The following is a 57,111-nucleotide window of genomic DNA, read 5'->3' on the forward strand; positions in this document are numbered from 1 at the left end:
TGAGCTGATCCCGATCCACGCCGGTCTTGTAAAGACGATTCACCATCCGCGAATCGTACCTCAACTTCCCGAAATCCGCGAAATTCTTGCCCAGCCTGGCAGCGCAACCCGGGACACCTGCGTCTGCGATTACGAGCACCCCGGGTTACGCTTCGCTCCACCCGGGCTACGGCCAATTCGCGATGACGCCTATGGAGCCTCGCACAACCGCCGGATCAGCGCTGTGATCCGCCCGTTCGGCGACATCATCTCGTCCATGATTGAAAAATGATCGGCGCCGGGAATCTCCTCATACGTCACCGGCAAACCATAATCGGCGCGGTGCCCGGCGAAATCGGCGGTCTGCTTGCGCAAGAGCGGCAGTTCGCCGCTGCCGACCACCAGCGACAACGGCTTGAGCGGCCCGCCGGCCTGTCGCATTGGTGAATTGCGGTGGGAGGCCGCCTCGTCGAGCCCGAGCTTGACGTTGAGATAGCTCATCCGGATCGGCTCGAGGTCGTAGATGCCACTGATCGCGACCCCGCCCCGGACATGCTGATGCGACAGCGCCATTGCGGTCAGATGACCGCCGGCCGACCAGCCGGAGACGACGATGCCATTTTCGGCCGCTCCCAGCGCCGGCAACTGCTTGGCGAGGAAGTCGGTGCCGGCGTGGATCTCGGCGACGATCTCGTCGAGCGTCGCCTCCGGCGCGAGCGTGTAGCCGATCAGCGCGACATTGATGCCATGCGCCATCGGTCCTTCGGCCATCACCGTGAAGAACTCCTTCGACCGCATCTGCCAGTAGCCGCCATGGATGAACAGCAGCGTCGGCGCGCGCTCGCCCGCTTTCAGGAAATCGATGCGGTTGCGCTCGCGCGGGCCGTAGCGGAGATCGATGTGATTGGGATAGCGCTTGCGCAACTCCGCAGAACGCTCCCCCCACCCTCCGACAATATCACCGCTGCCTACAACTGCGGCACCGTTGTTCAAACCGCGGTCACGCTCCTCCTGGCTCATGGCGCGCCAATCGAGCGCAGAGAAGGGTGTCGTCATCAGCAGGTCTCCGGTTCCGGCCATTCCCCCAGCACGTTTCCACTTTGCCGGAAAATGGTCTAGAGCACTAGCTCCCTCCGCTGTTACGAACTGCAATCAATGGAGATGCAAGTGACGGATCAAGGCCTGGTGCGGGAGAGCGCCTGCACAGTCGTCGACAAGTTGCGGGCGGGCGAGGTCACACCGCTCGACCTGCTCGACGTCCTTGAAAAATGGATCGCCGAGGTCGACGACAAGGTCAACGCGCTTCCGATCCTGTGCTTCGACCGCGCGCGGAGGCACGCCGAAGCGCTGATGCAGAAGCCGGCTGCCGAGCGCGGCCTGCTCGCGGGCCTGCCGGTACCGATCAAGGATCTCTTCAACGTCGAGGGCGTGCTGAACACGCAGGGATCGCCGATCTTCAAGGATACCGTCGCCACCAGGTCCGACATCGTCGTGGCACATCTGGAAACGAATGGCGGTGTGGTCTACGCCAAATCGAACACGCCAGAATTCGGCGCCGGCGCCAACACCTTCAATGAAGTGTTCGGCGCGACATTGAACCCTTGGGATACGTCGCGCTCGGCATCCGGCTCTTCCGGCGGAGCGGCGGTCGCGCTTGCGACCGGAATGGCGTGGCTTGCCCACGGCACCGACATGGGTGGATCGCTGCGCAATCCAGCCAGTTTCTGCGGCATCGTCGGAATGCGGCCCAGCATCGGCCGCGTCGCCCACACGCCAAGCGGCATGATCGATCGCAACCTGACCGTTCACGGCCCGATGGCGCGCAACGTCGAGGATCTCGCGCTGTTGCTCGACGCCATGAGCGGCGAGTACGCCGCCGACCCGCTGTCGCTGCCGGCGCCGACGACGTCGTTCCTCTCAGCGGCGCGCTCCCGCAAGAAACCGAAACGCATCGCCTATTCGCCCGACCTCGGCATCACCCCGGTCGATCCAGAAGTCAGGGCGGTCACGCGGAAGGCAGCGGAACGCTTTGCCGAAGCAGGCGCCATCGTCGAGGAAGCACATCCCGGCCTCAGCGAAGCCCATGAATGTTTCCACGTGCTGCGCGCTTTCGACTTCGCCGTCACCAAGGCGGCGCTGCTTCGCACCAAACGCGACCTGCTTAAGCCGGAGGTGATCTGGAACATCGAGGAAGGCCTGAAGTTGACGGTCGAGCAGATCGAACGCGCCGAGGCCCAGCGCGTCGCCATGACGGCACGCACCCTCGAATTCTTCGGGACCTACGACCTGTTGCTGACGCCTGCGACCATCGTCGCGCCGTTCCCGATCGAGAACCGCTATGTCGCCGAATGCGACGGCAAGACGTTCGACAATTACGTGGAGTGGCTCGGCATCGTCTATGCGATCACACTTGCGTGTTGTCCGGCGCTGTCCCTGCCCTGCGGCTTCACCACCTCCGGCCTGCCGGTCGGACTGCAGATGGTGGCGCCGCCGCGCGGCGAGGCCAACCTGCTCGCCGGCGCCAAGGCGCTGGAGGATATTTTGGGCGTGCGCGGTACTACGCCGATCGATCCAAGGGCGGCGAGATAAGGATATCTCCCCTCATGGTGAGGAGGCGCAGCGCCGTCTCGAACCATGAGGCCCCTATCTCACCCGGGGCCATCCTTCGAGACGCCTGCTCCGCAGGCTCCTCAGGACGAGGGTTATCGAGAGGAGAGAAGCGCCCATCGGCAATTGCGCCGACGATATTCGACATGCTACGCGGGCCGCAGCCGCTCCTGATGCCGTGAGAAGTGTCGGGCCGGATGATCAAATTGCCGTGCGTGGAGTTCCAATATGACAGATCAGGCCGCTGGGATCGCCGACGAGCCCCTCGACATTCGTGACGTCGAACGTCGCATCAAGGCGATCTTCATCGGCTCGGTCGGCAATCTCGTCGAGTGGTACGACTTCTACGCCTACACCGCTTTCGCGCTGTATTTCGCGCCGGCGTTCTTTCCCGGCAACGATCCGGTGGTGCAGCAGTTCAACGCAGCCGTGATATTCGCCGCGACTTTCCTGATGCGGCCGCTCGGCGGCTGGCTGTTCGGCTTCATCGCCGACCGCTATGGGCGGCGGCTGTCGCTCACGGTTTCCGTGGTCTGCATGTGTTTCGGCTCGCTGATCATCGCGGTGACGCCGACCTACGCCACGATCGGCTTTGCCGCGCCCGCGATCCTCGCATTGGCGCGCGTGATCGAGGGCCTTAGCCTCGGCGGCGAATATGGCGCGAGCGCCACCTATCTCAGCGAGGTCGCCGACGCCAAGAATCGCGGCTTCTATTCGAGCTTCCAATACGTCACCTTGATCGGCGGCCAGCTCACCGCGATCATCGTGCTGCTCTTGCTGCAGAAGGTGTTCTTGACGCCGGAACAGCTAAAGGACTGGGGCTGGCGAATTCCCTTCGCGATCGGCGCGGCGCTTGCCGTGATCGCAGCGGTGATGCGGCGCAGCCTGCAGGAGACCGACGCCTTCGAGGAAGCAAAGAAGGTGAGCAAGCCGACCGGCTCGATCACAAAACTCCTGAACTACCCGCGCGAACTGCTGCTGGTGGTCGGGCTGACCGCGGGCGGCACCGCGGCGTTCTACACCTTCACCACCTATATGCAGACCTTCGTCAAATTGTCGGTGGGCCTCACCGAGGACCAGACCACGTTCGTGATCTTCGGTTCGCTGATTTTCGCGACCATTCTGCAACCGCTCTACGGCGCGCTGTCCGACCGCATCGGCCGCAAGCCGCTCCTGATCTTCTTCGGCGTGGTCGGCACGCTCGCGACCGTGCCGATCCTGACCGCGCTGAAGGACGCCAAGACGCCGTTTATCGCGTTCCTGTTGATCTGCGCCGCCTGGATCTTCACCGCCGGCTACACGTCGATCAACGCCGTGGTGAAGGCCGAACTGTTTCCGACCAATGTCCGCGCGCTCGGCGTTGGCCTGCCCTATGCGATCACGGTGTCGCTGTTCGGCGGTACGGCACCGGCGATCGCGCTCTATTTCAAGAGCCTCGGGCACGAACAATGGTTCTATTATTACCTCAGCGGCATGATCTTCCTCTCGCTTCTGATCTATGCAACCATGCGTGACACCAAGCATGAATCGGCGATGCATCGCCACGAGTGACGCCAAAGATTGACCAATGGCTGATGACCAGGAGCCGCCGCCGGAAAGCAAGCTGACGCGTAGCAAGGAGCGCTGGGCACGCGAGGGCCGCTTCCTCACCGGCAGGATCTCGCGTCCCGAGGAGCAGCGCCTGCCGCCCGGCCAGCATCTCACCCGCGACTGGCCGACGCTCGATCTCGGACTGACGCCGGAGATTGCGCGCGAGCGCTGGCGGCTCGACGTCTATGGCGCCGTGGAACATCCGGTGTTCTGGGATTGGACGCAGTTCACCGCGCAGCCGCAGTCGCAATTCGTCTCCGACATCCATTGCGTCACCACCTGGTCACGCTTCGACAATCAGTGGCAGGGCCTTGCGACCCGCGATCTCTTGGCCGCCTGCGAGCCGCATGAGGATGCGCTTTTCGTGGTGCTGCATTGCTATGACGGCTACACCACCAATCTCGCACTGGAGGATTTTGCCGCCGAGGACGCGCTGCTCGCCCATAGCTGGTCAGGCAAACCGCTGACCGAGGAGCATGGCGGCCCGGTGCGGCTCGTGGTGCCGCATCTCTATTTCTGGAAAAGCGCCAAATGGCTGCAGGGGATCGAATTCCTCACGCGGGATGCGCCGGGCTATTGGGAGGTCCGCGGCTATCACAACCGCGGCGATCCCTGGAAGGAAGAACGTTACTCGGGTGATTAGCCATTGATGGCGCCATTCCTCGCCTCTCCCGCAGGGAGAGGTGAAGGAAAAAAGCGATGGAGGGTAGCCGTGCCGACTGAACGCTTCCAATTCGCAAGCTCGGAAGGACACCAGCTCGCCGCCGCGCTGGATACGCCTGACGGCGAGATCAACGCTTACGCGCTGTTTGCGCATTGCTTCACGTGCGGCAAGGACGTGCTGGCGGCCAAGCGCATTGCGGTCGCGCTTGCCGCCAAAGGCATCGCGGTGCTGCGCTTCGATTTTACGGGGCTCGGCTCCAGCGAAGGCGATTTCGCCAATTCGACCTTCTCCTCCAACGTCGTCGATCTCGTTCGTGCCGCCCATCATTTGCGCGAAACCCGGAAAGCGCCAGATCTCTTGATCGGCCACAGCCTCGGCGGCGCTGCGATCCTCGCCGCTGCCGCGCAGATCCCTGAGGCGAAGGCCATTGTCACCATCGCCGCGCCCTCCGATCCCGCCCACGTCACCCATTTGCTCAAGGACCGCGTCGAGGACATCCGCGAGCAAGGCGAAGTCGAGGTCTCGCTCGCCGGCCGGCCGTTCCGCATCAAGCGCGAATTCTTGGATGACGTCGCCGAGCAGAATCTGCTGGCGCAGGTCGCAAAGCTGCACAAGGCGTTGTTGATCATGCATGCGCCGACCGACGATACCGTCGGCATCGAGAACGCCACCAAGCTGTTCATCGCGGCCAAGCACCCCAAGAGCTTCGTCTCGCTCGCCGACGCCGATCACCTGCTCACCGACAAGCGCGACACCACCTATGCCGCCGACGTCATCGCGGCCTGGTCCGAGCGCTATATCGGGCCTGCAGTGCTCGGGCCTGCCGCGGATCTCACCGAGGCGCCGCGCCGTGTCGTGGTGCGCGAGACGCGCAACAGCAAATTCCAGCAGACCGTCACCGTCGGCCCGCACCGATTGCTGGCGGACGAACCGGCCGCAGTCGGCGGCGAGGACTCAGGTCCCGGCCCCTACGATCTCGTGCTCGCGGGACTTGGCGCCTGCACCTCGATGACGATGCGCCTGTACGCCGACCGCAAGGCGCTGCCGCTCGATCGTGTCACCGTGACGCTGACGCACAGCAAGATCTACGCCAAGGATTGCGAGGAGTGCGAGACGCGCGAAGGCATGCTCGACCAGATCGACCGTGTCATCAAGATCGAGGGCCCGTCGCTCGACGACGACCAGCGCAAGCGGCTGATGGAGATCGCCGACAAGTGCCCGGTGCACCGCACGCTGACGTCGGAGGTGCGGATCGTGACGAAGGCGGAGGATTGAGAATCTACATTGGCGTCATTGCGAGCGAAGCGAAGCAATCCATGCCTCCACTTGCTGAGGCATAGATTGCTTCGTCGCTTCCGCTCCTCGCAATGACGGCATCAATCCATCACGGCCGCAGGATCACCCTGTCGCGCGACGAGCCGGCCACGGCGAGGAATGCGGCCTTCGCCTGCTCCAGCGGATAGATCGCGCTCGCCTTGATCGGAAACGGCTTCAGGTGCCCGCTCGCAAATCCCGGGCCGAGTTCACGCAGCACCGCGCCGGTTGCGATCGACGACAGGCCCAGCGTGTCGATGCCGACATAGGTGTGCTGGCCGCGATAGAATTCGAGGATATTGAACTGCACGATGCGGTCGACAGCCGCGATCAGGATCTGCCGTCCGCGCAGCGCCAGCGATTTGTGCGCGGCCTGGAAATAGGGATCGCCAACCGTGTTGAAGACGATGTCGGCGCCCTTGCCACCGGTGAGCTCGCGCACGCGCGCCGCTACATCGGTGCTTGAGGCATCGATCATCTCGACCTTCGCGTTGCTGTGTCCTTCATAGGGCTCGCTCTTGCGCGCCACGCCGATGACACGCGCGCCTCGCCAGGTCGCGATCTGAACCGCCGCCTGCCCGACCTTGCCGTTGACGCCCATCACCAGCACGGTCTCGCTTGGCTTCGGCAGGCCGGCGCGGCGAAAGCCCTCGATCGCCGTGACGAACGGCACGCCGATGCCCGCGGCCTCCTCCCACGAAATGCCCTTCGGCTTCTCCACCACCGCCTCGGACTCGACCGCGAGATGCGTGGCATGCGTGCCGTCGCGGCGAATGCCGAGATCGCCGGACGAGCCGAACACCTCACGCCCGACCCACCCCTCGGGCCCGTCGATCACGACGCCGGCATAGTCACGGCCCGGCGTGCGCGGAAACACCGCGTAAGGCATCAGTCCGGTCGCGGCCTTCACGTCAGATGGATTGACGGCGGCAGCCTTGATCTCGATCAGCACCTCGTTCGCCGCGCGTGACAGCGCATGCGTTTCCACGGTCGGCGCAAGCGCGGCGGGGTTATCGGCTTTGGCTAGCAGGCGAACGCAGCGGGCTTGGACTGTTTGGGTGCAGGGTGTCGGCATTGAGGTGTCGGTCCGTTAGGCGGGTTGGGTGGACGAGTGCGGCGATCTTCGTGCCGATAGCTGGCGCAGAGCCGCATAATCGCCGCGTATAAACGCCTCCTTCTTGGCCCTGCTCCATTTCTTGAGCTTGCGCTCATTCTCGATCGCGTCGGTGATGCGATCGAACCATTGCGAATAGACCAGCGTCACCGGTCGGCGCGTCGCGGTATAGCCGCCAACCGTTCCGGAATTATGCTGCGCTACTCTGATCTCGAGCGCGGTCCGCGTGATCCCGATGTAGAAACTCCCATCGGCACATCGGAGAATATAGAGAAACGCGCCCTCAGCCATATTCCATCTCCCCAATCCCCACTCTCACCCCTCATCCTGAGGAGCCGCAAAGCGGCGTCTCGAAGGATGTGGCCACCAACCGGGCCTCATGGTTCGAGACGGCGCTTGCGCGCCTCCTCACCATGAGGGGAGAAAGTTACGCGCGTGGCTTGCGCCTGTCGAGCACTCGCCTTGCCGCCGCAAGCGAACCTTTAGCCCCTCATCCTGAGGAGCGCGGAACGCGCGTCTCGAAGGATGTGGCCACCGACCGGGCCTCATGGTTCGAGACGGCGCTTGCGCGCCTCCTCACCATGAGGGGTGACGGCTACCCCCTCGGCCGCTTGTCGTAAACCCGTTTGGCCTTGCCGAGCGAGCGCTCGAGGGTTTCGGGGGCGACGGCTTGAACGCGTGCGGTGATGCCGATTGTGTTCTTGATGAAGATCGAGACTTTCTCGGCATGCGCGGCAAGGCCGCTGCCGTCCCAGCTTTCGGGGCGGGCTTCGGCGAGCACTGTCATCTCGTCCATGCGGCCTTCGCGCGAGAGTTCGATGATGAAATGGCCGCCGCACCAGTCGGTGGCGAGCAGCGCCTCCTCGATCTGGGTCGGGAACACGTTGACGCCGCGCAGGATGATCATGTCGTCCGAGCGTCCCGTGACCTTCTCCATCCGCCGCATGCCCGGCCGCGCGGTGCCCGGCAGCAAGCGCGTCAGGTCACGGGTGCGGTAGCGGATCACGGGAAAGGCTTCCTTGGTCAGCGAAGTGAAGACCAGTTCGCCCTTCTCGCCGTCAGGCAACACATGCCCGGTCTCGGGATCGATCACTTCAGGATAGAAATGATCCTCCCAGATGTGCAGCCCGTCCTTGCTCTCCACACATTCCTGCGCGACGCCGGGGCCGATCACCTCGGAGAGGCCGTAGATGTCGGTCGCGTCCATATCGAAAGCGTGCTCGATCTCGACGCGCATCGCGTTGGTCCAGGGTTCGGCGCCGAAGATGCCGAACTTCAGCGACGATTGTCGCGGCTCGAGCCGCTGCCGCCTGAACTCGTCCAGGATCGCCAGCATGTAGCTCGGCGTCACCGTGATGATGTCGGGCCGGAAGTCGTTGATGAGCTGCACCTGACGTTCGGTCATGCCGCCGGAGACCGGCACCACGGTGCAGCCGAGCTGCTCGGCTCCGTAATGCACTCCGAGCCCGCCGGTGAACAGGCCATAGCCATAGGCATTGTGGATGATCATGCCGCGGCGGCCGCCGGCGGCACGGATCGAGCGCGCCATCACCTCCGACCAGATGTCGATATCGGCCTGCGTGTAGCCGACTACGATCGGCTTGCCGGTCGTGCCGGAGGACGCATGGACGCGCACCAGTTTTTCGCGGGGCACCGCGAACATGCCGAACGGGTAATTGTCGCGCAGGTCGGTCTTGGCCGTGAATGGGAATTTCGCGAGGTCGGAAAGCTCGCGGAAATCGGACGGATGCACGCCGGCCGCATCGAAGGCGCGCTTGTAATGCGCGACGTTGTCATAGGCATGCTGCAGCGACCAGGCCAGCCGCTTGGTCTGCAGCGACATGATCGCATCGCGCGAGGCGCTTTCGGCCTCGTCCATCTCAGCGCTGTAACCACTTCCCGTCGACTTGAGCTTTGGCATGGCCATGGCGCGTTTCCTTCGATCGTCTATTTTTGCTTGGTCTCGTTGTCCGCTGTCGGCAGCCAGGTGCCGCCGATCACGCGGGAATGGCCGCGGAATTCGGCGATCACATCATCGCCTGCGGTGACGCGGACGTCATAGATTCCGGATCGTCCGCTGCGCGAGATCTCGCGCGCCGTGGCGATCAGGCGGTCGCCGAGCCTGCCGGGCCTGATGAAAGTGATGCTGCCTTGCGCGGCGACGACGCGTTCATTGTGGCTGTTGCAGGCAAAGGCGAACGCGGAATCGGCCAACGTGAAGATGAAGCCGCCATGAGCGATACGCTGGCCGTTGACCATGTGCGGCGCAATCGTCATCGCAAGCGTCGCCTGCCCCGGCTTGATCTCAACGATCTCCATGCCGAGGCCCTTGCTGGCGTCGTCCTCCTTCCACATCGCCTCGGCGCAGGCGCGCGCAAGGTCTTCAGGCGAAAGCGTGGCCTTGACGTTCACGTTCAACTCCCCTGTCTTCGGGCCCGTTGAATGGACCTCTTGGCATTATTTGTGAGACGCACTGCCCTGCGTGTCAACGCGACTTAAAGCTCTATACGTGGTCGTAATCTACGACGACCTTGTCCGAGCACGGCCGCGCCTGGCAGGTCAGGATGAACCCGGCCTGCAATTCCCAGGGCTCCAGCGAATAATTCAGCTCCATCTCCGCCTTGCCCTCGACGAGCTTGGCGCGGCAGGTCGAACACATGCCGCCCTTGCAGGCGAAGGGCAGGTCGATACCGGCGCGCAGCGCCGCGTCGAGGATGGCTTCACCATCCGCTACCGGCACCTCGCGGCGCTTGCCGTCGATGATCAGCGAGGCCATCGCCTTCGGCGGCGCGCCCCGCTCCACGATCTTTTTCGGCCGCGGCTTGCCGCCGAACTCGGAGACGAAACGCTCGACGTGGATCTTGTCATCGCCGAGGCCAAGTTCACGGCAGGTTACCTCGATCTCTTCGCTCATCCCGATCGGGCCGCAGATGAAGACGTGATCGACACTTGCGGCCGGCACCAGCGAGCGCAACAGCACCCTCACCTTCTCGCCATCGAGCCGGCCATGCAGGATCGGGATGTCCTGCTCTTCGCCCGAGATCACATGGAACAGCGAAAACCGCTGCATGAAGCGATCCTTCAATTCCTCCAGCTCTTCGAGGAACAGCATGCCTGAGGTCGAGCGATTGCCGTAGAACAGGAAGAAGCGGCTTTGCGGCTCGCGCGCCAGTACGCCCTTGATGATCGACAGGATCGGCGTGATGCCGCTTCCCGCGGCAAAGCCGACATAGATCCGCGCCTCCTCCGGTGCCGGCGCAACGCCGAAGCGGCCGGTCGGCGTCATCACGTCGAGCTCGTCGCCCGTTTTGAGGTCTTCGGCGGCCCAGTTCGAAAACGCGCCGCCATCGACCTTTTTCACGGCGATGCGCAGCTCGCCATCATCGGGGCCGGAACAGATCGAATAGGATCGGCGCACTTCCTCGCCGTCCAGCATCGTGCGCAGGGTCAGGTATTGGCCGGGCGCAAAGCTGTAATCGCTTGCGAGCTCCTTCGGGATCGCAAACGTCATCGATATCGCGTCCGCGGTCTCGCGGCGCAGGTCGTGGACGGCAAGGCGATGGAAGCGGGGCGCGAGCGACATGGTCAGTGACACTTGAAGTAATCGAATGGTTCGCGACAACTTCTGCAACGCCACAGCGCCTTGCAGGAGGTCGAGCCGAATTCGGACAGGAGTTCGGTGTCTTCGGAGCCGCATTGCGGGCACGCTACGTGCTGCTGGCCGAATAGCGCGCGGCGCGAGCTGCCGGGCAGCGGCGGCGCGATGCCGTACTCCTTCAGCTTGCGGCGGCCGTCCTCGCTCATCCAGTCGGTGGTCCAGGCCGGCGACAGCACAGTGCGGATTTTCGGGCCGCGAATGCCTTCGCGCTCCAGCGCTAGCTCGATCTCCAGCGCAATCATGTTCATGGCGGGGCAGCCGGAATAGGTCGGCGTGATCGCGACCTCGACCTGCCCATCAAGAACGGCGACATCGCGCAGCACACCGAGATCGGCGATAGTCAGCACGGGAATTTCGGGGTCAACCACCTGCGCAGCCGCCTCCCACGCGCGCCGGCGCAGATCGGCGTCGCTGATGACCGCGGTCACCATGTCGCCCTCGGAAACGTTCGCTGCAGCGACTGCAATTCGCTGAGGAGATGGCCGAGATGCTCGCTGTGCCGGCCACTGCGGCCGCCCTGCTGCATCCAGTTGCTCGCGGGTAATGCGAGCGTGGCCTCATTCACGACGGCAGTAATCGTCTTCAGCCATCGCGGATACAGCGACGCCGGGTCGACAGCGATGCCAGCATCGATCAGGCCGCGCTCAGAGCCATCGACGGAAAACATCTCGCCGGTGAAGGACCAGAGATCATCAATCGCGGTCTGCGCGCGGTGATGGCTTTCCTCGGTGCCGTCGCCGAGCCGGATGATCCATTCCGACGAATGCCTGACATGATAGGCGCTCTCCTTCTCGGATTTCGCCGCGATCGCCGCGAGCGTCGCATCCTTCGACTGCATCATCGCACGCCAGTAGAGATCGGCGAAGGCGGCATGGAAGAACTGCCGCACCATGGTGCGTGCGAAATCGCCGTTCGGCTGCTCGACCAGGAGGAGATTGCGGTACTGCCTGACGTCGCGCAGATAGGCGAGCTTGTCCTCGTCGTTGTCCTTGCCCTCGACCTTGGCGGCGTAGGTATAGAGCTCGCGTGCCTGTCCGAGCAGATCGAGCCCCATATTGGCGAGCGCCATGTCCTCTTCCAGCGTTGGCGCGTGTCCGCACCATTCCGACAGGCGGTGGCCCAGGATCAGCGCATCGTCGGCGCGCCGCAGCGTGTAGAGCACGAGCGGCGTTTCGGAGATTTCAACATTTGCAACGGCCATGGCGATCCACCTGCTTGTTCACTCGTCATTGCGAGGAGCGAAGCGACGAAGCAATCCACATCTCGGCAAGTGGCAACATGGATTGCTTCGCTTCGCTCGCAATGACGGCTACATATGTCCGACTTCCTCGGGCACGTCGTAAAACGTCGGGTGCCTGTAAATCTTCGACTCCGCCGGCTCGAACATCATGCCCTTCTCGGCCGGGTCGGAGGCAGTGATCGCGCTCGACGGCACCACCCAGATCGAGAGGCCCTCGCCGCGGCGGGTGTAGATGTCGCGCGCGGCCTGCAGCGCCAGCGTGGCGTCGGCGGCATGCAGCGAGCCGACATGCTTGTGCGCAAGGCCGTTGCGGCTGCGGATGAAGACTTCCCATAGCGGACTATTCGGCGTGGCCATCTCGGCCTCCCTATTCGGCTGCCTGTGCGAACTGCCGGCGCTTGCGCTTTTCGGCGTAAGCAGCCGCCGCCTCGCGCACCCAGGCACCCGCGTCATGCGCCTTGCGACGCGCCGCGAGACGATCGCGGTTGCAGGGGCCATTACCCGCCAGCACCTGCTTGAATTCCTCCCAGTCGATCGGGCCCGGCACCCAGTGGCCGGCTTCGTCCTGCTTCATCTTGGGGTCGGGAATGGTGAGGCCCAGGAATTGCGCCTGCGGCACGGTCGCGTCGACGAATTTCTGCCGCAGCTCGTCGTTGGAGAAGCGCTTGATCTTCCATTTCGTCGAGGTGTCGCTGTGCTGGCTGACCTTGTCGGGCGGGCCGAACATCATCAGCACCGGCCACCACCAGCGGTTCAGCGCATCCTGCGCCATTGCCTTCTGCTCATCGGTGCCGCGGCACAGCGTCAGCATGATCTCGAAGCCCTGGCGCTGATGGAAGGATTCCTCCTTGCAGACGCGGATCATCGCCCGTGCATAAGGGCCATAGGAGCAGCGGCACAGCGGAATCTGGTTCATGATCGCGGCGCCATCGACCAGCCAACCGATGGTGCCGATGTCGGCCCAGGTCAGCGTCGGATAGTTGAAGATCGAGGAATATTTGGCCTTGCCCGTCAGCATCGCGTCGACGAGCTCTTCGCGCGAAGTGCCGAGCGTCTCGGCGGCGGCATAGAGGTAGAGCCCGTGGCCGCATTCGTCCTGCACTTTTGCCAGCAGCGCGGCCTTGCGGCGCAGCGTCGGCGCGCGCGTGATCCAGTTGCCCTCAGGCAGCATGCCGACGATTTCGGAATGGGCGTGCTGGGAAATCTGCCGCGTCAGCGTCTTGCGATAGGCCGCGGGCATCCAGTCGTTCGGCTCGATGCGATCGTCGACATCGATGCGCGCCTGGAACACGGCGGCGCGCGCGGCGTCCTCGATATTGCGGTCATCTGCGTCAGACGTATTCAGCGCCTGCGTGTACACGGCCGACCTCCCGAATTTTATTGTCCTTGATCTATATCAAAATTTCAATTCTTGCAAGTATTCTTGTAACATATTCACGCATCCTCAAACCGCCGCGAAAGTTCCACGCCGGGCTTCGGCAACGGCCCATTCTCAGTGGTCGCATGCCGGTCAAGCCATTGTTCGGACAAGGCAAGCACGCCGCGATAGATTTCGCCGCAGAGCTTTCGCGCTGCACTCCCCGGCCAATCCCTTGGCAACAGCGCGGTCGGCAGCAGCGGATCGCGCAGCACCACGCGGCGGTAGTAATGGATCAGGAGGATGCGGGCGGTGAAAGCGTCGGCATCCGTGAGTTCCTCGCCGCGCACAAGCCAGCCGCGCAGCGGCTCGAACGTCCTGATGAATTTCTGATAGGCATCCGCGGTGCGATCGAGCGGCCAGCTCTCGCTGAGCAGTCGCCGCCCGTTTTCATCTTCGGCCGAGACTTCCAGACGGATGGCGCTAGAGGCCTCATCGGGGATCGGCACGCCCGACGGCGCGACCCACACGCCCGGCAGCGGACTGCCGAAGCCGGCGTTCTTCAGCGCCTCGCGCGCGGCGTCGCGATTCTCGCCATTGCCGATCAGCAGCAATTCGAAACGCCCGGTCCAGTCCGACGGCGGCGGGTCATAGATATGCCTGGTCGCGGTGTCGAAGGTTTGCCGCCCTTTCTCATTCAGTCGGTAGAAGCTGTTGCGGCCGACCTTGTTGCGCTCGAGCCAGCCGTCGGCGGCGAGCCGCGACATCGCGGTTCGCACCACGCCGCCATCGATGTCGAGGAAGGCGAAGAAATCCAGGAGCGTGCCGAGCCACACGCAGCCGCCGCGCGGGACGATAGCGTCGCCGAACACGGTGATGACGATGGAGCCGGTGCGCGACGGTTCGCGCTTCAACTGGTCGATGATGCGGTCAAGCGGCTGCGGCATGCGCCCACGCATACCGCGTTTTGCGCGCGCGCGACAACGTTGCTTGTGGTGGGCGGCGGGGCTTCATCCTTCGAGACGGCCGCTACGCGGCCTCCTCGGGATGAGGTCTGGCAAAGGCGCAAGCTGTCAGCCCCTCATGGTGAGGAGCGCGGAACGCGCGTCTCCGGACGATGCTTCGCATCGCCTTGAGAACCATGAGGCCCGGAATCTACCGGTTCGGATCAGGATAAACCATGGCGCGCCAGCCGCTCCGATCGAACGGCGCCCACTCCCCTTCGCGCTGCGCCAGACGATCGGCGACGGCGTAGACGGCGGCGGGATGGTGGCCCATGCCGCAATGGCTGCTTTCGACCTCGATGCTTTCCGACATCGCCGAGGCCTGTTCGCGGCAGCCCTGCCAGGCGCAGATGCCATCGGTGCGGCTGAAGATCGCCGAGGTCGGCACCGGAGGCGCGCCGGCCAGCGATCCGCCGAAGCGTGGATCCTCTTCTTCGGCGCGGCGGCCGCTCGCGATCTCGTAGACGCGCCAGGCGTTGGTCGATTTCGGCCCGGCGGCGAATGGGCTGCCGAGCGTGATCACCTGGCGCACGCGCTCGGGCATCATCTTGGCGAGCTGGCGCGCATAGAGGCCACCAAGGCTCCAGCCGACGAGCGAGACCTTGCGGCCATGGCTGTCGTTCATCTCCTGCACGAGATCGACCATCCCCTGCTGCACGCCCGTACGCAGGCCGAGATTGCGGCCCTGGCGCCAGCCGCTCACCGCATAACCCTTGCTGCTCAGGAACTCGCGCAATGGCCGTGTCGAGAGATCCGATGCGACCAGTCCCGGCAGCACCAGCACCGGATGACCATCGCCGCGCGGCGCGAGGCTCAACAGCGGCAGGGCGCCGAGGAAGGCGCCGAGTTCATGGATGGCGCGCCCTTCCAACAGCATCAGCGTCCTGGACGGCGGGCGAAGCGTCTCTGCGGCAAGGGACATGCTATCTCCTTCGCGCCGGCCTTCGCGTTGCAGCAGCCGGCCAATGGATCAACGGGCAATTAAAGCTAGGGAAACGGCCTTCTTCTTTCAAGCGAACCAGATCACACAGATCACAACAAAAACGCCCGCGTGCCCGATCTGTCACACGAGCCGCAGCAGGTATTCGATGGTGTACAGGATCAATCCGGCAAGGCCGCCGATCAGCGAGCCGTTGAAGCGGATATATTGCAGGTCCCTGCCGACATTGATCTCGAGCAGAGAGATCAATTGCTGCATGTCCCAGGCCTTCATCTGATCGGCGATGAAGGTCGAAACGCCGCTCTTCTGGTCGGCGACCACCGTCCGGAGGATCGCGACCAATCCCTCGTTGATCTCGGCGCGCAACTCGGCGTCGCCGGCCAGCGCCTCGCCCGCCTCCACGAACATCCTGGCGAGATACTGCTGCAGCACCTGCGTCTCTCCCGAGGCGCTGCGCTCGATGAAGTCCTTCAGGTTCGACCAGATGTTGCGCGCGAGGCCTTCCAGCTCCGGCCGCGCCAGCAGATCGCGCTTCAATCGGTTGATGCGATCGGCAAAAGCGCGATCGCTGCCGAGCCGCTCGACGAACGACAGCAGCATGCGGTCGAACTCGCCGCGGAACGGATGCTTCGGATCGTCGCGGACCTCCTCGAAGAATTTCGTCGCGGACGCGATGATCCGGTTCACGACAAATTTGTCGGCGCGGTAGAGTCTCAAGAGCGTCGGCATTTCCGCGCGGACCTTGTCGCGGATGACAGCCATGGTCTCCTTCGTCGTCAGCGTCTGGTGCAGGACGCGCAGGATGTCGTCGAGCAGGCCCTCGTGCTTTCCCTCCTGCACAAAGCCGCGTAGCGTGCCGGCGGCAAGCGGCGCCAGATCGATCGCCAGCAGTTGCGCGGTGACACGGCGGCTGACGAACTTCATCAACCCCGAATTCTCCGTCGCCGAAAACGCCTCCGGCAAAAGGCCCAGCACGAAGCGGGCGAGATCGGTCGAGCGCTTGCGGTCGCGCAGCCAGTCGGCGATGAAGGCGCCGAAATCGATCTCGCGCAGCTTGGCCTCCACCGGCCCTGCTTCGAGGAAATTCTTCTCGATGAATTCGCCGAGCTTCTCGGCGATGCGGCCCTGATTGCTCTGGATGATCGCGGTGTGCGGGATCGGCAATCCCAGGGGACGCTTGAACAAGGCGACCACCGCATACCAGTCGGCGAGCCCGCCGATCGTGGCAGCCTCTGCAAACGCCGCGATGAAGCCGAAGACGGGATGCACGGGCAACAGCGCTTTCGCGACGAGGAACAGCACGAACGTCGCAGCTAACACCCCGGTCGCCAGCCACTTCACGCGCCGCAACTCCGCCGCGCGGATCGCGTCGGCGGGAGTGGCGATGGTGAAGGTGGCGGGAAGGGTCATGACGCTTTCGCGCAAAGATTCATGTCGAGACACAGTAGCCGTCATTGCGAGCGAAGCGAAGCAATCCATGTCTCAACGCGGGAGAGATGGATTGCTTCGTCGCTACCGCTCCTCGCAATGACGGAGAGCGCAACATCGACGATGTATGGAAACGGAACTCAAAAAAGAAGGCCCGCAACCGGCGGGCCCTTCGGAAAACCAAAGTTGGTAGGCTTGACGCAATCAGGCGGTCTTGGTGTAGACCTTGGCGAAATTGTCCTGCGCGGACTTCGCACCTTCGGTGACGAGCTTGCCGACATATTCGGCCGCAGCCTTGGTCCGCGAGACGAACACTTCGCCGCGCGCACGCACCAGGTCCGACTGGATCTGCACCGCTTCGTTCAGCGACTTGGCGGAAGCCAGCTTGTCGATACCGTTGAAGAACGCTTCCGCGTCCTGATAGAACGCCTCCTGGATATTGCGGCTGATCTTGGCGGCCTCGGAAACCGAACCGGCAACGGCGGATTCGATCACGGCGGTCACCTTCTCCGAGCCGGCGTGCAGGTCGGCGGCGCGAACCTTGGCGGTCTCGGCCTGCTTCTTCACGAACTCACGCGCGGCTTCCGGCACTTCCAGGTTCTGCAGCTTGCTAAAAGCTTCAGTCACAGGCGCAAAGGCCTGCTTGACGCTATCAAAAACGGAATTGGTCTCGGTCGTCATAGGGTCTCTCCATCCTCGGTTAGAGCTATGGGCTCACCCCGTCCAAATCTGGCCCAGGGCGCCATCCTTATGCCATGGTTAATGGTGCATCGCAATATCAATTGTGCGATGCAATATCACAAATCCGTGAGCAGCTATAATATCAGGCGAACTGCCCGTCCGGCGGGCGGCAGGCTGGTCAAACCTATTGCTGGACCGCCCCCGGCAGGCCGTAGGCCTCCATCTGAGCCCGAACTTGCGCCACATTGTGCCCGAGCACCACGATGTCGTGGGTCGCGCCGGCGGCATCCCGGACGTGGTCGCGCAGCAGCGCCTCGGCCCTGAAGCCGAGGCTTTCGAACAGCGCAATCGCGCCCCGCTGGTCGACCGTCATCTGCACCGAGAGCTTCTCGAGGCCAGCGCTGAGCGCAATGGCAAACGTCTCCTGCGACAGCGACCGCCCCACCCCCTGCCCACGGACGTCCAAGGACACCACCATCCGGATCTCGCCGACATGGGGCGACCAGGAGTGGCGGTCGCGCACCAGCGTGCCGCAACCGACCACGGCGCCATCCCGCAGCGCCAGGAGGCTCACGATGTCGCCGCGGTCGATCTCGTTGAGCCACGCCGAAAGCACCTTCGGTTCGCTGATGTTGCGCGGCAGGAACAGCAAATCATGCGTCGGCAGCTTCTGCGCGAAAGCCAGCACCGCGGCTTCATCGGCGCGCGCCATCAGGCGGAATTCGATCTCGCCGGCCTCGGTCTTGACGCGCCGCGGATAGGAACGTGTCTCACTCATGTCGATCGCATCCCCAGCCAGGAATCCAGTTTCGGCCACAGCCGCTTGATCGCATTGGCGCCGGCAACGAGGCTGACATGGCCACCTTTGAGGACCACCTCCTCCTTGTCGGTCGAGCCGACTTTCGCGATCAGGTGTCGCGCCGCCTCATAAGGCACGATGTGATCATGCTCGGCGACGGCGTGCAGGATCGGCACCTTGATGTTATCGAGCTTCGCCGCGCGCCCGCCGACCGACATGGCGTCGTTATAGAGCTTGTTGTCCCACATCAGGTCCTTGGTGATGGTCCGGAAATAGTCACCGGCAAGCGGCAGCGTGTCGGTCGCCCAGCGATCGAACATCCGGTACGACTTCACAAACTCGTCGTTCCAGATGTTGTCCCAGAGCTGCACCTGGCTCGCCGCGCGCGAGGCCGGCCGCAGCATCTCGAACGACGACAGGATCATCTCGGGCGGCATGTTGCCGACGCTGTCGATCAGGCGGTCGACGTCGAAATAACGCCGGTCGGCGAAATTCGAGAACAGCGTCATCTCGCGGAAGTCGATCGGCGTGGTGAAGCAGATCAAATTCTTCATCGGCCCGTCGTGGAAAATCGAGCCATAAAGCAGCGCCAGCACGCCGCCGAAGCAATAGCCGATGACGGAGACATCGGTCTCGCCGGAATCCTGCTGCACCCGGCGGACACAGTCCGGAATGAAGTCGAGGACGTAGTCCTCCATCCTGAGATTCTTCTCTTCCGGTTTCGGCGCGGTCCAGTCGAGCATGTAGGCGTCGTAGCCACGCTTGAGCAGGAATTCGATGAAGCTCTGGCCGGGCACCAGGTCGAGGATATAGCCGCGATTGGTGGTGGCCATCACAATTAGGACCGGCACGCGATAGATTTCGTCCGCCAGCGGCCGGTAGTGGTAGAGCTGCATGGTTCCGCGACTGGCCAGCACGTCCTTTGGCGTGGAGCCGAGCGCGGGACCTGAGCTCGAGAAATATTCGACGCCCTTGATGCTGCGCTGGATCGCGCGCTGCACCTCGGACCGAATGCGCTCCGCGATCGACGCTGCATCGATCTCCAAGGACGCGTTCATCGAGGGCGCGTTCATTTTTTGGCTTGCTCCGCAGGCGGACGTTTGGTGCGCGGCGGCCGCGGCTTGCCGGCTGTCGCGCTTTCCGCATTGCCTGCGCTGCGGTTCATCTGGCTCAGCATCGCCTTGATCTCGTTGAGCTGGCCTTCGATCGATTGCAGGCGCTCGGCCATGCCGACGAGCTGCGCCCGGCTCGGCAGGTTCATGCTCACGAGATATTTCTCCATGAGCTCGACGAACTGCTTCTGCGCACCGGCCGCGACGCCGCCGGCCTGGTTCATCAGCCGGCTGAATTCCGGCGTTCCCATTGCCTTGTTGGCGAAGGAATTGAATCCCTTTTCCATCTCGCCGATCATCGTCTGCCAGATGACGGCGGGATCGTTGCCCTTGTCGGCCATTGGCGCTCTCCCAAATGGTTACGAGCGCTTGCCACGCCTCTCTTTGCTCTCCATACCACACCGTTGCAGGCAACCGGTCAACCCAGGTTGACATTGGACGTCGCGCCAGAAAGCTTCTGCGCCGCGGCAAAGCGTGGCATAGAGTGGTTACTCGAGAACCCAGCCGAGGACGCCCCCGTGACCACCATCGCCCACCGGCCGCCGCAGATGATCCGCGCCAATGGCATCGACATCTGCTACGAGATCTTCGGCGACGAGAGCGCCGAACCGATGCTGCTGATCATGGGGCTCGGCGCCCAGATGATCCATTGGGACGACGAATTCTGCGAACAGCTTGCCGCGCGCGGCTTTCGCGTGATCCGTTTCGACAACCGCGACATCGGCCAATCCGGCAAGCTCACCGGCGGCAAGCGGCTGACGGCGTTCGAAATGCTGAGACTGCGTCTGTTCGGGATCCCCGTCGCCGCTCCCTACAGACTGATCGATATGGCCAAGGACACCGTCGGCCTGATGGATGGGCTCGGGCTGAAGTCTGCGCATCTGGTCGGCGCCTCCATGGGCGGCATGATCGCGCAGGAAGTCGCGATCTCCTTTCCGCAAGCGGTGCGCTCGCTCACCTCGATCATGTCGACGACGGGCAATCCGAAGATCCCGCCGCCGACCCGCGAGGCCGGCGCGATACTGATGGCGCCGCCGCCAAGGACGAAGGGCGAATATATCGAGCGCTTCGCCCAGACCTGGAAGATCCTGCGCGTCGGCTCCTTCCCGGAGGACGAGGCGCTCGATCCTTCGCGGGCGCTGCGCACCTATGAGCGCGGCCTCAATCCCGCCGGCGTTGGCCGCCAGCTCCGCGCCATCCTCGCCTCCGGCAGCCGCAAGCAACGCCTGAGCACGGTGAAGGCGCCAACGCTCGTCATCCACGGCACCGTCGATCCGCTGGTGCACCCGGCCGGCGGCAAGGACACCGCGGCCTCGATCCCGGGCGCCAAGCTCCTGATGATCGACGGCATGGGCCACGCATTGCCGATCCCGATGTGGCCGGAGATCATCGACGCCATCGACCGGCACGCGCATGGCGCTGCGGCGAAGGCGGCGTGACGTTGCGCCCGACTTGCGTAGGGTGGGCAAAACGAAGCGTGCCCACCGTCCAGCATTCTACCCGCAATGGTGGGCACGCTTCGCTTTGCCCACCCTACAAGTCGCGGCTATCCGCCGGCCCAGACGTCGAGCACGTATCTGTTCTTCGCGCCGAGGTCCTCGATCCAGCGTGTGGCCGCGTCGGTATTGTCACCGTTGTGCTCGCGATGGATCGACATCAGGATCGCCTTGACCTCCGGCTCCATCTTGCTGCCGTCGCCGCAGACATAGATGATCGCGCCCTTCCCGATCAGGTCCCAAACGCGGTTCCTCTGCGCCGCAATCAGGTCCTGCACATAAGTCTTCGAACCGTTGAGCCGCGAGAACGCGGTGTGCAGCTCGGTGACGCCAGCGGCCGCGAACGCCTTCAGCTCATTGGCATAGATGAAATCCTGATCCGGATGGCGGCAGCCGGAGAACAGCATTGCCGGCCCGAGATTGGCGCCTTGCGACTTCCGATGCGCGCGCTCCTGCAGGAAGCCGCGGAACGGCGCCAGGCCGGTGCCGGGGCCGATCATGATCAGCGGCACCGACGCATCGTCCGGCAGGCGGAAGCCGGCCTTGGTCTCGCGCACGGTGGCATGGATGGTGTCGCCGACGCGGCGGCCGGAAAGATAGTTTGAGCAGACACCCTTGTAGATGCCGCGGCCCGAACTTGCGGGCGACTCCACCACGCCGACGGTGACGCTGCAGCGCGCGGGGTCACCTGACGGCGAGGACGAGATCGAATAATAGCGCGGCGCCAGCAGCGACAGCATCTCCAGATAGATGTGGAACGGCAATTCGCAGGCCGGATGCTCCTCCAGGAGATCGAACACCGATTTGCACTTGCCCATCACCTCGCTGCGGTAACGTTCACCGGATGCATCGTCGTCGCCGATATAGGCGAGCAACTTTGGCTTCGTGATCGGGCAGGGCGTATGCTCGGCCATGACCTGGATCTGCTTGCGGGTCGCGACCTGCTGCAGCTCCACGAACTCGGTGAGCAGTCGCCCGACCGATATCGCATCGCCGACCGGTAGTTGCGCGCGGCGGCCTTCCGTCACCTGCAGCCTGATCTGGTCCGCGGGCAGGAAGCCGAAGCGGCGCGCGACCTGGTCCACCAGCGTCGGATCGTTGCGCGGCACCACGCTCAAGTGATCGCCGACGCGGTAGGTGATGCCGGGCGGCAGTTGCACCTCGATGTGCCGCGTCGAACGCTCGGACGGATTGGCGCCGGACTTGTTCTGCAGTTCCGCATTGTCCAGCACCTTCATCGCAACCGCGCCGCCCTGCGCGACAATGGTGTTGGCCGAGGTCGGCGCCACCGGCTCGACCGCATAGAGCGGCTCGTCCTCAGGCGTGCGGGTGAAATTCCAGTCGATCCCGAATTCCTTGGTCGCGACCTGCGCGGCAGCCGGAAACCATTTCTGAAACTGACCGTCGAGATCGGCGCGGGCATCGCCCTCGCCGCGCGGATAGACGGCGCGGGCGCCATGCGCGGTGAGCTGCTCGTCGATGAAGCGCGGCACCGACTGGTACGTCGCCGCCCAATCGCTATTGCCGCAGCCGAACACCGCGTAGCGCACCCCGGCAAAGACATCCTTCGCAAGACCGCTGCCGAGCCATTTGACGAATTCCGTCGCGTTGTCCGGCGGCGCGCCATTGTAGGAGGCGCAGATGATCAGGACCCCACCTTCCTTCGGCAGCTTGCCGACATAGTCGTCGAGCGGACCGAGCCTGGTGTCGAAGCCATTGACCTCGGCGAGATCGGCCATCCGCGTCGCCAGTTCCTCGGCCGAGCCGAGATTGGAGCCGTAGAGCACCAGCATCGGCGTGTTGTGTCCCAGACGCGGTTTCGGCCGCGGCGCCCTTGGCGCGGCCGACGCCGCCGCGGCCGCTCCAGCGAAGGCGCCGCGTTCCCTGTCCTCGCGCGGGCGCACCTTGATCTTGAACCCTTCGGGCTTGATCGTCAGGGTTTCCTTCAGATGCATCTGGTAGCGATGCACGTCGATCAGCTTGAAGCGCTGCAGGATCATGCCGAGCGCGAGCGCCGCCTCATGCATCGCGAAGCCGCGGCCGATGCAGGCGCGCTGGCCGTTGCCGAACGGCTTCCAGGCATTGATCGGCCGCTTGGCCTCGGCCTCGCGGCTGAAATTCTCGGGATCGAAGACGTCCGGATGCGGACCCCAGACGCTGGGATCGCGGTGCAGCGCCATCACGAGGACAGTGATGAAGGTATTCTTCTTCAGCTTGTACTTGCCGCCGATGGTCTCATCCTGCAGCGGTGCGATGCCATAAGCGGGAGCTGGCGGCCATAGCCGCAGTGACTCTTTCAGGATCTGCGTGATGTAGGTGAGCTGGGTGACCTGCTGATAGGTCGGCTTGGCGTTGATATCGGGGCCGAGCACGCGGTCGACCTCCTCATACGCCTTCTTCAGCACCTCGGGGTGTTTCAACAGCGCATAGATCGTGCTCGACAACAGGCCGCTCGTGGTCTCATGGCCCGCGATCAGGAATGTGTTGATCTGGTAGCGGATGTTGACGTCGTCGAGCTGCTCGCCGGTGACGCGGTCGACGCCGGTCATCATCGCCGCCAGCATGTCCTTCTGGCCCTCGCCGATATCGGCCTGGCTCCGCCTGCGCTCGGCGATGATCTCGTCGACCATCTTGTTCATGAACGCGACGTCCTCAGTGAGCGTCTTGCGCCGCTGGCGCATCCACAGGCGTTCCAGCGGCAGGCCACGGGTCATCATGATGGTCTCGAGCGAGCGCACCAACGACTCCACGAAGGGATGGTAGTCGCGGCGATAGAACGAATTGAAGCGGTAGTCGAAGCCGCAGAGCCCGATCGTGTCGAGCGTCAGCGCCGTCATGTCGTGGACGACGTCGATCTCCTCGTCGGCGTTGAGGCGCTCCCATTTCTTCACGAGCTGCTCGGCGATATCGACCATGCTCGGATGGTAGGACTGCATGGCGCGGTTGCCGAACGGCTGCAGCAGGATGTTGTGCGCCTTGCTCCAGTTCGGCTCCTTGGTGTCGGCGGTGAACAGGCCATCGCCGCCGACCGCGCGCACGCGGCGCAGCGAGCCGCGCACCGCCTTGTCGAAGCGTTTTTCGTCGGAGAGCTCGTCAACGAGGTCATGGCCTGAGACGATCACGAGCGGCGCGCCCATCATGTCGAGCCAGTAGATCGGTCCGAGCTCCTTGGCGAGCCGCACCAGATGCTGCACCGGCGCGGTCGAATCCAGCGACAGCATGTTGCCGACCACGGGCATGGTCGGCGGATGCGGGATCGGACTCAGTCGGTTGCCGGATGCCATATGGGGAATGTCTCCTGCCCTAGCTCAGCTCACATCATCATTGCGAAGAGCGAAGCGACGAAGCAATACGTCTCGCACCAATCTCTCCCCTCGTCATTCCGGGATGCGCCTCTTGGCGCAGGCCCGGAATCCATTACGCCTCATCGCATGCGGCCCGATGGATTCCGGGCTCGCGCTTCGCGCGCCCCGGAATGACGATCGGAGTTGCTTGATGCGCACCCCTCACCCAAATCGCCTTCTACGCCATTCGATCAGCTTGGCACTGACTTCTTCCGGCTTCTCCTGCTGGGTCCAATGGCCGCTGTCCTTGACCAAGGACTTTTCGAGATCGGGAATCAACTTCTCCATCCCGTCGGCGGCCGAAGGCGGCAGCACCGCGTCGTTCTCGGCCATGATCATCAGCGACGGCACGCGCACGGTGTGATCGAGCCCTTCGGAGCGCTGCCAGTTGCGCGACATGTTGCGGTACCAGTTGATGCCGCCGGTGAAGCCGGTCCTGGTGAAGGCATCGACGAACACCTGCTTTTCTTCCGGCGACAGGATCGGTGTGCGCGGATCGTGCGCGGCATCGTAATTCGCGATCATCTGCGGGAAAGCCAGGTTGAGCCGCGGCGATGCGCCGACGCCGGCCACGACCTCTTCCGCCGGAGCCTCGGGCCGCCGCGCCGGCTTGCGCATGAAGGCATCAAAGGTCTGCTCGACCCGGCTGCCGAAAATCTTGTCCGGCTCGTGCGCGGGGTCCTGGAACTGGACGATATACATCTGCTCGCCGAACCGCTTGCGCAAAAGTTCGATCGGATCGGCCCAGGCACGGTTGGTATGCGGGGTATTGATGCCGACCACGCCGGCGACACGGTCGGGATGCCGAAGCGGCATCTGCCAGACGACGAAGCCGCCCCAGTCATGGCCGACGAAGATGGCCTTCTCGATTCCGAGATGATCGAGCAGGCCAATGAGATCGGCGGTCAGTTGCTCGATATCATAGGCCTCGACCGGCTCCGGCCGGTCGGTTACGCCATAGCCGCGCTGATCCGGCGCAATCACGCGGATACCGGCTTCGCTCAGCGCCTTGATCTGGTGGCGCCAGGAGAAGGCGAGCTCCGGCCAGCCGTGGCAGAGCACCATCGGCGGCTTGTCGGTCGTGGGGCCGGCTTCATAGAAGCCCATGCGGATGCCATTGGTCTGGGCGAATTGCAGCGGGGGCATTTCCATCATCGAGACAATCCTTATTCAGCGGCGCTCTTGGTCTCGGCGGGCGGCGGCACGAACGCCGCCTCCAGCGCCTCGAATTCGGCCGGCAGCATGTCGCACAAAACCTGCACATGCGGAATGATATTGGCCCCGGCGACGAAGCCGAAATCGAGCTGGTCGCGATAGCTCTGCACGGTGATGTTGAGCGCAAGGCCGTGGGTCGCGATCGACACCGGGAAGATATGCAGCAATTCCGCACCGGCCGCATAGAGCGTCTGCCGTGGCCCCGGCACATTGGAGACGGTGATGTTGGCTGCCGGAGGCAGCACGTTCGACAGATCCGAGCGGCTGTAGAGCAGCGCCAGGATCTGCACCAGGATCGGCGCGCCCAGCATCGAGACGTTGGAGACCTGCGGCATGAACGCCCGCAGCGGATGCGACATCTCCTTCGCCTTGGTCGATTGCGCGATGATCGCTTCCAGCCGCGCCTTGGGATCCTCGATGTTGGTCGCGATCGAGCAGATCATGCCGAACACCTGGTTGTTCGATTCGGTATTGCCCTCCTCGCGCAGCGAGATCGGCACCGCCGCGGTCAGCGACTTGTTCGGCAGCGCGCCCTGGCTGATCAAATGGCGGCGCACCACGCCGGAGGCGAGGGCCAGCACCACGTCATTGAGCTTGCCGCCGGCCGCCTTTGCCACCGCCTTGGCCCGCGACAGCGAGACCGACGTGCCGGCAAAGCTGCGCTCCGAGGAGATCGCCTTGTTCAGGATGGTCGGCGGCGACACCATACTGGCGAGACTTTCGCGCGATTTCGGATCGGAGACCTTGGTCACAACCTCCGACACGCTTTTCAGCATCGCCGGCACGCTGCTTGCGAACTTGATCGCATTCTCGATCTGGAACATGGCGTTGTCGAACAGGATCGAGCCGAGATCGCTCTTGCCCGAGCGCGGCAGCTCGATCGTCCTTGGCGCCGCCGCGGCATCGAACGGCTGGGTCCAGAGCTGCTGATAGGAATCGATCAGGTTGGCCGCGATGTCGCGTGGTTCCTGCGCGACCTTCCGCGCGGTCGGCGGGTCGACCTTCCTCGGGATCGGCGAGATGTCGTAGATCATGCTGGTGAGCGCAGCACCCGCGCCGCCATCGATGCAGGCATGATGCATCTTGGAATAGAGACCGATCTCGTTGTTCTGCATGCCCTCGAAGACATAGAACTCCCACAAGGGCCGGGCGCGATTGAGCAGCTTCGCGTGGATCCAGCCGACAAGGCGCTCCAGCGTGGCGCGGTCATGCGGCGCCGGCAGGCTGCCGCGGAAGATGTGGCGGTCGATGTCGAACTGGTCGTCCTCCACCCAGGAGGGATGGTCGATGTCGAGCGGCGCCTTCTCCAGGCGCGATTTCAGGATCGGCGCGATGTGCAGTCGCGAGGCGATCATCGCCTTGAAGTCTTCGAAGAAGTCGCCCTTGTAGTCGTCGGGCAGGCGGAAGATTGCCATGCTTCCGACATGCATCGGCATTTCCGGCGTTTCCAGATAGAGAAACGACGCGTCCAGCGACGACAGTTTCTTGGCGTCGGCCATGGCTTCCTCCCGGTAATTGTCGTGCGGCGCCTTGGTGGCGCTCTCGTTCGGACGGCCGCTTGCTGCGGCGTCGATCAGGATTGTGCCTGTTCCGGGGGTGGATAGGCAATGGCAAAGGGGCCGGACCGATCAAAATGCCTGAACTCGCCCTCCGCCTGCGCCAACCGGTCGGCCACCGCCCAGAGCGCCGCGGGATTGACGCCGAGCCCGATATGGCTTGCGAGCAGCACCTCGATATTTTCGGCCGTTGCCGACGGGCGCTGCACGCTGGTTCGCCAGTTCACGATGCCGTCGGCGCGCGAGTAGATCGAGGTGGCCGGCACCGGCATGTCGCCGGCGATCGCCTGCCGGACCTCGGGAATGTCGTCGACGCTCTCACCCGTCAACGCCTCGTAGAGCCGCGTCGCGTTGGTGGCGCGGATATCGCCCGCAAACGGGCTGCCGAGCGTGATGACGGAGCGCACCATCTCCGGCGCGTTCAGCGCCAAGTCACGCGCATAGACGCCGCCAAGGCTCCAGCCGACGATGCTCACCTTGCGTCCGGTGGAGTCGGTGATCCGGCGCAACAGATCGCGCAGCGCCGCGCGCATCCGGCTGAGGCCGCGGACATTGCGGCCAAAGCTCCAGGCATAGGTGTCATAGCCAAGCGCCTTCAGGTACCGCCGCATCGGCGCCATCGACAGGTCGCTTGCCAGGAATCCCGGCAGCGTCAGCACCGGATGGCCGTCCCCCCTCGGCGCACGCATCAAGAGCGGCAGCAGCAGGAGGCTCGAATTGAACTCGAACAGGCCCCTGCCCTCGGCCAGCATCAGACAGATGTTTGGTGGACGCAGCCGGCGTTCGCTCTCCTCACGGCTGCCATCCACGGTCACCATCTATTTCCTGTCCTTCTTCGAGGTGCTGCCGAGGCCCGCCATCGCCGCGAACATGTCCTGGAAACGCTCGGCCAGTTTGGGATCGAGCCAGCTCTGCATCAAAGCTTCCGGTGAGACCTTCTCGATGTTCGAGGTCATCTGCTGCTGCAGCTTTTCCATGACCGCCGTCTGCATCGGCGCGACATCCGGCAGGCCGAAGAACTGCCGGGCTTCGAGCGGCGTGCAATCTATTTCGACGTTGACCTTCATGACCGCTCCTCAATGCAGTTGACGCAAGAACATGACCCGGGAATCGATTCTTCGAACGGATCATGCCGTGGTGCAGTATCGCCGCGAGAGGGCTTGTCACGCAAGCGGGACGATGACGGCCGGCGGCAGACGTCGCCCGCCAGGGTCAACCAAAGCGCTCCACCGCAAACGGCTTCGCATCCGCAAACGGCGTCTCGCCGGTCATCATCTCCGCAAGCAGGCGTCCGCTCACAGGCCCGAGCGTCAGCCCGTGGTGCTGATGGCCGAAATCGAACCAGAGCCCGGGGTGGCGCGGCGCCTTGCCGATCACCGGCAGCATGTCGGGCAGGCAGGGCCGCGCGCCCTTCCAGGGCTTGGCCTCCACGGGATCGCCGAGCGGAAACAGGTTGCGCGCCCGCGGCACCGCGCGCTCGACCTGGACCGGGGACGCCGGCGCGTCGCGATGGGCGAATTCGACGCCGGTGGTCAGCCGGATGCCGCGGTTCATCGGCGCCAGACAATAGCCGAGATCGGAATCGAGCACGGGATGATTGAGCACGGCGTTACCGCCCGGCTTCAGGTGCAAATGATAGCCGCGCTTGACCTGAAGCGGGATCGAATAGCCGAGCGGGCCGAACACCTGGTCGGACCACGGTCCCATCGCGACCACCACCTCGCGGGCGGTCACACTGCACTCGCTGATGGCCACGCGCCATCGTCCGCCGGATTGTTCGAGCGTGCGGGCGTCGCCGACAAAGAAGCGGCCGCCCCTGCGGCCGAACAGCGCGGCATAGGCCTTTGCCAGCCCGCCGGGATCGGCGACCGAGCCCGGCGCCGGCGAATATACCGCGCCAGCGAAGTCACCCGACAGGTTCGGTTCACGCGCGGCGATGCCCTTGGCATCGAGGACTTCGTTGGTGACGCCATATTGCTTCGCACGCTCAGTATCGCGCACGGCCTTGGCGAAGGTCGCTTTGCTGCGATAGAGTTTGATCCAGCCGGTCTTGCGCAGCAATTCCGGGACGCCGGCTTCTGCAATCAAAGCCTCGTGCTCGATCAGGCTCTGCCGGATTAGCGGCATCTCGGCCAGCGCGCTGTGCAATGCACCCTCAGCCGAGGAGGCAAAATAATAGCGCGCGAGCCATGGCAGGAAGATCGGCAGGTCGGCGACGCGATAGCGCACCTGCGGCGCGCGGTTCAGCGCATAGCGGAGGAGTTCGCCGAAATCCCGCGGGAACATGTAAGGAAAAACCGAGGCGCATTCGATGATGCCGGCATTGCCGTAACTCGTCTCCTCGCCGGCGGCATCGTGCCGGTCGACAATGACGACGTCGCGGCCGCGTTTTTGCAGATGCAAAGCGGCACCGACACCGACCATGCCAGCCCCCAGGACAATGACGTCGGCCCTCAGTTCCGCCATCCTTACTCCGAAAGTTCAATGTCACGCGCACGCCCGACCAGCGAGCGTCAAGCTAATCATTGCGGCACGGCTGCGCAAACTCATCTCATCTTCTACGGGAAATCGCGCTTGCGCACCCGGTAAACTTTGGCAACATTGGCATGCAATATCCTACCAACAGCGCGCATCGCGGGACCAAGACGGGGAACAGGTTCAAATGTCGGTACGTCATCATCTGCTTGCGGCAATAAGTCTTGCCATCATTGCGACGACGACACCTGTTTCGGCCCAGACGCTGCGCTACGCCAATCAGGGCGATCTCAAATCGCTGGATCCCCATACGCTGAACGAGACGACCACCCATGCCCATCTCGGACAGGTCTATGAAGGTCTCACCGCGCGCGACAAGGATCTGAAGATCATCCCGGCGCTCGCCGAAAGCTGGGAGACGCCGGAGCCGACCCGTTGGCGCTTCCATCTGCGCAAGAACGTCAAATTCCAGAACGGTGATCCCTTCACCGCCGACGACGTGGTGTTTTCTGCCGACCGCGTCCGCGCCAAGGGCTCCAACCTGCAGACCCGCATTCCCGCCGATGCCAAGGTCGTCAAGGTCGATGACTACACTGTCGATTTCATCCTGACATCGCCCAATCCCATCCTGAATTCGCAATGGGATACCTGGTACATCATGGACAAGAAGTGGGCTGAGGCGAATAACGCCACGCAGCCCACGCCGGCATCCGCGACCACGCCGAGCTTTGCCTCTCTCAACGCCAACGGCACCGGGCCTTTCATGATCGAAAGCCATCAGCCGGGCGTGAAGACGGTGTTCAAGGTCAATCCGAACTGGTGGCAGAAGCCCGAACACAATTTGAAGGAAATTGTCTTCACCCCGATCGCCTCCGATGCGACCCGCGTCGCCGCGCTGCTCTCGGGCGAGGTCGACATCATCGAGCCGGTTCCGATCCAGGACATCTCACGCGTCGATTCCAGTCCGAATGCGCAGGTGCTGAAGGGGCCTGAGCTCCGCACCATCTTCCTCGGCATGGACCAGAGCCGCGACGAGTTGCTCTACTCCAACATCAAGGGCAAGAACCCATTCAAGGATGTCCGTGTCCGCGAAGCCTTCTACAAGGCAATCGACATCGAACTGATCAAGAACCGCGTGATGCGCGGATTGTCGACGCCGTCGGCGCTGATGGTCGCGCCGCAATTGTTCGCGCTGTCGAAGGATCTCACCCGTCCGAAATTCGATCCCGACGGCGCCAAGAAGCTCCTGACCGCAGCCGGCTATCCTGACGGCTTCGAAGTCACCATGGATTGCCCGAACGACCGCTATGTCAACGACGCCGCGATCTGTCAGGCTGTGGTCGGCATGCTCGCCCGCATCGGCGTGAAGGTGAACCTGCTGGCGCAGCCGAAAGCTCAGTATTTTGCAAAAATTCTGAAGCCCGGCGGCTACCAGACCTCGTTCTACATGCTGGGATGGACGCCCGGCACGCTCGACTCGCACAACGTGATGTATGACATCATGGGCTGCCGCGACGATCCGAAATCGGCACGCGGGGAGACCAATCTCGGCGGCTACTGCAACAAGGAATTCGATGACATCGCCGACAAGGTGCTGCAGGAGACCGACACCGCCAAGCGCGACCAGTTGATCAAGGCCGGCTTCGAGATCGCGATGAAGGACTGGGCCTACATCCCGCTGCATCAGCAGGCGCTGGCCTGGGGCGTCTCGAAGAAATTGAAAGTGGTGCAGCGCCCGGACAACCAGGTGCTGCCCTACTGGATGGTCAAATCGGAATAAAGCTTCGTCACTCCAAGGTCCCGGCAGCCCCGCGCTTCCGGGACCTTTTGCTTAGTGGCGGGAAATCGCCAACGCTTCGGGTGAAGGAAGAGATGCTCGCTTTCACGCTTCGCCGCGCCGTTCAAGCCATCGGGGTAATGATCGCCGTCGGGATCATCGCCTTCGCGATGTTCCGCTTCGCCGGCGACCCCGTCAGCCAGATTGTCTCGATCGACACGCCGGCGGCCGAGCGCGAGGCGGTGCGCAAATCGCTCGGGCTCGATGATCCCGTGCTGATCCAGTTCGCGCGCTATTTCGTCAACGCCGCGCAGTTCAAGTTCGGCGTCTCCTATCAGTTCCGGCAGCCGGTCTCGACGCTGCTCGCCGAGCGGCTGCCGGCGACGCTGGAGCTTGCGATCTGCGCCACGATCTTCGCGATGGTGTTCGGCATCCTTATGGGCGTCTATGCCGCGCTCAGGCGCGACACCCTGCTTGCCAAACTATGCCAGGCGGTCTCGCTGATCGGCATCTCGCTGCCGACCTTCCTGATCGGCATCCTCCTGATCTACCTGTTCGCAGTGACGCTGGGCTGGCTGCCTTCATTCGGCCGCGGCGAAGTGGTGCGGATCGGCTGGTGGACGACCGGCCTGCTCACGGTGTCCGGCCTCAAGGCGCTGATCATGCCCTCGATCACGCTCGGCCTGTTCCAGATGACGCTGATCATGCGGCTGGTGCGCGCGGAGATGCTGGAAGTGCTGCGCACCGACTATATCCGCTTCGCCCGCGCCCGTGGACTGACCACGCGCGCGATCCATTTCGGCCACGCGCTGAAGAACACGCTGGTTCCCGTCATCACCGTAGCCGGCCTGCAGTTTGGCTCGGTTATTGCATTCTCGATCATCACCGAATCCGTGTTCCAGTGGCCGGGCATGGGATTGATGTTCGTGCAGGCGGTGCAAAACGTCGATATCCCGATCATGGCGGCGTATCTTCTGATGGTCTCGCTGATCTTCGTCACCATCAACCTGGTGGTCGACATTCTCTACACCATCGTCGACCCGCGCCTGCGCGCCACCGTTAGCCGACCGGCCTGAGGCAGAAGAATGTCCGACGGCGTTGTTCAGCAACACACCAAAACCGCGCATTCCGGCGTGGGCTGGTTCCGACGCGCCGTCGACAGCGACCTGTTCTATTCCTTCCGCCGCTCGAAGCTGACGATGCTGGCGGCCGCGGTCACCGTGCTGTTCTTCCTGCTCGCGATCCTTGCTTCCGTGCTCGCCGTGCAGAACCCGTTCGACCCGGCGCAGCTCCAATTGATGAACTCACGCATCTCGCCGCTCTGGACCGCCGACGGCCAGAGCCCGTTCTTGCTCGGCACCGACGAACAGGGCCGCGATGTGTTCTCCGCCATTCTCTATGGCTTGAGGATTTCGCTTATCGTCGGCGTGCTCGGCGTCGTCTTCGCCGGCGCAATCGGGATCACGCTCGGGCTGATCGCGGGTTATCTCGGCGGCGCCGTCGACGCCGTGATCATGCGGATCGCCGACGTGCAGCTCACCTTCCCGGCGATCCTGATCGCGCTGATCGTCAACGGCGTCGCCAAATCCGTGTTCGGCAACCGGCTCGATCCGACGAGCATGCTCGCCGTGCTCGTCGTCGCGATCGGCCTAAGCTTCTGGGTGCAATATGCCCGCACCGTGCGCGGCTCGGTCATGGTGGAGAAGAACAAGGATTATGTCGCCGCCGCGCAACTGATCGGCCTGCCCGCGCCCAAGATCATGCTGCGCCACGTGCTGCCCAACACGATGGGCCCGATCCTCGTCATCGCCACCATCAACCTGGCGCTCGCGATCATCACCGAGGCGACGCTGTCATTCTTGGGCTCAGGCATGCCCGACACCATGCCCTCGCTCGGAACGTTGATCCGGATCGGTAACAACTATCTCTTCGCCGGCGAATGGTGGATCGTCGCCTTCCCCGGCATTGCGCTGGCCGGCTTGATCCTCTCGATCAACCTGCTCGGCGACTGGCTGCGCGACGCGCTCAATCCGAAGCTCCGATGACCGTGCCTGTCCTCTCCGTGCGTGACCTGAAGGTGGAGTTCGTCACCCGCCGCGCGACGTTGCGCGCGATCGACGGCGTCTCCTTCGACATCGCCAAGGGCGAGGTGCTGGGCGTGGTCGGCGAATCCGGCGCCGGCAAGTCGGTCACGGGCCTTGCCGTCATCGGCCTGATCGATCCGCCCGGCCGCATCTCCGGCGGCGAGATACATCTCTCGGGCATGCGCATCGATCACTTGCCACCGGAGGAGATCCGGCGCGTGCGGGGCAAGCGCATCGGCATGATCTTCCAGGATCCGCTGACGAGCCTCAACCCGCTCTATCGGATCGGCGACCAGATCGTCGAGACCATCCGCACCCACACCAACCTCTCCGAAAGCGCCGCGCGCAAGCGCGCCGTCGACCTGCTCGCCGAGGCCGGCATCCCCGCGCCGGAAAAACGTGTCGACGGCTATCCGCATGAATTTTCCGGCGGCATGCGCCAGCGCGTGGTGATCGCGCTCGCGATCTGCGCCGAGCCGGAACTGATCATCGCGGATGAGCCGACGACCGCGCTCGACGTTTCCGTGCAGGCGCAGATCATCGCACTGATCAAGCGGCTCGGCCGCGACCATGGCACGGCCGTGATGCTGGTGACCCACGACATGGGTGTGATCGCCGAGACCTGCGATCGCGTCGCGGTGATGTATTCCGGCCGCATCGCCGAGATCGGCCCGGTGCAGGACGTCGTGCGCAACCCACTGCATCCCTACGCCAAGGGCCTGATGGGCGCGATCCCGACGCTTGCCGGCGAGGACAGGCGATTGGTGCAGATTCCCGGCTCCATGCCGCGATTGTCGGCGATTCCGCCGGGCTGCCCGTTCAACCCGCGCTGCGCTTTTGCCTTCGACCGCTGCCGGGTCGAGCGTCCCGAACCGACCCGCCAAGGCGCGCAGGCCGTCGCCTGCCATCTCTACGACCACGCCGCGAAGGAGAGTGCGGCATGACATCGTTCATCGAGGTCAAGAATCTCCGGCGCGTGTTCGACGTGTCAAAGCCGTGGCTCAACCGCGTGCTCGAAGGCGGCCATCTCGAATTCCTCAGGGCGGTCGACGGCGTCACCTTCGATATCCGCAAAGGCGAAACCTTTGCGCTGGTCGGCGAATCCGGCTCCGGCAAGACCACGGTGGCGCGGATGGTGGTCGGGCTGTTGCCGCCGAGCTCGGGCGAGGTCGTGATCGACGGCGTCTCGATGACCGATCCGAGGCAGGCGCAGGCGCGCCAGCGCTTGCGCCGGCGCATCCAGATGATCTTCCAGGATCCCTATGCGAGCCTCAATCCGCGCTTCCGGGTCGATGCCATCGTCTCGGAGCCGATCCGCGCCTTCGACCTGATCCAGGGTGAACGCGACATCCGCGCCCGCGTCGGCGAGTTGCTGTCGCTGGTCGGGCTGCATGCCGATGACGGCCTGAAATACCCGCACGAATTCTCCGGCGGCCAGCGCCAGCGCATTGCGATCGCCCGCGCGCTCGCATCAGAAGCCGAGTTCATCGTCTGCGACGAGCCGACCTCGGCACTCGACGTCTCCGTGCAGGCGCAGATCCTCAACCTGATGCGCGACCTGCAGGACAAGTTCGGCCTCACCTACCTCTTCATCAGCCACAATCTTGCCGTCGTGCGCCACATGGCGAGCCGGATCGGCGTGATGTATCTCGGCCGCATCGTGGAGGTCGCGGAGGGCCGCGCGCTGTTCAATCATCCGCGCATGCCCTACACCAAGATGCTGCTTGGCGCGGTCCCTGATCTCGGCATGAGCGGCCGCCAGCGCATTCCCGTCAAAGGCGAAATCCCGAACCCGATCAATCCGCCGCCGGGATGCGCCTTCAACCCGCGCTGCCCGCTCGCGTTCGATTTATGCCGCCAAAAGGCGCCGGAGCTGATCGACGGCGTCGCCTGCCATGCCGTCAACTCCCCGGCCGAGGCTGCCGCGCCCGCGTGATCACATGGATGCGAGGTAGCCATGCCGGCCGCGCCGTTGGCAGCAGCGTCCGCCTGTGATCAAGTGCGCCCGCACAAAAAACAACTGGTGGCGAGCCATGGGCAACATCAATCCCGATCCGTTCACGACCCGTCCCGAGATCGAAGGCACGTTCGGCGTCGTCACCTCGACGCATTGGATCGCGACCGCGGTCGGTATGGCCACGCTGGAAAAAGGCGGCAACGCCGGCGTCGCCACCGCCTTCACGCTGCAGGTGGTCGAGCCGCACCTGAACGGTCCAGGCGGCGACGTACCGGTCATCGTCCATGACGTGAAGCGCGGCAAGACCGAGGTGATTTGCGGCCAGGGTCCCGCGCCGGCGAAGGCGACGATCGCGCATTATCGCAGCGAAGGGCTGGAGATGGTGCCCGGCACCGGCCTGCTCGCCGCCTGTGTGCCCGGCACGTTCGAGTCCTGGATGCTGCTGCTGCGCGATTACGGCACGCTCAAGCTACGCGACGTGCTCGAGCCCGCGATCGCCTATGCCGGCGAAGGCTTTCCGCTGGTCGAACGCGCCTCCGCCACCATCAAGATCGTGGAGCAATTGTTCCGGAAATACTGGACGACCTCGGCCGAGGTCTATCTGCCCAACAACGAGGTGCCCAAGCCCGGCACGATCTTCACTAACAAGCGCCTTTCGGAAACTTACGCCCGCATCCTGAAAGAAGCGGAAAGCGCCGGCAGCGACCGCGTCGCACAGATCGAGCGCGCGCGCCAGGCGTGGTCGAAGGGCTTTGTCGCCGAGGCGATCGACAAATTCTGCCGCACCCAGGAAGTGATGGACGTCTCCGGCTCGCCGCATCGCGGCGTGCTCTCGGCCGACGACATGGCACGCTGGCAGCCCACGATCGAAGCGCCCCTGACCTACGATTACGCCCGCTACACCGTGTGCAAGGCCGGCGTCTGGAGCCAGGGCCCGGTGATGCTGCAGCAACTCGCTTTGCTGAAGGGTTTTGACCTCGACGGCCTCGATCCCACCAGCGCCGATTTCATCCATCTGCAGATCGAATGCGCCAAGCTCGCTTACGCCGACCGCGAGACATTCTACGGCGATCCGAACTTCACGGATATCCCGATCGAAACGCTGCTCTCGGATGCCTATAACGACGAGCGCCGCAAGCTGATCTCGAAGGACAAGGCTTCGCTCGACTTCATCCCCGGCTCGGTCGAAGGCTTTGGCGCGGTGGTGAAGCTGCGCCGCGCCGAGGGCCATCGCGAGGCGGTCGGTGCGATGGGCGCGGGCGAGCCCACCGTCGGCCGTTTTGGCGAGGTGCGCGGCGACACCGTGCATTTCGACATCATCGACAAGGCCGGCAACATGATCTCGGCGACGCCCTCCGGCGGCTGGCTGCAGTCCTCGCCTGTTATCCCCGAGCTCGGCTTCTGCCTCGGCAGCCGCGCGCAGATGTTCTGGCTCGAGGAGAATCACCCCGCCGCGCTTGCGCCGGGCAAGCGCCCACGCACCACGCTCTCGCCCACCATGGCGCTGCGCGACGGCGAGCCCTATCTGGCCTGGGGCTCGCCGGGCGGCGACCAGCAGGACCAATGGATCACGCAGTTCTTCCTCCGCCACGTCCATGCCAAGCTGAACCTGCAGGAGGCGATCGACGCGCCGGCCTGGCATTCCGAGCATTTCCCGATCTCGTTCTGGCCACGCACCGCGCGCCCGGGCGTGCTCGTCGTCGAAGGTCGCGTGCCCAAGGCGAGCATCGACGAGTTGCAGCGTCGCGGCCACATCGTCGAGGTCGGGCCTGACTGGTCGGAGGGACGGCTGACGGCGGCTTCGCGCGTGGGGCGCAAGCGCCGCGCCGCCGCCAACCCGCGCGGCATGCAGGGCTACGCCGCTGGAAGGTAAGGGGCGCTCACGCCTCACTGCGCGTCATTGCGAGGAGCAAAGCGACGAAGCAATCCATGCCTCCACGAGCGGCGAGATAGATTGCTTCGCTCCGCTCGCAATGACGGGGAGAGAGACGCGCTTTTAGATTACCAGCTCCCGCAGCACGCGGCGGCAATCCATCTCGTATTCGAGATCGACCACCGGCGGCCGGGCAAAATGCCAGGTCAGGCCGGAGCGGGTGGCGCCGCGGCGCACCAGCTCGTCGGCGAGATGCGGATGGAAATCGTGCACGGTGTAGACCTGCGCGCCGGTGGTGTCCCGCCAGGTGAAGCCGAATTCGGCGAGCCGCCGCTCCATCTCGCCCACGGTGAAGCGCACCTTCTCCTGCCAGGCTTCCGGGCTCATGTCGCGATAGCGGACGATGCGCTCGGGATAGCTGCCGGCACCGCCGCGCGCCTCGGCGCCACCGGCGATCACGAAGGACGGTGAGCTCCCCGTGCTCGGGCGCGTGAAGGAGAATGCATAGAATGAGGGCTCGGCGGGCGGATCGATTTCGGGACAGACATTGCTGCGCGCCACCGGATTGGTGGTGCCATCGAACAGCCCCCACTCCGCGAGCGTCTTCACATAATGCTCGTTGAAGGCGCGAAAGCCCTGCTCTGAGACCGCCGCCGGCGAACGTAACTCGCAGGCGCAGAACGAGGTCAACGGCCGTTCCGCCGCCTGGATATGGCTTGCGATCCGCGCAAAGCCTTCGGCAAGCGGCACCAGCCTGTCAAAGCGCACGCGCTCGACTTCAAAGCCCGGATTGGCGGCCGCGCCGCTCGAATACTGGAACACGGCTGGAATGAAACGATAATTGCCGGGCGCGAAATCGCTCACCATGTCTGTTTCCCCGAATCTTGTCGTTCTAGTTGCATTGACTGTAGCCCGGATGGAGCGAAGCGAAATCCGGGGATCACGCGATGCATCCGATCGAGTCCCGGATTGCGCTTCGCTCCATCCGGGCTACCTCATCATGCTTTCCGGAAAACCAAAAGGGCGACAACGGTAGGACCGTCGCCGCCCTTTCGCTGAGACTTTGGGGCCAAGAAGTCTCAGGTAGGCTTGAGCGCTCCGCCATCGCCGAGCTCGTAGTCGGCGATCTGCTTGTTGCGCTCCGAAGTCGCTTTCGCCCGGTGATCGGTGGCGATCGTCACGTAGACCGCGGGCAGCACGAACAGCGTGAACAGCGTGCCGATCAGCATGCCCGCAACCACGACCAGGCCGATCGAGAACCGGCTGGCAGCGCCAGCGCCCGATGCGGTCAAGAGCGGGATCAGGCCGGTGACCATCGCCGCCGTCGTCATCAGGATCGGACGCAAGCGGATGCGGGCTGACATCTCGATGGCCGAGCGGCGGTCAAGCCCCTCGTTGAGCTGCAGCTCGTTGGCGAACTCCACCATCAGGATCCCGTGCTTGGTGATGAGGCCGACCAGCGTCAGCAACCCAACCTGGGTGTAGATGTTCATGGTCGCCACGCCGAAGAACAGCGGGATCAGGGCGCCGACGATCGCCATGGGCACCGAGACCATGATGACCAGCGGGTCGCGCAAGCTCTCGAACTGCGCCGCCAGCACCAGGAAGATGATGATCACGGCGAACGCGAAGGTGATGACGAGCTGGTTGCCCTCCTGCACATATTGCCGCGAGTCCGCCAGATAGTCATGGCCGAAGCCGGCCGGCAGCTTCTTCGCCTCGCCTTCGAGGAACTCGACCGCCTGGCCAACCGTCACGCCCGGCATCGGCACCGCTGAGAACGTCGCCGAGTTGAGCTGGTTGTAGTGCGTCAGCGCGTTCGGATCGGTGCCCGTCTCGATCGAGACGACGGTCGAGATCGGCACCAACTGCCCGGTGTTGGTCGGCACGTAGTAACCACCGAGCGCCTCCGGCGACAGGCGGACGGCACGCGGCACCTGCGGGATCACCTGGTAGGAACGTCCCTCCAGGTTGAAGCGGTTGACATAGTTGCCGCCGAGCAGCGTGGCCAGCGTGGCGCCAACCTGCTGCATGTTGATGCCGAGGTCGCTTGCCTTGGAGCGGTCGACGCGGACGCGCACCACCGGCTGGTTGAAATCGAGATCGCTGTCGCTGACGATGAACATGCCGCTCTTGCGCGCGGCGGCCTTCAATTTCTCCATCTGCTCATAGATGGCCTGGAAGCTGACGGTCGAATTGATCACCATCTGCACCGGCAGGCCGCCCGGACCACCTGGCAACGGCGGCAGGTTGAAGGCGAAGGCGTTGACGCCTTCGATCTTTGACAGTTCCGCCTGCACCAGCGGCTTCAACGCAATGGCCGAACGCTTGCGCTCATCCCACGGGGTGAGCAGCATGCCGGCGATGCCGCTTTGCGCACTCGGCGTGCCGTTCAGAATAAAGCGCAGATCCGTCTCCGGAAACTTCTGGAACACCTTGTCCATCTTCTCGCCGTAGAAGTCGACGTAGTCGATGTTGGCGTATTTCGGCGCCTTGGTCAGCGCGAACACGATGCCCTGGTCCTCTTCGGGCGCCAGCTCCTTCATCGTGTGCATGTAGAGGAAGCCGACGAGGCCGAGCATGGTCAGCGCGAACAAGCCGGTGATCGGCCGGTAGTCGAGCGAGCGGTCGAGCTTGCGGCCGTACCAGCGCGTCAATGAACCGAACACGCGGTTGACCGCCCGCGCGAAACGTCCTTCCTCGGTGTTCTTCAGGAGCACCGAGCACATCATCGGCGACAGCGTCAGCGCGATCACGCCCGACACGATCACCGAGCCCGCCAGCGTGAAGGCGAATTCGCGGAACAGCGCACCGGTGAGACCGCCAAGGAAGCCGATCGGCGCGTACACCGCGGCGAGCGTGATGGTCATGGAGATGACCGGACCCACGATCTCGCGCGCGCCGATCAATGAGGCTTGTACCGGCGTCTTGCCCTCCTCAAGATGGCGGTGGATGTTCTCCACCACCACGATGGCATCGTCGACCACGAGACCGATCGCGAGCACCATCGCAAGCAGGGTCAGGAGGTTGATGCTGAAGCCCATGACCAGCATCAGGCTGCAGACACCGATCAGCGACAACGGGATCGTGACCACGGGGATGATGACCGACCGGATCGAGGCCAGGAACAGGAAGATCACCACGATAACGATCACGACGGCTTCGCCGAGCGTCTTCTCCACCTCGTCGATCGACGATTGAATGAACTTGGTGGAATCGTAGGCCACCTTCATCTTCAACGACGGCGGCAGGTTGCGCTCGAGTTCCGGGAACAGGGCGCGGACGCCCTTCACAAGGGTCAGCGGGTTACCTTGCGGGGTCGCGTTGATGCCGATGAAGATCGCATGCTCGCTATTGAACGCGACGCTCGCGTCCGTGCTTTGCGCGGCAAGCTCGACTTGCGCGATATCCTCCATCCGGACGAAACCGCCCTCCCTCGACTTCACGATCATGCGCTTGAACTCATCGATGTTGCGCAGGTCGGTGTTGGTCGAGACGTTGGAGACGATGTAGTAGCCCTTGGACTGGCCGGCGGCAGCCTGGAAGTTGTTGGATGCAATCGCCTGCGCAACATCCGTGGGCGACACGCCGCGCCCCGCCATCTTGATCGGGTCGAGCCACAATCGCATCGCAAAAGTCTGGCCACCGAGGATGTCGGCGGAAGCCACGCCGTCAACCGTCGACAGCAACGGCTGGACCACGCGCGTGAGGTAATCGGAGATCGCCGATCCTGACAGCTCCTCGCTGGAGAAGCCGAGATACATCACGGCCGTGGTCTGGCCGGTGGTCTTGGTGACGACCGGATCGTTTGATTCCCTCGGGATCAGGTATTTGACCGAGTTGACCTTGGCGAGCACCTCGGTGAGCGCCTGGTTCGGCTCGAAGTTCAGCTTGATGTAAACCTGGATCGTGGAGGTGCCGAGCACCGAGGACGAGGTGATGTAGTCGACGCCTTCGGCCGAGGCGACCGCCTGCTCGATCGGCGTCGTGATGAAGCCCTGGATCAGGTCGGCCGACGCACCGGGATAGCTGGTGGTGACGTTGACCACGGTGTTCGACAGTTTCGGATATTGCCGGATCGGGAGCACGGTCGCAGCCCGCAAGCCGATCAGGAGGATCAGCAGGCTGACGACGACCGACAGGACCGGCCGCTTGATGAAGATGTCGGTGAAGGACATTTACGGGGTCCTGCTTCTCAGTAGCGCGGCGGTTCGGCCGGGATCGGCGGCGTCGGCTCGGTGGAGATCGCAACCGCAGCGCCTGACTGCAGCTTGATCTGACCGAGCGCTACGATACGGTCGCCCGCCTTCAGGCCGCGGACGATTTCGGTGCGGCCGCCAAATCGCTTGCCGGTCTGCACGAAGGTACGCACCGCCGTCAGGCTGGTCTTGCCGTCGTTCTCCTTTTTCTCGGTGATCAGGTAGACCGAGTCACCATAGAGCGAGTAGTCGACCGCGGTTTCCGGAACCGTGATCACCGCCGGCTTGTCAGGCAGCACCACCGTGGTGGTCGCGAACATGCCGGGCTTGAGGATCTTTTCCGGATTGGCGACGGTGGCCTGCACGCGGATGTTGCGGGTGTCGGTCGCGACCTGCGGTTCGATCGTGGTCAGCTTGCCTTCGAAGACGCGATCCGGATAGGCGTCGACCTTGATGCGAACAGTCTGGCCGACCTTGAGCTGGCCGCTGTCCTTTTCCGTCACCGTGAAGTTGTCGTAGAGCATCGACAGATCGGTCAGCGACACGACCTGATTGCCCGCGGTCAGATATTGACCGACCTCGACCCTGCGCACGCCAAGCTCGCCATTGAAGGGGGCGCGGACCAGCTTCTGCGAGATCAGTGCCTCGGTCTTGGCAATGCCGGCCAGAGCCTGGTCATACGCGGCCTGGGTCTGGTCGACCGTGGCCTGCGGCCCGAAATTGCGCGCCGCAAGCTGCTTGGCGCGGTCGAGCGAGAGCTGCGCCACCGTCGCCTGCGCCTTGAAGCTGGCGAGGTCGCCCTGCTCCGGCCCGTCGAACAGTTGAACCAGCGGCGCACCCGCCTTTACCTCGGCGCCCGCGGTGAACAGGATATCCGTGATGCGTCCCGAGACGTCGGAGGTGACGTTGACCTGGTGCACGGCGGCGAGTTCGCCGACCGCGGTCAAAAGGTTCGGCACGACTTCCGATTTCGCCTCGGCCGCATTCACCGTCACCGGCGGCGGCTTCATGTTGGCGAAGAACTCGCCGATCATCTTGGCGCGGAAATAGTTGAACCAGACCAGGCCGCCGACGACGAGCGTCAACGCCAATCCGACGATGATGAACCAGCGCCCCATCCTGACCGGCCGCTTGTGCGGCTTTTTATCGATCGGTTCGCCCTTGATATTGGTTTCGGTCACGATGTTCATGTCATGCACTTTCTGCTGTTACCGATTGTCCCCGGCTCGGTGACGGCTGACGGTTCAAATAAAAGGAAATCGCGGCTTCGGTGAGCCCGATGCCGCGCAGGATGAATTCGCAAATCTGGCGCTCGAGGTCGGGAGCGTCGCCGTAGGTGAGGCACGGCGTCGTCGGCAGCCGCGTCAGCGCCGACATCAGCACGACATGGTGCGCGAACCAGAACAGATTGAGCGGCACGCTGCCGATGCGGGTGGCGTCGCCGGCGGCAACGGCGCGTTCCATCGACGCGGTGAAGGTCGGCTCGATCAGGCTGCCGATCTTGTCGTAAAGAAGCCGCGCGAATTCGCCGTCGTCGAGATGACTGGACGTCATCAGGCGCATCCGCTGCGCGTCCTCCTCGTCCGGCCCCTGTGATACCTCCAGGAAATGCCCGACCATGCCCTTCACGAGTTCGATCAGGGTTGCGGTCGACGGCTCCAGCCCGAGCAGATGCGCAAGATCGGGGTCGGCCTCGCACTCTTCTGCGAGGATTTCGGCGTAAAGCGCCGCCTTGGAGGGGAAGTGCTTGAACAACAGCCCTTCCGAAATGGAAGCGGCGGCCGCCACGCTCTTGGTCGTGGTGCCGGCAAAGCCATGGCGGGCAAAGCATCGCTTGGCGGCGCTCAGAATCAACTGCCGCCGCAAGTCACTTGTCATGCGCAGGGTAGACATGCGCGTGAGTAATCACTCACCTTAAAGAATGTCAAGAATTTACGGCAGTGCAAAAACAGAACTTAAGGTTGGGCCATGCCCCAACCTCCCGATAAGGTCTTGTACCGTCAGGAGGATAACGTGATGTCACACTTGACAAAAATCGGCAAGCACGCGGCCGACGGACGCGGGAACTCTACACCTCCCACGGAGAGGGGCGAGTCGCAAGCAATTTGGATGAGTGCCGTAGCCCGGGTGGAGCGCCAGCGTAACCCGGGGCCGCTCTCAACGTTGACTCAGGGATCCCGGGTTGCGCTGCGCTCCACCCGGGCTACAAAACTCCCTAGATCGGCTGGTAGCCCAGCGAGCCGCGCAGGCGGTTGACGATGGAGGTGCCGTCGCGGTTCGACAGCACCCGCTCCAGATTGGCGCCGTCGATCTTCACATTGGCGAAGCGCGGACCGCGGCTCGCTTCCTTGAGCGACAGTGCGAACGCTTCGACCTCGGCCATGGTGGTGATCGCACGGCTGTCGGCGATGCCGCAGGCCTTGGCGACACCGACCAGGTCGACCGAAGCGGCAGTATGGCTGACCTGTCCGCCGGTCTCGCCATAGGCCTCGTTGTCGAGCACGACGATGGAGAGGTTGGCGGGCTTCTGCGCGCCGACGGTGGCGATGCTCCCGAGCCCCATCAGCATCTCGCCGTCGCCGGTGATGACGATCACCGGCAGCTCGGGTTGCGCCAGCGCGAGCCCGAGCCCGATCATGACCGCACCGCCCATGGCGCCCCAGAGATAGAAATTGCGGTCATCATCGCCGGCGGCGGCGATGTCATAGGTCGAGGCACCGAGGCCGCCGACCGCGATCGCGCCGTTACGGTCCTTCAGCAGGTGAGAGACGACCGCGCGGCGGTCCAGGAGATTGGCCTTGCTCATTTCACGAACACCTTTGCCCCGATCAGCCGCTGCGACAGCAGCACGGCGGTCGGCGTCGACGCGTTATAGGCCTGCGCTGCGCCGGCCTCGACGACCTCGCGCACTTCCTCAGGATGCGTCGCCCGCAATACCTTGACGCCGCAGAGCTCGAATGCGGCTTGCGTGTTCGACCCCATCGGCACCTGCCACGGATTGAACTCGCCCCATTCCCCGCGCATCGTCACCAGCGTCAGGAACGGAAAGCGGAAGATCTGCGTCAGCGACAGCATGTTGATGCAATTGCCGACGCCGCTCGACTGCATCAGCAGCACGCCGCGCTGGCCGCCGGCCCAGGCGCCGAGCAAGCAGTGCTATGCCCTCCTCCTCCGTCGTCAGCGGAATGCCGCGCATCGTGGAGGAGCCGAGCACGCGGTCGATCAGTTGCGAATGCCCGGCGTCAGGCACGTAAGGCACCTGGCGGACATCGAAGCGCTGCAATGTCGAGAAAATCTCTTCCGGCCAGGCGGGCTGGCTGTCGGAGGCAGTTTCAGTGCGGGCGTGCATGGGCGTTTCCGAAGGGATAAGCGAGACAGGCCAACTGTAAAGCGGGCGGCACTTTCCGGAAGAACAAAAACGGCATATCAGTTCTCAAAAAGAGTATGGCACCATGACCGGAAACGCACGAGAGCTGGCTGAGAGTTTCGACCTCGAACGGTTGACGCCGGAATTCTATGCCAACCCCTATCCGACCTATCGTGCACTGCGGGATAACGCGCCGGTCAAGCGCCTGCCGAACGGCTCCTATTTCCTGACCCGCTACGACGACCTCGTCACCGCCTACAAGAGCACGAAAGCGTTCTCCTCCGACAAGAAGAAGGAGTTTTCGCCGAAATACGGCAACTCCTTCCTCTACGAGCATCACACCACGAGCCTCGTCTTCAACGACCCGCCGGCGCACACCCGCGTGCGGCGGCTGATCATGGGCGCGCTCTCGCCGCGCGCGATCGCCGCGATGGAGCCCGATCTGATCCGCCTGGTCGACGGGCTGCTCGATGCGATCGCCACCAAAGACAAGGTCGAGCTGATCGAGGATTTCGCTTCCGCGATCCCGGTTGAGGTGATCGGCAATCTGCTCGACGTGCCCCACGACGAGCGCGGTCCCTTGCGCGACTGGTCGCTCGCAATCCTGGGCGCGCTCGAGCCGGTGATCTCATCAGAGCAATTTGCGCGCGGCAACAAGGCGGTGAAGGATTTCCTCGCCTATCTGGAGACGCTGGTCGAGCGGCGCCGCGCCAAGCCGGGCAATCCCGAACGCGACGTGCTGACGCGGCTGATCCAAGGCGAAAATAATGGCGAAGATAATGGCGAGCGGCTGACCGAAAAGGAACTGCTGCACAATTGCATCTTCCTGCTCAACGCTGGCCACGAGACCACGACCAATCTGATCGGCAACGGCCTGGTGACGCTGCTGCATTACCCTGCGGAAAAGCAGCGGCTGATCTCGCAGCCCGAGCTGATCAAGACCGCGGTCGAGGAGATGCTGCGCTATGAGAGCTCGAACCAGCTCGGCAACCGCATGATCGTGGAAGAAGTCGAGCTCAGCGGCATCAAGATGCCCGCGGGCACGCCGGTGACGCTCTGCATCGGCGCCGCCAACCGCGATCCCGCGCAATTTCCGGACCCCGAGCGCTTTGACATCGCGCGTACCCCGAACCGCCACCTCGCCTTCGGCACCGGCGCCCATCAATGCGCAGGGATGGCGCTAGCGCGACTCGAAGGCGCCACCGCGATCTCGCGTTTCCTCGCCCGCTTCCCGAATTACACGCTTGCCGGCGAGCCAACACGCGGTGGCCGCGTGAGATTCCGCGGATTTTTGACCGTGCCGTGCGAGGTGAATTTGTAGGGTGGGCAAAGCGAAGCGTGCCCACCATGACGAGCGGAATGTTGATGGTGGGCACGCTTCGCTTTGCCCACCCTACCAATCAGACCACCGATCGGTGCCTTTCGATGCAGGTCCGCAACACCTCATCCATCGGCCGGCTCCACCAATCGTTGGAAAAGATCTCGATCTCCGAATAGCCCGCATACCCTTGCGCTTCCACCGCCGCGCGAACCGATTTGATATCGATCACGCCGTCGCCCATCATGCCGCGGTCGTTGAGGATGTCCTTGGTCGGCACCAGCCAGTCGCAGACGTGAAACGCCAGCAACCGCTCCTTGCCCGCGCGTGCGATCTGGCCCATCAACTCCGGGTCCCACCAGATGTGATAGACATCGAGCGCGACGCCCAGCATGCCGCTGCGCTGCGGGTCCAGCGCATCGCAGATGTCGAGCGCCTGCTTGGTCGTGTTCACACAGGCGCGGTCGCCGGCATAGGCCGGATGCAATGGCTCGATCGCGAGCGGCAGCTTTGCCCCTCTTGCATATTCCAGCATCTCGGCGATGCCGTCATGCACCTGCGTGCGCGCTGCCACGATGTCCTTTGAGGCCGCGCTACCCGGCCGCGAATATTGCGGCAGGCCGCCGACCACAAGCACGATGCAGGAGGCGCCGAGCGCGGCGGCCTCGTCGACCGCGCGGCGGTTGTCGTCGCGCGCCTCAACCTGACGCGCAGCGTCCGCGACGAACATGCCGCCGCGGCAATAGCCTGACAATTCGAGCCCGGCGTCGCGCACCGCGCGCACGGCACGCTCGAGGCCAACGCCTGCGACCTGGTCGCGCCAGGGATCGATGGCGCGGATGCCGTGGCGCGCACAGGCCTCGATGATCTCGACCAGATTGCCCTGCTTGCGGACCGTCGCCGTGTTCAGCGACAGCCAGCGGTGATCGGAAGAAAAATCGCGCATCAGGACTCGATACCGCGCGTTGCCAGCACCGTCTTCATCCGCCGTGTCGCCAATTCCGGATTGGCGAGCAGGCCGGCCGCGTCGGCGAGGCGGAACAGTTCGGCGAGATGCAGCGTCGAGCGCGCGCTCTCCTGTCCGCCGACCATGGTGAAGTGATCCTGGTGCCCGTTGAGATAGGCCATGAACACGATGCCGGTCTTGTAGAAGCGCGTCGGCGCCTTGAAGATGTGACGCGACAGCGGCACCGTCGGCCCCAGCACGTCGTGGAAGCCTGCCTCGTCGCCCGCGGCCAATCGCGACAGCGCGTAGGATGCCGCCGGCGCGATCGCATCGAAGATGCCGAGCAGCGCGTGAGAGAAGCCCTGCTCGTCGCCGGCGATCAGGTCAGCATAGTTGAAGTCGTCGCCGGTATACATCTTGACGCGCGGATCGAGCCGCCGGCGCATGTCGATCTCGCGCTGCTTGTCGAGCAGCGACACCTTGACGCCATCAACCTTCGCCGCATGGCCGTTGATGATGGCAACCGCCGTGTCCATCGCCTTGTCGAGGTCAGCAGTGCCCCAATAGCCCGCCAACGCCGGATCGAACATGTCGCCGAGCCAGTGGATGATCACGGGCTCGCGGACCTGCGACAGCACGCAGTCATAGACTTTGGCGTAGTCGTCCGCGCTCCGCCCGAGCTTTGCCAACGCCCGCGAGCACATCAGGATGATGCGGCCGCCGACCTTCTCGATCGCGGCGATCTGCTCCTCATAAGCGCGGATCACGTCGTCCAGCGTCTTGGCGTGCTCCACCGCGAGGTGGTCGGTGCCGGCGCCGGAAAACACCAGCGCATTGCCCTTCGCCTTGGCCGCGTTCACCGACCGCCGGATCAATTCGAGCGAGGTAGTCCAGTCGAGCCCCATGCCGCGCTGCGCGGTGTCCATCGCCTCCGCGACGCCCAGTCCCAGATCCCAGACATGTTCGCGGAACGCGATCGTCCTGTCCCAGTCGACCGCGGCAGTCAGCCACGGATCGACATCGGCGCGTGGGTCGGCCACGACATGCGCCGCCGAGAACGCGACGCGATTCAGCGTACCCTGGAGCTTGGCGGGAAACGTCCGCGAGGCCGCGAGACGATAGGTCTCGAGGCCGCCGCCCGCGGTCGGCAGTTTCAGGGAGAGCGAAGACATCGGCGGGACGAGCTTGTTCATGATCCTGTCCTCACAGCCTGATCCGTTCGACGTCGATCCAGCGCCGCTCCTTCCAGCTCTTGAGCGCGCATTCGGCAAGCTGCACGCCCTTGGCGCCTTCGAGCAGCGTGTATTTGTAGGGAGCGTCCTCGCAGACGTGGCGGATGAACATCTCCCACTGCTCCTTGAAGCCGTTGTCGTAGACGGCATTCTCAGGCAGCTTCTGCCAGTCGGCATAGAAATCGTGCAGCCGCTTCTCGTCCGGATTCCACACCGGCCGCGGCGTCGCCTGCCGCGCCTGGATCACGCAGTCGGTGAGCCCCGCCACCGCCGAGCCGTGGGTGCCGTCGACCTGGAAGGTGACGAGATCGTCGCGATAGACGCGTGTCACCCAGCTCATGTTGATATGCGCGATCGCGCCGCCCTTGAGCTGGAAGGTCGCATAGGCGGAGTCGTCTGCCGTGGCTTTGTAGGCCTTGCCCTTCTCGTCATAGCGCTCGGGGATATCGGTCGTGCCGAGGCAGGAGATGCTCTGCACCTCGCCGAAGAGGTTGTCGAGCACGTAGCGCCAGTGGCAGACCATGTCGAGGATGATGCCGCCGCCGTCCTCAGTGCGGTAATTCCAGGACGGCCGCTGCGCTTCCTGCCAGCCGCCCTCGAACACCCAGTAGCCAAACTCGCCACGCACCGAGAGCATGCGGCCGAAGAAGCCGGAGTCGCGCAGGAAGGCGAGCTTCTTCAGGCCGGGAAGGAACAGCTTGTCCTGCACCGTGCCGTGCTTGAGGCCCTTGGCGTTGGCGAGCTTCACCACCGCGACCGCCTCTTCCAGATTGGTCGCGATCGGCTTCTCGCAATAGACATGCTTGCCGGCGTTGATCGCCTTGGTCAGCAGCGAGGGCCGCGCCTGCGTGGTCGCGGCATCGAAGAACACGGTGTCATTGGGATCAGCCAGCGCCTTGTCGAGGTCGGTGGTGACGCGCGCGATCTCGAAACGCTTGGCCAGCGCGCCGACTTTCTCGGCATCGCGGCCGACCAGGATCGGATCCGGCATGATGCGGTCGCCATTCGCGAGCAGCACACCGCCTTGATTGCGGATCGCGACGATCGAGCGGATCAGATGCTGGTTGAGCCCCATCCGGCCTGTGACGCCGTTCATGATCAGGCCGAGACGTTTGGTGGTCATAGTACTTGCTCCTGCAGAATTCTTGTTGTTGGCGGCGCGAACGGCGATAGGGTGGACCAGTCCGGATGCACTGATGTGGCGAAGCCCGGCGTCGTCAGCGATCCCGTCAACAGATCGCCGTCATGGATGGCGAGGCGGACTTTTCCGCCGTCGCGGACATAGAGATCAGGATGCGCCGAGAGGAATGCCTCCGCCTCGGCAGTGGGCGTCTCGGCAAAGCCATCGACGTAGTGATGCCCGTTGCGCTCGGCATGGGTAACGCCGATCAATGCGCCGAGCGCGAGATCCTGCTGCACCGCGAGCCCCGCCTGGCAGGTCAGGTCCTCGCCCGAGACAAAGAACGCTTCGCCGTCCGCGCTCCATTTGGCCGCGCGCGTCGCGTTGACGATCGACTTGTAGAGGCCCTTGCAGGATTTCGAGGAGATGCCGCGATAGCCCAGCGCCCGCGCCGCCGGGAACGCGTCATAGGAATCATCGGCCTCGTCGATGATGAAGCCGCGCGCCGCCAGCGGGCCCAGCGCCGAGGCCTTCGTGATGTCGCGCGGCATCGGCTGCTCGATATAGAGCAGTTTTGCGGCGATCGGCTGCAATGCGTGATCGCGGTCGAGGCGGTCGACCAGCGTGGCGAGCGCCGCCAGGTCGGCGTATTGCTCGTTGGCGTCGAGCGTGACCTTGTAGTCATGCGGCAGCGTCGCCAGCTCGTTGCCGATCCGGATCAGCCTGGCCGCATCATGTTCGGGATCGCCGTTGAGCTTGAGCTTGAAGTAGCGCGCGCCTGCATTTTCGTTTGCGTCGGCAACGCCGCCCTCGCCTTCGACCTTGTCGTCGAGGCCGACGGTGTGCCGGATCGAGACGCGCGGAAGCCGCTTGCGCCCGGCAAGGAAAGCCGCGATTTCACCGTCCGCGAGATCGGACGACAGCCGCGCATCGATGCCGGCAATGTTCTGCGCCATGCCGTCGAAGAAGTTGACGCCGACGGCGCGGAGCAGCGCATCCAGGATCGCCTTGTCGATTTCCGCCGGTCCATAGGCTGCCGCGAGCGGCGGGATGTCGTCGCGTGCGCACGCCTCGACTTGCGCGCCGATGCAGGCCGCATGCAGGCCGAACGCGGTGTCAAAACCGGATTGCGCGAGATAGAGCTCGCGCGCGATCAAGAGCGAACGCCGGAGCTCCTGCACCGTCTCGTCCGGCGTAAGCTGCGGCCGCTTGTCGAACCATTTCGGCACCAGGAATTCGGCACTCGCACCTGGTGCCCGCCCCTTCCCCTCAACGTCGATCTCCACCCGCACGAAAGCCTGCGGAGTCGCATTGACCACGACTGAGCCAAAGCGGAACGGCCGGGCAAAGCTCACCGGACGTTCGAACAGGGCTATATCTCGGACAACGAGACGAGGCGGCATCGAAGCTCAGTCCAGCGAGCCTTGGGTGAAGAAATGCTTGCGGATGCGCTGCACCAGCTCCATGAAGACCGGATCCGACATCGCATCCAGCAAGCGCGGTCGCGGCAGCGGCACATCGTAGATCGCCGCGATCGCACCGGGACGCTCGGTCATCACGAGCACGCGGTCAGCCAGGAACACCGCCTCGGGAATCGAGTGCGTGATCAGGAGCACCGTCTTGCCGGTCTCGCGCTGGATCCGCATCAGCTCGACATTCATGCGCTCGCGCGTCATCGCGTCCAGCGCGCCGAACGGCTCGTCCATCAGCATGATCTTCGGGTCATGCACCAGAGCGCGGCAGATCGAAGCGCGCTGCTGCATGCCGCCGGAGAGCTGCCACGGCAGCTTCTTCTCGAAGCCTTCGAGGCCGACCAGCTTCAGAAGCTCTTTCGCCCGCGGCAGATACTTTTCCCGCGGCAGCTTCTTCATGTCGATCGGCAGCATCACATTGGAAAGGATGTTCCGCCACGGGAGCAGCAGCGCGTGCTGGAAGACGATGCCGACATTGCCGTGCGGCTTCGTCACCGGCTCGCCCTCGACCAGGATCTCGCCTGATGTCGGCGGCAGCAGCCCGGAGATCATCTTCAGCAAGGTCGACTTGCCGCAGCCGGATGGGCCGACCACGACGAAGAACTCGCCTTGGTTGATGTGGAAGTCGAGCGGCCGCAGCGACGGCACATCGCCGTCGCGCGAGCGGTAGGTCTTGGAGACTCCGGACAGCTTGATGCCGGATGCCTCGCCGGCGGCACGGTCGGAAACCAGGCGCAGATGCGCGGCCGGTTGATCCATATGGCTCTGTGTCGCCGGCTTCATTGCAGGTGCTTTCACGAGTCGCCTTTCGGCAGATAGTCGTTGGTGTAGAAGGCCTTCGGATTGGCCTTGGCCTTGGCATCGAGGCCGCCATATTCGACCATGAGGTCGACGGAGTCCTTCATGTTCTGGTCGGTGACCTGGAACGGCCGCTTGGTCTTGGTCTCTTCGGTGCGATAGAGCGGGATTGTCAGCTCAAAGCCCTGCGTCAGCGTGTCGATCTTGCCGCCCTTGGGGTTGGCATCGAGGATCGACTGCGCCGCCGCCTTCGGCTCCTTCTCGGCGGCTTCCACCGCCTTGGTCGTCGCCGACATGAAGCGGCGAACGAGATCGGCGTTCGCCTTGACGTAGTCGCTGTTGGCGATGATGCCCGAGGAGACCAGATGGATACCGTAATCGGCGAACTTGATCGGATAGACGTCCTTGCCGGTGGCGTCCTTGATCTTCATCGACTGGTCCATGACGTAGCCGAGCAACATATCAGCCTGACCGTTGATGACCGCGTTCAGCTTGGTCTGGCCGTCGCCGGCAACCGTCTGGAAATCGCTCTCCTTCAGGCCGGTCTTCTTCAGGAACAGCGGCCAGATCTGCGTCATGGAATCCGCCGGCGTGATCGCAACCGTCTTGCCCTTGATGTCCTCGGGTTTCCTGATGTTCTTGTCGATGAATCCCATCGCCGACATCGGGCTGGTCTGTAGGAGCACGCCGGTCGCGATGACGGGCGCGCCCTTCACCGCCGCGCGCATCATCGTGGGAATATCGACATAGCCGAAATTGGCGGTCTTGGCGGCCACCGCCTGCGTGGTCGCGGCCGAGCCGCGGCCTTCCTGGATTTCGAGGTCGATGCCCTCGGCGGCATAGATGCCCTTGGCCTTGCCGTAATAGAACGGCGCGTGCTCGCCATAGACATACCAATTGAGCATCAGCACCACCTTGTCGGCGGCCGATGCCGGAAGCACCGATATCGCCGTCCAGGTCAGCGTCGCCAAGACCACAGCTATCAATCGCATCTTGTTCTCCTCCCTCTCCCCAAAACCTCTTGTTGTTGTCCTTCTGAATAACTCACGAAGCGAAAATAATGTCCTCGCGCTGGCTGACATGCCAGGGAATAACCAGGCGTTCGATGCGGTCGACGATCCAGAACAGGATGACGCCGAGCAGCGCCAGGATCACCAGCGCTGCGAACATCGTCGGCAAGTCAAAGGTTCCAATCGAGCGCTGCATCACGTAGCCGATGCCGGAATTGGAGCCGACGAACTCGCCGACGACGGCGCCGACCACCGCCAGCGTCACTGACACTTTCAACCCCGAAAAGATCGCGGGCATCGCATGCGGCAGGTTGACGGCGCGGAACACCTGGAAACGGCTGCCCTGCATCGCACGCGCGAGATCGACCATATCCGGATCGACCGACTTGAATCCCTGCACGGCCGAGACCACCACCGGAAAGAAGCCGAGCAGGAACGCCGAAATTACCTTCGGAATGATGCCGAACCCGAACCAGACCACGAACAGCGGCGCGATCGCGATCTTCGGCACGGACTGCGAGAACACCAGCAGCGGATAGACATAGCTCTCTACCGTCCTCGATCCCGCGATCAGCATCGCGACGGGAATGCCGAACAGCGCCGACAAGAGGAAGCCGCAGACCGTCGCATAGGTCGTCGGCCACGACTGCCGCAATAGTTCCGGCCAGTCCGTTCGCAGCACGGCGACGACGTCGCCCGGCGACGGGATCTGATAGGCGGGAATTTGGAACAGGCGGATGGCGAGGTCCCAAGCCGCCACGATGAACACCAGGAACAGAAATGGGCGCACCCACGCCGCATTCAGCAGCCTCGACAGGCCACCCGCTTCCTTGCTCTCCGCCACGTTCCGCTTCCCTGCTTGACCGTTTCTCGGATTGGAAATTAACCCGTTGGATAAATACTGTCCAGCCCGATTTCGCGCGGCATTTTGAGCGCATTCGGTCGTCATGGCCGGGCTTGACCCGGGCATCCACGCCTTATGGACTTGGAAAAACGTGGATGGCCGGGTCAAGCCCGGCCATGACGACGCAATGCAACAATTTCGCGCTTCGCTAAACCGCCTGCTGCGCGGTCACCTGCAGCTTCGGCGCCTTGCTCTTCCCGAACGCTGCGATCGACTTCCCCGTCAACGCCGCCAGCACCAGCGCAATCATGTGCTCCAGCCGTTCATCGCGGGCGTCCTTCGACAAGAGATCGCGGCCGAAGATCACGCTCAGCGTCGCGCTGTTGGAGAGATAGAAGAAGGCGAGCGCGGCAATCGAGATGTAGAGCTGCACGGGATCGACCGCGGCACGGAAATCGCCGCTCTTCACGCCGCGTGTCAGCACGGTGCGGATCATCTCGACGAACGGCGAATGCATCGATTTGACCTTGGTCGAACGCTTCAAATGCCGCGCTTTCGCAAGGTTCTCGGTATTCAGCAGCGCCAGGAATTCCGGATTGCGGATGAAATAGTTCCAGGTGAAATCGATCAACCGCGCGATCGCCTCGGGCGGCTCGAGATGCTCGAGATCGAGCCCGCGTTCCTCGGCGCGGATCTTCTCATAGGCGCCTTCGAGCACCTCGAGGTAGAGGTCCTCCTTGTTGCCGACGTGGTAATAGAGCATGCGCTTGTTGGCGCCGGCCTTCTTGGCGATGCTGTCGACGCGCGCGCCGGCGAGCCCATGAGCGGCGAACTCCGCCTTCGCCGCTTCGAGGATGCGCAGCCGCATCCCCTCGGGGTCACGCTGCCACTTCAGAGTTCGCTTTGTCTTGGCCAATCGGATCGCTCAATTTCAGTCGAAGGATTGGATGTAGCACGACCGAGAGCGTTTGAGAATGAATCTCCGTTATGGATACCCGCCTCCGCGGGGAAGACACCGAGAATGATGAGAGAGCCGCGAACTCGAATCTGTCCCCTCACCCTGAGGAGACCGCGCAGCGGTCGTCTAAGGGCGAGGCCACCAGCGGGGCCTGATCCTTCGAGACGCGCGTTCCGCGCTCCTCAGGATGAGGGGTTAGCGCCAGCCAGACGCCGCAAGAATCGTTACTCTACCTTCGGCGGCAACGGCTGCACCAGCAGCGTCGGGACGCTGCAGGTGCCGGTGCGCACGGTCATCACGCGCGTGCCCGGCTTGCGGCCGGTGCGGATTTCCGAGACGTCGACGCCGGCGGCAACGAGCCGCGCATGGGTGGCGTCGATGTCGGTGACGCGCCAGCAGATGCCGCGCAGGCGGTCCGGCGCATCGGCCTCCGTTTTGCCGGGCTTGTGCGCGACCTCGACGATCAAATCGCCGCAGCGGAAGAACATCAGCCGGCCCCAATCTGCGTGCGAACGATCGAGCGCCATGTCGAGGCCGAGGCGGGCGCCATAGAGCGCGGCGGCGCGTTCGGGATCGGCGGTCGCAACCACCACGTGATCCATCGCGGTGATGCCCGCGGGCTGGGTGCGGACCGAAAGCGGGCGCTCCCGCTCCCGCTCGAGGAAGAACATCCGCACGCCGCGCGTCGCATCGGTGGCGGCGCGCGTGCGCTTCCACGATAGCGTCGCGCCGGAGATCTCGTCCTGGCTCTCCACCTCCGAGACCGGCTCCGGCCGCAGCGTCAGCCGCTCCAGCCTCCGATGCATCTTTTCGATGTCGTTGGTGCGGAAGCACAGGCTCGCGAGCCCCTCGCCCTGCGATGCCAGCACCGCGCGGATGCGGCCCGCGTTCTCGCTCTCGCCGCTCGGCGCCATCAATTCCACCGACGTGTTGTCGAGCGTGAACAGCACCCGCGCGGCGCCGTCGCTGACGTTCTTCCACGCTGGCGAGCGCGCGAACAGCGTCTCGTAGGCCGCCGTTGCCGCCTCGATATCTCCGGTGAGGACGACGACATGGTCGAGCGCGGCGATCATGGGAACAGCCCTCGCGTGTTCTTGGCGGCCCGGACTTTCTCCACCCCGATCGCCATCGCCGCGGTGCGATGCGGGATGTTGTCGGCCTTCGCGCGCTTCAGCATCGTCTCGAATGCGCGGTCGAGGATCTGGTATTCACGCCGCATCACCTCCTCCTCTTCCCAGAACAATTGCTGCAGATCCTGCACCCATTCGAAATAGCTGACCACCACGCCGCCGGAATTGCAGAGAATATCGGGAATGAGGAAGATATCATTGCGCTTGTCCAGGACGAGATCAGCCTCCGGCGTGGTCGGACCGTTGGCGCCTTCCGCCAGCACGCGGCACCTGAGCTTGGCGGCGACGCGAGCGTCGATCACGCGCTCCATCGCCGCCGGCACCAAGACGTCGCAGGGCAGCGTCAGCACCTCGGCAGGATCGAAATGCAGTTCGTTGGAGAAGCCGGCGATGCTGCCATGCAGTTGCGCATGGTGCATCAGCGCGGGGATGTCGAGGCCTTTCTCGTCATAGAGCGCGCCGGTGTGGTCGGAGACCGCCGTTATCTTGAGCCCGTAATGATGCAGTTCCAGCGCCGCATAGGAGCCGACATTGCCGAAGCCCTGGACCACGGCGGTGGCGCCGGAGGGATTGATCGCAAGCTCCTTCAGCACCCGCCTCGCGAGATAGGCGACGCCGCGCCCGGTCGCCTCCCGCCGGCCGAGGGTGCCACCGGAGGAGACCGGTTTGCCCGTGACGATCTCGGTCACGGTCTGGCCCTGGTACATCGAATAGGTGTCCATGAACCAGGCCATCACCTGCTCATTGGTACCCATGTCCGGGGCCATCACGTCAGTATGCGGGCCGACGAAGGGAATCATCTCCTGCATGTAGCGACGCGACAGCGATTCCAGTTCGCGCTTGGAGATCTGGGTCACATCGACATTGACGCCGCCCTTGGCGCCGCCATAGGGCAGGCCGACGAGGGCGCATTTCCAGCTCATCCAGATCGCGAGTGCGGCGACCTCGCCGATATCGACGGAGGGCGCAAAGCGGGTGCCGCCTTTGGTCGGGCCCATGGTGAGGTGGTGCTGGACGCGATAGCCCTCGAACACCGCCACCGTGCCGTCGTCGCGGTGGATCGGGCAGGAGACGGTGACCGACCGCTTCGGCATCAATAGCCGCGCGCGCTCGTCCATGGGGATTTCGAGATGGTTGGCGATCACGGTGAACTGGTTCGCCGCCATCTCGAACACCGGCCCGGAATATACAGTCATCGCCCTACCCCCATTGTCTTACAACCAGGAACTTAAGACAGCCGCCGTCCGTTATCGGACGGCATGCTGACAAAACCGGGAACGGTGGTAGTCCCCCGACTTGGCCATCTCAAGCCGCAAAGACGGCATGGTTGCGAATAATTTCAGCGAACGCACATAATATCCGGTGCTAAGCTGAAGCTGCCGCCGGGATCACCCATCACCCCACGACGGAAAACGAATGCAGGCTCTCTTCATCGGACAGACCTATATCGACG

Annotated in this window: 51 protein-coding genes and 1 pseudogene (1 of these 52 only partly in view); 13 read left to right on the top strand and 39 right to left on the bottom strand. The window is 63.8% G+C overall.

Annotated features, from left to right (window positions below; genetic code table 11):
- Positions 1–189 precede the first annotated feature (189 nt).
- Positions 190–1,035, bottom strand: a complete 846-nt coding sequence (locus AAFX91_RS02745) for an alpha/beta hydrolase (RefSeq protein WP_130580824.1) — start codon at positions 1,033–1,035, stop codon at positions 190–192.
- A 105-nt stretch (positions 1,036–1,140) separates the two neighbouring features.
- Here AAFX91_RS02745 and AAFX91_RS02750 point away from each other — a divergent pair, with 105 nt between their 5' ends.
- The 4 genes from AAFX91_RS02750 (at position 1,141) to AAFX91_RS02765 (ending at position 6,115) form a co-directional block, all read left to right on the top strand.
- Positions 1,141–2,568 carry an amidase gene (locus tag AAFX91_RS02750; RefSeq protein WP_394565496.1) on the top strand — a complete coding sequence of 476 codons (1,428 nt, stop codon included), beginning with the start codon at positions 1,141–1,143 and terminating at the stop codon, positions 2,566–2,568.
- A 246-nt stretch (positions 2,569–2,814) separates the two neighbouring features.
- Positions 2,815–4,137, top strand: coding sequence for an MFS transporter (locus AAFX91_RS02755; protein WP_130580823.1), 1,323 nt, complete (start codon positions 2,815–2,817; stop codon positions 4,135–4,137).
- A gap of 16 nt (positions 4,138–4,153) precedes the next feature.
- On the top strand, positions 4,154–4,819 hold the full coding sequence (locus tag AAFX91_RS02760) for a sulfite oxidase-like oxidoreductase (RefSeq protein WP_130580822.1): 666 nt from the start codon (positions 4,154–4,156) through the stop codon (positions 4,817–4,819).
- A 69-nt stretch (positions 4,820–4,888) separates the two neighbouring features.
- A complete protein-coding gene (locus tag AAFX91_RS02765) occupies positions 4,889–6,115 on the top strand; it encodes an alpha/beta fold hydrolase (RefSeq protein WP_394565465.1) in 1,227 nt (408 codons plus the stop codon).
- 109 nt (positions 6,116–6,224) lie between these two features.
- Here the strand turns inward: AAFX91_RS02765 and AAFX91_RS02770 are convergent, their stop codons facing one another.
- The 16 genes from AAFX91_RS02770 to AAFX91_RS02845 all read right to left on the bottom strand — a co-directional run bounded on the left by AAFX91_RS02770 (position 6,225) and on the right by AAFX91_RS02845 (position 19,828).
- Positions 6,225–7,229: a zinc-binding alcohol dehydrogenase family protein gene (locus AAFX91_RS02770; RefSeq protein WP_394565466.1), complete on the bottom strand. Its 1,005-nt coding sequence runs from the start codon at positions 7,227–7,229 to the stop codon at positions 6,225–6,227.
- Between the two features lie 15 nt (positions 7,230–7,244).
- Positions 7,245–7,559: a GIY-YIG nuclease family protein gene (locus AAFX91_RS02775; RefSeq protein ID WP_130580820.1), complete on the bottom strand. Its 315-nt coding sequence runs from the start codon at positions 7,557–7,559 to the stop codon at positions 7,245–7,247.
- Between the two features lie 304 nt (positions 7,560–7,863).
- Entirely contained in the window at positions 7,864–9,195 is a 1,332-nt protein-coding gene (paaK, locus tag AAFX91_RS02780) for a phenylacetate--CoA ligase PaaK (protein WP_394565467.1), read from the bottom strand.
- Between the two features lie 20 nt (positions 9,196–9,215).
- Positions 9,216–9,680, bottom strand: coding sequence for a hydroxyphenylacetyl-CoA thioesterase PaaI (gene paaI / locus AAFX91_RS02785; protein ID WP_394565468.1), 465 nt, complete (start codon positions 9,678–9,680; stop codon positions 9,216–9,218).
- A 91-nt stretch (positions 9,681–9,771) separates the two neighbouring features.
- Positions 9,772–10,851: a 1,2-phenylacetyl-CoA epoxidase subunit PaaE gene (gene paaE, locus AAFX91_RS02790; protein ID WP_394565469.1), complete on the bottom strand. Its 1,080-nt coding sequence runs from the start codon at positions 10,849–10,851 to the stop codon at positions 9,772–9,774.
- A 2-nt stretch (positions 10,852–10,853) separates the two neighbouring features.
- The gene (gene paaD, locus AAFX91_RS02795; RefSeq protein WP_394565470.1) at positions 10,854–11,357 is read right to left on the bottom strand and encodes a 1,2-phenylacetyl-CoA epoxidase subunit PaaD; all 504 of its coding nucleotides are present in this window, start codon (positions 11,355–11,357) and stop codon (positions 10,854–10,856) included.
- Complete coding sequence (paaC, locus tag AAFX91_RS02800) at positions 11,351–12,127, bottom strand: 1,2-phenylacetyl-CoA epoxidase subunit PaaC (RefSeq protein WP_394565471.1); 777 nt, start codon at positions 12,125–12,127, stop codon at positions 11,351–11,353. The genes paaD and paaC overlap by 7 nt, the downstream gene beginning before the upstream one ends.
- Before the next feature lie 108 nt (positions 12,128–12,235).
- Positions 12,236–12,523: a 1,2-phenylacetyl-CoA epoxidase subunit PaaB gene (gene paaB, locus AAFX91_RS02805; RefSeq protein WP_027581720.1), complete on the bottom strand. Its 288-nt coding sequence runs from the start codon at positions 12,521–12,523 to the stop codon at positions 12,236–12,238.
- A 10-nt stretch (positions 12,524–12,533) separates the two neighbouring features.
- A complete protein-coding gene (paaA, locus tag AAFX91_RS02810) occupies positions 12,534–13,526 on the bottom strand; it encodes a 1,2-phenylacetyl-CoA epoxidase subunit PaaA (RefSeq protein WP_394565472.1) in 993 nt (330 codons plus the stop codon).
- A 74-nt stretch (positions 13,527–13,600) separates the two neighbouring features.
- Entirely contained in the window at positions 13,601–14,470 is an 870-nt protein-coding gene (gene paaX / locus AAFX91_RS02815; protein WP_394565473.1) for a phenylacetic acid degradation operon negative regulatory protein PaaX, read from the bottom strand.
- 208 nt (positions 14,471–14,678) lie between these two features.
- Positions 14,679–15,449: a triacylglycerol lipase gene (locus AAFX91_RS02820; RefSeq protein WP_130580812.1), complete on the bottom strand. Its 771-nt coding sequence runs from the start codon at positions 15,447–15,449 to the stop codon at positions 14,679–14,681.
- Positions 15,450–15,590: 141 nt separating this feature from the next.
- A complete protein-coding gene (locus AAFX91_RS02825) occupies positions 15,591–16,877 on the bottom strand; it encodes a DUF445 domain-containing protein (protein ID WP_130580811.1) in 1,287 nt (428 codons plus the stop codon).
- 222 nt (positions 16,878–17,099) lie between these two features.
- The gene (locus AAFX91_RS02830) at positions 17,100–17,576 is read right to left on the bottom strand and encodes a phasin (RefSeq protein ID WP_394565474.1); all 477 of its coding nucleotides are present in this window, start codon (positions 17,574–17,576) and stop codon (positions 17,100–17,102) included.
- A 184-nt stretch (positions 17,577–17,760) separates the two neighbouring features.
- On the bottom strand, positions 17,761–18,354 hold the full coding sequence (locus AAFX91_RS02835; RefSeq protein WP_394565475.1) for a GNAT family N-acetyltransferase: 594 nt from the start codon (positions 18,352–18,354) through the stop codon (positions 17,761–17,763).
- On the bottom strand, positions 18,351–19,433 hold the full coding sequence (locus AAFX91_RS02840; RefSeq protein ID WP_394565497.1) for an alpha/beta fold hydrolase: 1,083 nt from the start codon (positions 19,431–19,433) through the stop codon (positions 18,351–18,353). Before AAFX91_RS02840 ends, AAFX91_RS02835 begins: the two co-directional genes overlap by 4 nt.
- An 11-nt stretch (positions 19,434–19,444) precedes the next feature.
- Positions 19,445–19,828 (bottom strand): hypothetical protein, encoded by a 384-nt coding sequence (locus AAFX91_RS02845; RefSeq protein WP_394565476.1) that lies wholly within the window; start codon positions 19,826–19,828, stop codon positions 19,445–19,447.
- 177 nt (positions 19,829–20,005) lie between these two features.
- Between AAFX91_RS02845 and AAFX91_RS02850 the strand changes: the two genes are divergently transcribed.
- Positions 20,006–20,926 (top strand): alpha/beta fold hydrolase, encoded by a 921-nt coding sequence (locus tag AAFX91_RS02850; protein WP_394565477.1) that lies wholly within the window; start codon positions 20,006–20,008, stop codon positions 20,924–20,926.
- A 107-nt stretch (positions 20,927–21,033) separates the two neighbouring features.
- Here AAFX91_RS02850 and AAFX91_RS02855 read toward each other — a convergent pair whose 3' ends face one another.
- The 6 genes from AAFX91_RS02855 to AAFX91_RS02880 form a co-directional block, all read right to left on the bottom strand.
- The gene (locus AAFX91_RS02855) at positions 21,034–24,267 is read right to left on the bottom strand and encodes a bifunctional cytochrome P450/NADPH--P450 reductase (protein WP_394565478.1); all 3,234 of its coding nucleotides are present in this window, start codon (positions 24,265–24,267) and stop codon (positions 21,034–21,036) included.
- A gap of 222 nt (positions 24,268–24,489) precedes the next feature.
- A complete protein-coding gene (locus AAFX91_RS02860) occupies positions 24,490–25,482 on the bottom strand; it encodes an alpha/beta fold hydrolase (protein WP_394565479.1) in 993 nt (330 codons plus the stop codon).
- An 11-nt stretch (positions 25,483–25,493) separates the two neighbouring features.
- Positions 25,494–27,041, bottom strand: a complete 1,548-nt coding sequence (locus tag AAFX91_RS02865; protein WP_394565480.1) for a wax ester/triacylglycerol synthase family O-acyltransferase — start codon at positions 27,039–27,041, stop codon at positions 25,494–25,496.
- A 74-nt stretch (positions 27,042–27,115) separates the two neighbouring features.
- The gene (locus AAFX91_RS02870) at positions 27,116–27,916 is read right to left on the bottom strand and encodes an esterase/lipase family protein (RefSeq protein WP_394565481.1); all 801 of its coding nucleotides are present in this window, start codon (positions 27,914–27,916) and stop codon (positions 27,116–27,118) included.
- Positions 27,917–28,165: a DUF6489 family protein gene (locus tag AAFX91_RS02875; RefSeq protein WP_394565482.1), complete on the bottom strand. Its 249-nt coding sequence runs from the start codon at positions 28,163–28,165 to the stop codon at positions 27,917–27,919.
- A gap of 145 nt (positions 28,166–28,310) precedes the next feature.
- Entirely contained in the window at positions 28,311–29,564 is a 1,254-nt protein-coding gene (locus AAFX91_RS02880) for an NAD(P)/FAD-dependent oxidoreductase (protein WP_394565483.1), read from the bottom strand.
- A 196-nt stretch (positions 29,565–29,760) separates the two neighbouring features.
- On the opposite strand from AAFX91_RS02880, the gene AAFX91_RS02885 reads away from it, so the two are divergent.
- The 6 genes from AAFX91_RS02885 (at position 29,761) to AAFX91_RS02910 (ending at position 37,264) form a co-directional block, all read left to right on the top strand.
- On the top strand, positions 29,761–31,353 hold the full coding sequence (locus tag AAFX91_RS02885; protein ID WP_394565484.1) for an ABC transporter substrate-binding protein: 1,593 nt from the start codon (positions 29,761–29,763) through the stop codon (positions 31,351–31,353).
- A gap of 92 nt (positions 31,354–31,445) precedes the next feature.
- Entirely contained in the window at positions 31,446–32,426 is a 981-nt protein-coding gene (locus AAFX91_RS02890; protein WP_282529557.1) for an ABC transporter permease, read from the top strand.
- Positions 32,427–32,435: 9 nt separating this feature from the next.
- Entirely contained in the window at positions 32,436–33,395 is a 960-nt protein-coding gene (locus tag AAFX91_RS02895) for an ABC transporter permease (protein WP_282529558.1), read from the top strand.
- Positions 33,392–34,378: an ABC transporter ATP-binding protein gene (locus tag AAFX91_RS02900; RefSeq protein WP_130578900.1), complete on the top strand. Its 987-nt coding sequence runs from the start codon at positions 33,392–33,394 to the stop codon at positions 34,376–34,378. The genes AAFX91_RS02895 and AAFX91_RS02900 overlap by 4 nt, the downstream gene beginning before the upstream one ends.
- Positions 34,375–35,370: an ABC transporter ATP-binding protein gene (locus AAFX91_RS02905; protein ID WP_130578899.1), complete on the top strand. Its 996-nt coding sequence runs from the start codon at positions 34,375–34,377 to the stop codon at positions 35,368–35,370. The genes AAFX91_RS02900 and AAFX91_RS02905 overlap by 4 nt, the downstream gene beginning before the upstream one ends.
- Before the next feature lie 97 nt (positions 35,371–35,467).
- A complete protein-coding gene (locus tag AAFX91_RS02910; protein ID WP_394565485.1) occupies positions 35,468–37,264 on the top strand; it encodes a gamma-glutamyltransferase family protein in 1,797 nt (598 codons plus the stop codon).
- 123 nt (positions 37,265–37,387) lie between these two features.
- Here AAFX91_RS02910 and AAFX91_RS02915 read toward each other — a convergent pair whose 3' ends face one another.
- The 6 genes and pseudogenes from AAFX91_RS02915 to AAFX91_RS02940 all read right to left on the bottom strand — a co-directional run bounded on the left by AAFX91_RS02915 (position 37,388) and on the right by AAFX91_RS02940 (position 44,812).
- Positions 37,388–38,131, bottom strand: a complete 744-nt coding sequence (locus AAFX91_RS02915; RefSeq protein ID WP_130578897.1) for a hypothetical protein — start codon at positions 38,129–38,131, stop codon at positions 37,388–37,390.
- Between the two features lie 212 nt (positions 38,132–38,343).
- Positions 38,344–41,442, bottom strand: coding sequence for a MexW/MexI family multidrug efflux RND transporter permease subunit (locus tag AAFX91_RS02920; RefSeq protein WP_394565486.1), 3,099 nt, complete (start codon positions 41,440–41,442; stop codon positions 38,344–38,346).
- A 17-nt stretch (positions 41,443–41,459) separates the two neighbouring features.
- Positions 41,460–42,653 carry an efflux RND transporter periplasmic adaptor subunit gene (locus tag AAFX91_RS02925; RefSeq protein WP_394565487.1) on the bottom strand — a complete coding sequence of 398 codons (1,194 nt, stop codon included), beginning with the start codon at positions 42,651–42,653 and terminating at the stop codon, positions 41,460–41,462.
- 1 nt (position 42,654) lies between these two features.
- A complete protein-coding gene (locus AAFX91_RS02930) occupies positions 42,655–43,356 on the bottom strand; it encodes a TetR/AcrR family transcriptional regulator (RefSeq protein ID WP_130578894.1) in 702 nt (233 codons plus the stop codon).
- A 322-nt stretch (positions 43,357–43,678) separates the two neighbouring features.
- Entirely contained in the window at positions 43,679–44,269 is a 591-nt protein-coding gene (locus AAFX91_RS02935) for a thiamine pyrophosphate-dependent enzyme (protein ID WP_130578893.1), read from the bottom strand.
- Positions 44,266–44,812 (bottom strand): annotated as a pseudogene (locus tag AAFX91_RS02940) (phosphonopyruvate decarboxylase). Before AAFX91_RS02940 ends, AAFX91_RS02935 begins: the two are co-directional and overlap by 4 nt.
- 103 nt (positions 44,813–44,915) lie before the next feature.
- On the opposite strand from AAFX91_RS02940, the gene AAFX91_RS02945 reads away from it, so the two are divergent.
- Positions 44,916–46,151, top strand: a complete 1,236-nt coding sequence (locus AAFX91_RS02945; RefSeq protein ID WP_130578891.1) for a cytochrome P450 — start codon at positions 44,916–44,918, stop codon at positions 46,149–46,151.
- A gap of 79 nt (positions 46,152–46,230) precedes the next feature.
- Here the strand turns inward: AAFX91_RS02945 and AAFX91_RS02950 are convergent, their stop codons facing one another.
- From AAFX91_RS02950 to AAFX91_RS02995, 10 genes are all read right to left on the bottom strand, one after another.
- A complete protein-coding gene (locus AAFX91_RS02950; protein ID WP_130578890.1) occupies positions 46,231–47,094 on the bottom strand; it encodes a sugar phosphate isomerase/epimerase in 864 nt (287 codons plus the stop codon).
- Positions 47,094–48,287, bottom strand: coding sequence for a dihydrodipicolinate synthase family protein (locus AAFX91_RS02955; protein ID WP_394565488.1), 1,194 nt, complete (start codon positions 48,285–48,287; stop codon positions 47,094–47,096). The genes AAFX91_RS02950 and AAFX91_RS02955 overlap by 1 nt, the downstream gene beginning before the upstream one ends.
- A gap of 10 nt (positions 48,288–48,297) precedes the next feature.
- A complete protein-coding gene (locus AAFX91_RS02960) occupies positions 48,298–49,449 on the bottom strand; it encodes a Gfo/Idh/MocA family protein (protein ID WP_130578888.1) in 1,152 nt (383 codons plus the stop codon).
- The gene (locus AAFX91_RS02965) at positions 49,446–50,849 is read right to left on the bottom strand and encodes a hypothetical protein (RefSeq protein ID WP_130578887.1); all 1,404 of its coding nucleotides are present in this window, start codon (positions 50,847–50,849) and stop codon (positions 49,446–49,448) included. The genes AAFX91_RS02960 and AAFX91_RS02965 overlap by 4 nt, the downstream gene beginning before the upstream one ends.
- A gap of 6 nt (positions 50,850–50,855) precedes the next feature.
- Positions 50,856–51,701, bottom strand: a complete 846-nt coding sequence (locus AAFX91_RS02970) for an ABC transporter ATP-binding protein (RefSeq protein WP_130578910.1) — start codon at positions 51,699–51,701, stop codon at positions 50,856–50,858.
- Positions 51,702–51,712: 11 nt separating this feature from the next.
- Positions 51,713–52,708: an ABC transporter substrate-binding protein gene (locus AAFX91_RS02975; RefSeq protein ID WP_130578886.1), complete on the bottom strand. Its 996-nt coding sequence runs from the start codon at positions 52,706–52,708 to the stop codon at positions 51,713–51,715.
- Between the two features lie 52 nt (positions 52,709–52,760).
- Complete coding sequence (locus tag AAFX91_RS02980) at positions 52,761–53,570, bottom strand: ABC transporter permease (protein ID WP_130578885.1); 810 nt, start codon at positions 53,568–53,570, stop codon at positions 52,761–52,763.
- A 208-nt stretch (positions 53,571–53,778) separates the two neighbouring features.
- Entirely contained in the window at positions 53,779–54,486 is a 708-nt protein-coding gene (locus AAFX91_RS02985; RefSeq protein ID WP_245476101.1) for a TetR/AcrR family transcriptional regulator, read from the bottom strand.
- A 266-nt stretch (positions 54,487–54,752) separates the two neighbouring features.
- Positions 54,753–55,601 (bottom strand): VOC family protein, encoded by an 849-nt coding sequence (locus tag AAFX91_RS02990; protein ID WP_130583788.1) that lies wholly within the window; start codon positions 55,599–55,601, stop codon positions 54,753–54,755.
- Positions 55,598–56,854 (bottom strand): Glu/Leu/Phe/Val dehydrogenase, encoded by a 1,257-nt coding sequence (locus tag AAFX91_RS02995; RefSeq protein WP_130583787.1) that lies wholly within the window; start codon positions 56,852–56,854, stop codon positions 55,598–55,600. The genes AAFX91_RS02990 and AAFX91_RS02995 overlap by 4 nt, the downstream gene beginning before the upstream one ends.
- Positions 56,855–57,074: 220 nt before the next feature.
- Here AAFX91_RS02995 and AAFX91_RS03000 point away from each other — a divergent pair, with 220 nt between their 5' ends.
- Positions 57,075–57,111: the beginning of a sugar kinase gene (locus AAFX91_RS03000; protein WP_130583786.1), read on the top strand. The gene runs 857 nt beyond the window's last position; 37 of the gene's 894 nt are visible here — the first part of the coding sequence; the start codon lies at positions 57,075–57,077; its stop codon lies off the right edge, out of view.

Source organism: Bradyrhizobium sp. 31Argb (assembly GCF_043638955.1).
Taxonomy (GTDB): domain Bacteria; phylum Pseudomonadota; class Alphaproteobacteria; order Rhizobiales; family Xanthobacteraceae; genus Bradyrhizobium.

What these genes read in the sequence shown, in the direction of transcription:
- AAFX91_RS02855 (WP_394565478.1), bottom strand. Translation starts at nt 24,267, where the DNA reads ATGGCATCCGGCAACCGACTGAGTCCGATCCCGCATCCGCCGACCATG.
- AAFX91_RS02860 (WP_394565479.1), bottom strand. Translation starts at nt 25,482, where the DNA reads ATGATGGAAATGCCCCCGCTGCAATTCGCCCAGACCAATGGCATCCGC.
- AAFX91_RS02915 (WP_130578897.1), bottom strand. Translation starts at nt 38,131, where the DNA reads ATGGTGAGCGATTTCGCGCCCGGCAATTATCGTTTCATTCCAGCCGTG.
- AAFX91_RS02895 (WP_282529558.1), top strand. Translation starts at nt 32,436, where the DNA reads ATGTCCGACGGCGTTGTTCAGCAACACACCAAAACCGCGCATTCCGGC.
- AAFX91_RS02970 (WP_130578910.1), bottom strand. Translation starts at nt 51,701, where the DNA reads ATGAAGCCGGCGACACAGAGCCATATGGATCAACCGGCCGCGCATCTG.
- AAFX91_RS02820 (WP_130580812.1), bottom strand. Translation starts at nt 15,449, where the DNA reads ATGTCCCTTGCCGCAGAGACGCTTCGCCCGCCGTCCAGGACGCTGATG.
- AAFX91_RS02890 (WP_282529557.1), top strand. Translation starts at nt 31,446, where the DNA reads ATGCTCGCTTTCACGCTTCGCCGCGCCGTTCAAGCCATCGGGGTAATG.
- paaK (WP_394565467.1), bottom strand. Translation starts at nt 9,195, where the DNA reads ATGGCCATGCCAAAGCTCAAGTCGACGGGAAGTGGTTACAGCGCTGAG.
- AAFX91_RS02995 (WP_130583787.1), bottom strand. Translation starts at nt 56,854, where the DNA reads ATGACTGTATATTCCGGGCCGGTGTTCGAGATGGCGGCGAACCAGTTC.
- AAFX91_RS02840 (WP_394565497.1), bottom strand. Translation starts at nt 19,433, where the DNA reads ATGAACGCGTCCTTGGAGATCGATGCAGCGTCGATCGCGGAGCGCATT.
- AAFX91_RS02835 (WP_394565475.1), bottom strand. Translation starts at nt 18,354, where the DNA reads ATGAGTGAGACACGTTCCTATCCGCGGCGCGTCAAGACCGAGGCCGGC.
- AAFX91_RS02845 (WP_394565476.1), bottom strand. Translation starts at nt 19,828, where the DNA reads ATGGCCGACAAGGGCAACGATCCCGCCGTCATCTGGCAGACGATGATC.
- AAFX91_RS02910 (WP_394565485.1), top strand. Translation starts at nt 35,468, where the DNA reads ATGGGCAACATCAATCCCGATCCGTTCACGACCCGTCCCGAGATCGAA.
- AAFX91_RS02905 (WP_130578899.1), top strand. Translation starts at nt 34,375, where the DNA reads ATGACATCGTTCATCGAGGTCAAGAATCTCCGGCGCGTGTTCGACGTG.
- AAFX91_RS02950 (WP_130578890.1), bottom strand. Translation starts at nt 47,094, where the DNA reads ATGCGCGATTTTTCTTCCGATCACCGCTGGCTGTCGCTGAACACGGCG.
- AAFX91_RS02875 (WP_394565482.1), bottom strand. Translation starts at nt 28,165, where the DNA reads ATGAAGGTCAACGTCGAAATAGATTGCACGCCGCTCGAAGCCCGGCAG.
- AAFX91_RS02760 (WP_130580822.1), top strand. Translation starts at nt 4,154, where the DNA reads ATGGCTGATGACCAGGAGCCGCCGCCGGAAAGCAAGCTGACGCGTAGC.
- AAFX91_RS02825 (WP_130580811.1), bottom strand. Translation starts at nt 16,877, where the DNA reads ATGACCCTTCCCGCCACCTTCACCATCGCCACTCCCGCCGACGCGATC.
- AAFX91_RS02925 (WP_394565487.1), bottom strand. Translation starts at nt 42,653, where the DNA reads ATGAACATCGTGACCGAAACCAATATCAAGGGCGAACCGATCGATAAA.
- AAFX91_RS02965 (WP_130578887.1), bottom strand. Translation starts at nt 50,849, where the DNA reads ATGCCGCCTCGTCTCGTTGTCCGAGATATAGCCCTGTTCGAACGTCCG.
- paaE (WP_394565469.1), bottom strand. Translation starts at nt 10,851, where the DNA reads ATGTCGCTCGCGCCCCGCTTCCATCGCCTTGCCGTCCACGACCTGCGC.
- AAFX91_RS02755 (WP_130580823.1), top strand. Translation starts at nt 2,815, where the DNA reads ATGACAGATCAGGCCGCTGGGATCGCCGACGAGCCCCTCGACATTCGT.
- AAFX91_RS02945 (WP_130578891.1), top strand. Translation starts at nt 44,916, where the DNA reads ATGACCGGAAACGCACGAGAGCTGGCTGAGAGTTTCGACCTCGAACGG.
- AAFX91_RS02960 (WP_130578888.1), bottom strand. Translation starts at nt 49,449, where the DNA reads ATGACCACCAAACGTCTCGGCCTGATCATGAACGGCGTCACAGGCCGG.
- AAFX91_RS02955 (WP_394565488.1), bottom strand. Translation starts at nt 48,287, where the DNA reads ATGAACAAGCTCGTCCCGCCGATGTCTTCGCTCTCCCTGAAACTGCCG.
- paaB (WP_027581720.1), bottom strand. Translation starts at nt 12,523, where the DNA reads ATGGCCACGCCGAATAGTCCGCTATGGGAAGTCTTCATCCGCAGCCGC.
- AAFX91_RS02745 (WP_130580824.1), bottom strand. Translation starts at nt 1,035, where the DNA reads ATGACGACACCCTTCTCTGCGCTCGATTGGCGCGCCATGAGCCAGGAG.
- AAFX91_RS02935 (WP_130578893.1), bottom strand. Translation starts at nt 44,269, where the DNA reads ATGAGCAAGGCCAATCTCCTGGACCGCCGCGCGGTCGTCTCTCACCTG.
- paaX (WP_394565473.1), bottom strand. Translation starts at nt 14,470, where the DNA reads ATGCCGCAGCCGCTTGACCGCATCATCGACCAGTTGAAGCGCGAACCG.
- AAFX91_RS02870 (WP_394565481.1), bottom strand. Translation starts at nt 27,916, where the DNA reads ATGGTGACCGTGGATGGCAGCCGTGAGGAGAGCGAACGCCGGCTGCGT.
- AAFX91_RS02750 (WP_394565496.1), top strand. Translation starts at nt 1,141, where the DNA reads ATGCAAGTGACGGATCAAGGCCTGGTGCGGGAGAGCGCCTGCACAGTC.
- AAFX91_RS02775 (WP_130580820.1), bottom strand. Translation starts at nt 7,559, where the DNA reads ATGGCTGAGGGCGCGTTTCTCTATATTCTCCGATGTGCCGATGGGAGT.
- AAFX91_RS02830 (WP_394565474.1), bottom strand. Translation starts at nt 17,576, where the DNA reads ATGACGACCGAGACCAATTCCGTTTTTGATAGCGTCAAGCAGGCCTTT.
- AAFX91_RS02920 (WP_394565486.1), bottom strand. Translation starts at nt 41,442, where the DNA reads ATGTCCTTCACCGACATCTTCATCAAGCGGCCGGTCCTGTCGGTCGTC.
- AAFX91_RS02900 (WP_130578900.1), top strand. Translation starts at nt 33,392, where the DNA reads ATGACCGTGCCTGTCCTCTCCGTGCGTGACCTGAAGGTGGAGTTCGTC.
- AAFX91_RS02930 (WP_130578894.1), bottom strand. Translation starts at nt 43,356, where the DNA reads ATGTCTACCCTGCGCATGACAAGTGACTTGCGGCGGCAGTTGATTCTG.
- AAFX91_RS02880 (WP_394565483.1), bottom strand. Translation starts at nt 29,564, where the DNA reads ATGGCGGAACTGAGGGCCGACGTCATTGTCCTGGGGGCTGGCATGGTC.
- AAFX91_RS02975 (WP_130578886.1), bottom strand. Translation starts at nt 52,708, where the DNA reads ATGCGATTGATAGCTGTGGTCTTGGCGACGCTGACCTGGACGGCGATA.
- AAFX91_RS02865 (WP_394565480.1), bottom strand. Translation starts at nt 27,041, where the DNA reads ATGGCCGACGCCAAGAAACTGTCGTCGCTGGACGCGTCGTTTCTCTAT.
- AAFX91_RS02770 (WP_394565466.1), bottom strand. Translation starts at nt 7,229, where the DNA reads ATGCCGACACCCTGCACCCAAACAGTCCAAGCCCGCTGCGTTCGCCTG.
- paaD (WP_394565470.1), bottom strand. Translation starts at nt 11,357, where the DNA reads ATGGTGACCGCGGTCATCAGCGACGCCGATCTGCGCCGGCGCGCGTGG.
- AAFX91_RS02885 (WP_394565484.1), top strand. Translation starts at nt 29,761, where the DNA reads ATGTCGGTACGTCATCATCTGCTTGCGGCAATAAGTCTTGCCATCATT.
- paaC (WP_394565471.1), bottom strand. Translation starts at nt 12,127, where the DNA reads ATGGCCGTTGCAAATGTTGAAATCTCCGAAACGCCGCTCGTGCTCTAC.
- AAFX91_RS02990 (WP_130583788.1), bottom strand. Translation starts at nt 55,601, where the DNA reads ATGATCGCCGCGCTCGACCATGTCGTCGTCCTCACCGGAGATATCGAG.